We start from the raw sequence: 56,232 nt of genomic DNA on the forward strand, positions 1-56,232 counted from the left end.
CGAGCAGGCCCTGCTTGTCCTTGGCGGCGCCGGTGAAGGCGCCGCGTTCATGGCCGAACAGTTCGGAGTGGATCAGCGCCGGCGCGACGGCGGCGCAGTTGATCGCGATGAAAGGGCCGGCGGCGCGCTGCGAGCGCGCGTGCACTTCCTGCGCCGCCAGTTCCTTGCCGCTGCCGCTTTCGCCCGAGATCAGCACCGGCGCGTCGACCGCCGCGATCTTGGCGATGTGGGCGCGCAGGCGCACGATGGCTTCCGAGTTGCCGGTGATGCGGCCGGCGGCGGCCGAGCGCGGGTTCGGCTGCGGGGTCTTGCCGAGCACCGCCATGCCGTGCGCGTGGCCGAGCGAATGCTGGAGCCGCAGCGGGTCCACCGGCCGCGTATGGAAATCGAACAGGTGGGTCGCGATCAGGTGGCGCAGCGCCGGCTGTTCGAGGCGGACCGGATCGAACACGCCGATCCAGCGCACGTGATGGTGGCGGCGCAGGAAGCGCTCGGTTTCTTCGTCGCGGGTGGAGTCGCCGCTGTCGAGCAGCAGGCCGACGGCGTAATGCTGCTGCGACAGCACCTTGCGCGCGGCGGCCACGGTGTCGACCAGGCAGACGTCCCAGGCGCGCAGCTCGCCATACACCACGCGCGCATAGGCGCCATCCTCATTCGTTACGCATAACAAACGTTTAACAGACACCGTTATCCTCGTTCATCCGATGGCATCAGGCCATGCCGACATGGTGTCATCCCTGCCGGAAGGGACTCACCTTGGGTGCCGATTTGGTGCGGCGCCTGACGGCCCTCGCACGGAAAGCGTTCCCATCATTAAACCGCATTTCGCGCTTACGCGGCGCACAAATGTTGATATTTTTCTAATGCTCGAAACGGTTCCCTGAAGCATCAAACGGCCGTTTACGGTGACTAACGGGCGCTGGCGAGCAAGGCCACCAGCTTCTCGATCGGGTAGGGCTTGGCCAGCACCTGCACGCCGGGAATGGCGGCCTGGCGCTCGGTGTAGCCGGTGGCCAGCACGACCGGCATGGCCGGGTAGCGCTGGCGCACGATGCCGGCCAGATCGATGCCACTGATCTTACCCGGCATGACGATGTCAGAAAAGACAATCCTTGGAAGGATGCCGCTATCGAGCAGTTCGACGGCATGTTCGCCGTTGTGGGCAACCAACACCTCGAATCCGCATTCCTCCAGGGCATGCAAGACCGCTTCCCGCACCAGCGGATCGTCTTCCACGAACAGCACCGTGCCGCGTGCGCGCGGCAAGGGGAGGGCGGCCTCCGGCGGCGGCGCGGCGCGGACCGGCAGGCTTGCGCGCGGCAGGTAGATGTCGACCCGGGTGCCCTGGCCGGGTTCGCTGTCGAGCAGCAGCAGGCCCTGCGACTGCGCCGCGAACGCGTAGGCCTGCGGCAGTCCGAGGCCGGTGCCCTGGCCCTGGGCCTTGGTGGTGAAGAAGGGATCGAGGGCGCGCGCCAGCACCTCGGGCGGCATGCCGCAACCGCTGTCCTGCACCCGCACCCGCACGTAGTCGCCCGGCGCCAGCGGACCGGGCGGCAGCGCCAGCGCGTGGTTGTCGGCCGCGATGCGCAGGGCGCCGCCGCGCGGCATCGCATCGCGCGCATTGATCGCCAGGTTCAGCAGCGCCAGGTCGAATTGCAAGGGCTCGACGGTCACCGGCCACAGGCCTTCCCCGCAGTCGACCTCGAGCGAGATATCGTCGCGCAGCGCGCCCCGTATCAGCTGGAGCGCGCTGCGCAGTTGCCTGCCGGGATCGACCGTTTCCAGGCGCGCTTCCTGGATCCGCCCGAACGAGCCGAGCTGGCCGGTGAGGGCGGTGGCGCGCTGCACCGTCTTCTGGCAGGTCTGGATCAGTCCCTGCACCCTGGACTGGGTGGAGGTCATCCCGGCCAGCTGCAGCGCCGTGGTCAGGGTCTGCAGCAGGTTGTTGAATTCGTGCGCGATGCCGCCGGTCAGGCGCCCGAGCGCCTCCAGTTTCTGGGACTTGAGCAGGGCGCTCTGCGCGCGTTCGGTGGCGGCGACCGCTTCGGCCACGCGCTGCTCGAGTTCCTGCTGCGCATGCAGGATCTTGCGGCTGGCCTCGGCCATGCGCAGGGCCACGCCGTCGATCTCGGCCAGGCCCTGCGCTTCGTAGCGCACCTCCTTGCCCTGGCCCAGCTCTTCCGCGCTGCGCTCCAGGTACTCGATCGGCCGGATCGCCTGCGCCGCCAGGCGGCGCGCCGCCAGCACCCCGGCCGCCAGCAGCAGCAGCATGAGACCGCCGAGCATGGCCGCGGCCTGCAGCGGCACGCGCCGGATCTCGCTGACCGGGATGCTGACCAATACTTTCCAGCCGGTGTTCGGCACCGTGCTGAAGAAGGCGCGCACCCTGATGCCGTCCAGGCTGCGGCTCTCGTACACGCCTTCGCTGGCGGTGTTCAGGCGCATGCGGCTGTAGGTGCGGATCGGGCTGCCGACGAAGGCTTCCGGCTGGCGCGAACGGGCCAGCACCATGCCCTGGCGGTCGACCACGGTGGCCAGCCAGTCGTCGCGGAAATGCTGGCGCCTGAGCAGGGGTTGCAGCGCGCTGGCGTTGACGCCCATGACGAGGAAATAGCGCAGCGCGCCGTCGATGCGCACCGGCACCTGGATCGTGAAGTCGTGGCGCTTGCCGAGCGGGGCCATGAAGAGGTCCGACACCAGCATCCGCTCGGCGCCCTGTTCACGCATCAGCTCGTCGATATTCGAGACGCGCCGCAGCGGCAGCGTCGCGCCATACGGGGCCCGGGTATTGAGCAGCTGGCGTCCGCCCGGCTCGACCAGGATGATGGTCGACTCGGCCGTCGGCGCCATGCGCCGGGCGTGGGCATAAAACTCTTCCAGCCGCCCCCGGCTGAGCGAGGGCGAGCCGGCCAGGGCATGGAGGATGCCGGCCCTGCTCTGGATTTCATTGTCGACCAGCAGGGCGAAGGCGCGGGTCGCCTCGGCCACGCTCTCGGCCTGCGACACCTGTCCCTCGCGGTAGACATAGGCCACCGCCAGCGCTGCGGCGACGAAGGACGGCACCAGCACGGACAGCACGAGGATCAGGAGGCGGGTGCGGATGCGCATGGCGGCTTGGAAACGAATGCGGCGGATGCCGATCGGCGAATTGGCGAATTATACATAATGCAATTTCTCGCTGTAGTACGCCTGGCATGCGTGCGCGCCGCCCTGGCATCCGGCACAGGCCAGCCAGCTTGTATAATGTGGCAAGACCAATCCGCATGCTCATATGACCAATACCACCCACTTCGGCTACAAGACCGTTGCCGAGGACCAGAAGGTCCAGGAAGTCGCCAAGGTTTTCCATTCGGTCGCATCGAAGTACGACGTCATGAACGACCTGATGTCGGCCGGCCTGCACCGCGCCTGGAAGCTGTTCACGATCGCCCAGGCCGGCGTGCGGCCGGGCTTCAAGGTGCTCGACATCGCCGGCGGCACCGGCGACCTGGCCAAGGCGTTCGCGAAGCAGGCCGGGCATACCGGCGAGGTCTGGCTCACCGACATCAACGAATCGATGCTGCGCGTCGGCCGCGACCGTCTATTGAATAAAGGACTAGTCATCCCCACCATGTTGTGCGACGCGGAGAAGTTGCCGTTCCCCGACAACTACTTCGACCGGGTCAGCGTCGCCTTCGGCCTGCGCAACATGACGCACAAGGACCAGGCGCTGGCGGAGATGCGCCGCGTGCTCAAGCCGGGCGGCAAGCTGCTGGTGCTGGAATTCTCGAAGGTGATCGCGCCGCTGCGGAAGCCCTACGACGTGTACTCGTTCTCGGTGCTGCCGTGGCTGGGCCAGAAGATCGCCGGCGACGCCGAAAGCTACCGCTACCTGGCGGAGTCGATCCGCATGCATCCCGACCAGGAAACCCTGAAGGGGATGATGCTCGACGCGGGACTGGATCGGGTCCAGTATTTCAACCTGACGGCAGGTGTGGCCGCATTGCACACTGGTATCAAACTCTAGGAAGACATGATGAAAAAGTTTTTGGTCACGATGATGTTGGCAGTCACCGCGGTCTCGATGATCGCCGAAGCGACCGCGCGCCCGCTGGGCGGCAAGCGCTCGATCGGCCGCCAGTCGCAAGCCGTGCGCCAGATGCCGGCCCCGGCGCCGGCGCCGGCCCCGGCCTTCCAGCGCCAGCCGAGCGCGGCCCCGGCCGCGGCTGCGGGCACCGCCGGCGCGGCCGCCGCGGCAGCCAAGAAGCCGAGCATGTGGAAGGGCATCCTGGGCGGTGCGCTGCTCGGCCTCGGCCTGGGCGCGCTGCTGTCGCACTTCGGCATCGGCGGCGCGTTCGCCAGCGCGATCGCGACCATCCTGATGATCGCCCTGCTGGCGCTGGCCGTGCTGTTCATCGTGCGCATGTTCCGCCGCAAGGACACCCCGGCCAACCCGCAGTTCAAGAACGCCTTCGGCACGCCGCAGCCTGCCGGCGCGGTCGCCACGCCTGACATCGGCTCCGGCCTGCGCCAGCCGGCTTGGCAGCCGTCGGCTTTCGGGGGCCAGCAGCCGCAGGGCGGCGTGTCCTTCGACAAGGGCGTGCCGGCTGCCGCCGTTGCCGGCGCCGCCGCTCCCCATGCCCAGTGGGGCGTGCCGGGCGACTTCGACAGCGAGTCCTTCCTGCGCCATGCCAAGTCGTCCTTCATCCGCATGCAGGCGGCCTGGGACCGTGGCGACACCAACGACCTGCGCGAATTCACCTCGCCGGAAGTGTTCGCCGAGCTGAAGATGCAGATCCAGGAACGCGGCGGCGTGGCCGACTTCACCGACGTGGTGGCTATCGACGCCCAGCTGCTGGGCATCGAGACCACCGCCACCGACTACCTGGCGAGCGTGCAGTTCAACGGCATGATGCGTACCGCCCAGAACGCGCCGGCCGAGCCGTTCACCGAGGTCTGGAACATGTCCAAGCCCTTGTCGGGCAATGGCGGCTGGGTGCTCGCGGGTATCCAGCAGCTGTCCTGAATTATTTTCAGGTAAAGTTCCTGTGCTGCCGGGTTTGCGCCCGGCAAACTGGTAAGATCAGGACCGCCCGCTTTTCCCGGGCGGTTTTTTTTATTGACGTGTGATGTCCATGTTCCCGAGTCCTTTCCCACTGTCGCCGCAACGCGCCCTGGCCGCCCCGGCCCTGGCCGTGATCAACCACCTGCTGGCCCAGGAAGCCTGGGCGCGCGATGTGCTGGCGCGCCATGCCGGCAAGGAAGCCTGTATCGATACGGGTCCCGTCGTGCTGCGCATGCGTGTGGCGCGCGACGGCATGCTCGAGGCCAGCCGTGGGGAAGGGCCGGCCGGCGCTCCGGAGGCGAATGTGACCATCCGCCTGAAGCTGACCGACCTGCCGCTGATCGCCCAGGACCGCGCGCGCGCGCTGTCCTACGTGAAGATCGAGGGCGACGCCGAGTTCGCGAACACGATCTCGCAGCTGGCCAATGGCCTGCGCTGGGATGCCGAGCACGACCTCGAGCGCGTGGTCGGCCCGGTCGGCGCGCGCCGCCTGGCCGAAGGCGCGCGCGCCACCACGGCCGGGGTGCTCGGGGTCGGGCGCAGGCTGGCCGAGAACATGGCCGAGTTCCTGGCCGAGGAAAGGCCGGTGCTGGTGCGGCCGCTGATGCGCGACGAGTTCGCCGGCGACGTCGTGCGCCTGCGCGACGACGTCGAGCGCACCGCCAAGCGCATCGCCAGGCTGGAACAGCGGCTGGCGGCCAGCGCCGCGACGACCCGCCCCGGTAGCGACCTGACTTCGGAACGCCGATGATATTGAAATTCCTGCGCCTGCTGCGCATCCTCACCGTCTTCACCAAGTACGGACTGGACGAGATCGCCGTCTCCAGCATCAACGCGCCGCGCACCGCGCGCCTGATGAACACCTTCTTCTTCTGGCGCCGCATCACCTCGCCGCGCGCGATCCGGCTGCGCCAGGCGCTCGAGGAGCTGGGCCCGATCTTCGTCAAGTTCGGCCAGCTGCTCTCGACCCGGCGCGACCTGCTGCCGCCCGATATCGTGGACGAGCTGTCGCTGCTGCAGGACCGGGTGCCGCCCTTCGATTCCGAACTCGCGGTGGCCCAGATCACGCGCTCGCTCGGCGCCCACCCTGACCAGCTGTTCGCCCACTTCGACCGCGTCCCGGTGGCCTCGGCCTCGATCGCCCAGGTGCACTTCGCCCAGCTCAGGGACGGCAAGGACGTGGCGATCAAGGTGCTGCGCCCGGGCATGAAGAAACTGATCGACGAAGACATCGCGCTGATGCAGCTGGCCGCCAGCCTGATCGAGCGCGTGTGGGGCGAAGCCCGGCGCCTCAAGCCGCGCGAGGTCGTGGACGAGTTCGACAAATACCTGCACGACGAGCTGGACCTGATGCGCGAGGCGGCCAATGCCAGCCAGCTGCGCCGCAACTTCGCCAATTCCACGCTCCTGATGGTGCCGGAAATGTATTGGGATTACTGCTCCAGCAGCGTGATCGTGATGGAACGCATGCGCGGCATCCCGGTGTCGCAGATCGACCGGCTGGCGGCGGCGGGCGTGGACCTGAAGAAGCTGTCGAACGATGGCGTGGAAATCTTCTTCACCCAGGTGTTCCGCGACGGCTTCTTCCATGCCGACATGCACCCCGGGAATATCCTGGTATCGGTCGAGAAGGAAACCTTCGGCCGCTACATCGCGCTCGACTTCGGCATCGTCGGCACCCTGAACGACTTCGACAAGGATTACCTGTCGCAGAACTTCCTGGCCTTCTTCCGGCGCGATTACAAGCGCGTGGCCGAGGCCCACATCGAGTCGGGCTGGGCGCCGCCCAGCACCCGCGTCGACGAGCTCGAGTCGGCGGTGCGCGCCACCTGCGAGCCGATCTTCGACCGGCCGCTGAAGGACATTTCCTTCGGCCAGGTCCTGCTGCGCCTGTTCCAGACCTCGCGCCGCTTCAACGTCGAGGTGCAGCCGCAACTGGTGCTGCTGCAAAAGACCATGCTGAACATCGAAGGCCTGGGCCGCCAGCTCGACCCCGACCTCGACCTGTGGAAGACCGCCAAGCCCTACCTGGAGCGCTGGATGGCCGAGCAGGTCGGCTTCCAGGGCTTCGTCGAGCGCCTGAAGGCCGAGGCGCCGCGCTACGCCCACATCTTCCCGCAGCTGCCGCGCCTGCTGCACCAGGCGCTGGAGCGTGAATCCCACCCGCACCTGGCCAATCCGCACGTCGCCAGCGCCGACCTGCTGGCGATGGTGATGATGGAGCAGCGCCGCACCAACCGCATGCTGAGCGTGCTCACCTTCCTGGCGGTCGGGATGGGCGTCGCTGCGGTCGGCTTCTACCTGCTGCATTTCCATGGCGGCTGATCCGCACGGTTTCTCCAGCCGCGATCCGCTCAGCCCGCAGTTCTGGGACGAACGCTTCGCGCGCGGTTTCACGCCCTGGGACCAGGGCGGGGTGCCGGCCGCGCTGCGGCGCTTCGTGGCCGCGCAGGCCCGGCCGCTGACGGTACTGATTCCGGGCTGCGGCAGCGGCTACGAACTGGCCTGGCTGATGGAGCAGGGCTGGGACGCGACCGCGATCGATTTCGCGCCGGGCGCGGTGGCGCAGGCGAAGCAGGGCGCCGGCAAGTGGAGCGAACGGGTGCTGGAAGCGGATTTCTTCGCCTGGCAGCCCGCGCAGGCGCTGGACATGGTGTACGAACGCGCCTTCCTGTGCGCGATGCCGCCGGCCATGTGGCCGCGGGTCGCGGCGCGCTGGGCCGAACTGCTGGCCCCGGGCGCGCTGCTGGCCGGTTTCTTCTTTTTCGATAGCACGCCCAAGGGGCCGCCGTTCGGCATCGACCGCACCCGCCTGGACGCGCTGCTGGGCGGACAGTTCGACTGCATCGAGGATGCGGCGGTCGACGGTTCGATTCCCATCTTCGTGGGCAAGGAACGCTGGATGGTGTGGCGGCGTCGCTAAAAGATCAGGGTCAGGTCTGTCATTCGGACACCGAGCGAGCACCTTTGCTCTATCTCAAAATGCTGGTTTGTTCATCCCAAACTCGTCAATGCTCGGCTCACTTTGTCACCCAAACCGGCGCATCACGGACAAGGTCGGAAAGAGGGGGAAATCTCGGCATACCGTTCTGAGATTTCGCAGAGCTTGTGCGTCCATGTCCGAATGACAGACCTGACCCTGAATGCCACGAACCAAAAGAAAAGCCCGCTTGCGCGGGCTTCGGAAAGTCAGTCTTCTTGTACGGACCAGCGGCGAGAATATCGCGCTCTCTTCTGTTTCTTCTTAACTTGGGGCATCAGGGATTCCCTGCTGCCAACATGCTTTTAAGAAAGATGCTATTAGATCACCGATAGCAAGGCTACGGCAAACGAAACCCACGCCTCCGATGGCGAAAAACAACACCTGTACTGCTCCCGGTTGCAGCTTAGACAGGGGTATGGCAGGAAGGTGCGGCATAAACAGGCAAAGCCGCGTGTAAAAGCTTTATAATTCAGGGTTTTGAAGATTTTTGCGGAGTATCAAGCATGCCGATTTACGCCTACCGCTGCGACGAGTGCGGTTTTAACAAAGATGTGCTGCAGAAGATTTCCGACCCGGTCCTGAGCACCTGCCCATCGTGCGCCAAGCCGGCCTTCAAGAAGCAAGTGACCGCTGCCGGTTTCCAGCTCAAGGGCACGGGCTGGTACGTCACCGATTTCCGTGGCGGCACCCCACCGGCGACCGGCGCCGCGCCGGCCGCCAGCCCGGCCGCATCGTCGTCCTCCGACAGCGCCCCGGCCGCCCCGACCGCGCCGGCGGCAGGCAGCGGCACGAGCAGTACCTGATCCGGCTGCGGCCCCGGGCCGCAGTCCAACAAGAACAAGAGAACCCGATGCGCAAATACTTCCTCACCGGCCTGCTGGTCCTGGTGCCGCTGGCCATTACGGCCTGGGTGTTGAACCTGATCATCAGCACGCTGGACCAGTCGCTGCTGTTCGTGCCGGATGCCTGGCAGCCGCGCACCATGTTCGGCATGGACGTGCCCGGCTTCGGCGCGGTGCTGACCCTGGCGATCGTGTTCCTGACGGGCCTGCTGACCAATAACCTGGTGGGCAACTTCATCGTCCGCCTGGGCGAGCGGCTGCTCAAGCGCATCCCGGTGGTCAGCTCGCTGTACGGCAGCGTCAAGCAGGTGTCGGACACGCTGTTTTCCTCGTCCGGCAATGCCTTCCGCCAGGCCGTCATCATTCCCTATCCGCACGCGGATTCCTATACGATCGCTTTCCTGACCGGCGTACCGGGCGGCGACGTGAAGAACCACCTGGTCGGCGACTACGTGAGCGTGTACGTGCCGACCACCCCGAACCCGACTTCCGGCTTCTTCCTGATGATGGAACGCAGCAAGGTCGTCGAACTGGACATGACCGTCGACGCGGCGCTGAAGTACATCGTCTCGATGGGCGTCGTCGCTCCCGACGAAATCCCGTCCAAATAGCAGAACAAGCGAAGAACAGAACAGGGCCGCCGGCGACGGCGGCGCCACCGAATCAACCAACCTGGAATGAAAACTATGTCCACCATGCGTACTCACTACTGCGGCCTCGTGACCGAGGAACTGCTGGGCCAAACCGTCAGCCTGTGCGGCTGGGTGCACCGTCGCCGCGACCACGGCGGCGTGATCTTCATCGACCTGCGTGACCGCGAAGGCCTGGTGCAGGTGGTCTGCCATCCGGACAACGCGGATGTCTTCAAGGCCGGCGAGCACGTGCGCAACGAGTACTGCCTGCGCATCACCGGCACGGTGGCCAACCGCCTGGAAGGCACGGCCAACGCCAACCTGAAGTCGGGCAAGATCGAGATCAACGCCAGCGCCCTGGAAGTGCTGAACGCGTCGGTGCCGGTGCCGTTCCAGCTGGACGACGACAACCTGTCGGAAACCACCCGCCTGACCCACCGCGTGCTCGACCTGCGCCGCGGCCAGATGCAGCACAACCTGCGCCTGCGCTACAAGGTGTCGATGGAAGTGCGCAAGTACCTCGACAACCTGGGCTTCATCGACATCGAGACCCCGATGCTGACCAAGTCGACCCCGGAAGGCGCGCGCGACTACCTGGTGCCGTCGCGCGTCAACGCGGGCAACTTCTTCGCGCTGCCGCAATCGCCGCAGCTGTTCAAGCAGCTGCTGATGGTCGCCAACTTCGACCGCTACTACCAGATCACCAAGTGCTTCCGCGACGAAGACCTGCGCGCCGACCGCCAGCCGGAATTCACCCAGATCGACTGCGAGACCTCGTTCCTGACCGAGCAGGAAATCCGTGACCTGTTCGAAGACATGATGCGCGTCGTGTTCAAGAACGCGGCCGGCGTCGACCTGCCGAACCCGTTCCCGGTGATGGACTTCGCCACCGCGATGGGCATGTACGGTTCGGACAAGCCGGACATGCGCGTCAAGCTGCAATTCACCGAACTGACCGAGCTGATGAAGAACGTCGAGTTCAAGGTGTTCAACAGCGCCGCCAACATGACCGGCGGCCGCGTGGTCGGCCTGCGCGTGCCGCAGGGCGGTTCGATGCCGCGTTCGGAAATCGACGCCTACACCCAGTTCGTCGCCATCTACGGCGCCAAGGGCCTGGCCTACATCAAGGTCAACGAGAAGGCCAAGGGCCGTGACGGCCTGCAGTCGCCGATCGTCAAGAACATCTCGGACGAGGTCCTGGCGCAGATCCTGGAACTGACCGGCGCCGAAGACGGCGACCTGATCTTCTTCGGCGCGGACAAGGCCAAGGTGGTCAACGATGCGATCGGCGCGCTGCGCGTGAAGATCGGCCACTCGGAATTCGGCAAGAAGGCCGGCCTGTTCGACGACGTCTGGTCGCCGCTGTGGGTGATCGACTTCCCGATGTTCGAGTACGACGAGGAGTCGGGCCGCTGGAACGCGACCCATCATCCGTTCACCGCGCCGAAGGATGGCCACGAAGACCTGCTCGAGACCAATCCGGGCGCCTGCGTCGCCAAGGCCTACGACATGGTCCTGAACGGCTGGGAACTGGGCGGCGGCTCGATCCGTATCCACCGCGAGGAAGTGCAGAGCAAGGTGTTCCGCGCCCTGAAGATCGATGCCGAGGAAGCGCGCCTGAAGTTCGGCTTCCTGCTCGACGCGCTGCAGTACGGCGCGCCGCCGCACGGTGGCCTGGCCTTCGGCCTGGACCGCCTGATCACCCTGATGACCGGCTCCGAGTCGATCCGCGACGTGATCGCCTTCCCGAAGACCCAGCGCGCCCAGTGTCTCCTGACCAACGCGCCGTCGGAAGTCGACGAGAAGCAGCTGAAAGAGCTGCACATCCGCCTGCGCAACGAGCCGAAGGTCGCCTAAGAGCGGCAACGGCCGCGTCCTGCAGCATGGACGGCTTTGCCGTCCATGCGTTCAACCGGCGCCTGCACGGCCGGGCTGCCCGCCCGGCCGCCATCTGTCCATGAAACCGTACAAGATCCCCGAATCGGTCCTGGTCCTGATCCACACTTCCGACATGGAAGTGCTGCTGCTCGAACGCGCCGACCGTCCGGGCTTCTGGCAATCGGTCACGGGTTCGCTCGATGCGCACGACGAGCCCTTGCCGGCGACGGCCGCGCGCGAGCTGTTCGAGGAAACCGGCATCGTCGCCGACGGCGAGCGGATTCGCCTGGTCGACTGGCATCTCTCCAACATCTACGAAATCTATCCGGTCTGGCGCCACCGCTACGCGCCCGGCGTCACGCACAACACCGAGCACGTGTTTTCGGTCTGCGTGCCGCGCGACATTCCCGTCATCCTCAGCCCGCGCGAACACCTGCGCCACGCCTGGCTGCCGTATCTCGAAGCGGCCGACCGCTGTTTTTCCTCCTCGAATGCCGAAGCGGTGCTGCTGCTGCCGCGCCATCTCGGCGCCTGATCCCGGCGCGGGAACCCGGCCGCGTCCCGCCGGTCTAACTGCTGCGTTGGATGCCGTTCCTGGCATTGCCTGACGTTTTTCAGCAAAAGCACAGTGGTGCTTTATATTTTTTCTTCCGTGCGCAAACACGCATATGGCACGGGTTCGTGCATGTAAAACACATATTTTTCCCTATGAGGCGCTCGTAAAAGCGCGTGTTTAGGCTTTTTGATAACCGAAGGAAATTTGTTTATCCAATTCAAGCACAATACATTCAACGTTTGACATTGGGAAATCAGTAGAATATCGTCAACGCCTCACTGCCCCGTGACAATTCGTTACAAATCAATAACCGGATGATTCAGGAGGAACGATGGACGAGTCCAAGCTCGCATGCGAGGAAAAGGTGAAGGAAATCAGCGTCGGCAATGGTTGCCTCTATGTCGACCTGCTGTGCGGTCTGCGCCTGATCGCTCCGCTGCTCTCCGCTGAAGAGCTCAGCAAGGCGCGCCGGGCGCCCGCGCGCAGGATGATGGTCACCGGCCACGAAGCCATCGTGGAGCAGGCGCTCGCATTCTGAGGACCCGCCGCGCCGGCGTGGGAAAGGGTTGGCCGGCGGATGGCTGCACGATTGGGCCTGGCAGAGGGGAATTCGCCCCTGATCCGGTTAGAATGTTCCCATGAAAATACGTGTGGCCACTTATAACATTCATAAGGGCGTCTCGTCGCTGCGCAGCACGCCCCGGGTGATTGCGCTCAAGAAGGCGATCGCCGAATTCAGCGCGGACATTGTCTTTTTACAAGAAGTGCAGGGCCGGCACGACCGCTACCAGGCGCGCTTCGGCAAGGAAGACCGTGGCCACCGCCACTGGCCCGAAACCGCGCAGTACGATTACTTTGCGGGCGAGTCGCATCACACCGCGTATGGCATGAATGCCGTGTACGACCACGGCCATCACGGCAATGCGCTGCTCAGCGCCTTCCCGATCGAAAACACGCACAACCACGACGTGTCCGACCACGCCTACGAGCAGCGCGGCATCCTGCACTGCGTGCTGGAAACCGCGGCCGGCAAGGTGCATTGCTATGTGGTGCACCTGGGCCTGTTCGAGGGCAGCCGGGGCCGCCAGGCCCTGGCGCTGATCGAGGCCGTGAATGCCTCCTCGAACGGCGAGCCGGTGATCATCGCGGGCGACTTCAACGACTGGCGCAACACGCTCAGCGAGCGGCTGCGCAACGAGCTCGGCGTATGCGAGGTGTTCGACGAACTCGGCCCGCGCTCGGCGCTGGGGGACATGGTGCGCAGCTGGGCCGGACGCCAGCCGCGCCTGGCGCCGGCGCGCACCTTCCCGGCGGCGCTGCCGTGGTTCCGCCTCGACCGGATCTACGTGCGTGGATTCAAGGTGGAAAATGCGCAGGTCATGCACGGCCCGCTGTGGGCCAAGCTGTCCGACCATGCCCCGATCGTGGCGGAACTCCAGCTCGCGTAGGGCCCATGCGCTCCGTCACCTATGTAGACAACAACGACGTCACCCTGCTCGAAAGCGGCACCGCCTACTTTCCGGCGCTGATCGCGGCGATCGACGCGGCCAGGCTTGAAGTCCTGTTCGAAACCTATATCTTTTCCGAGGACGACACCGGGCGCGCCGTGCGCGACGCCCTGATCCGCGCCGCGCGGCGCGGAGTCAAGGTGCGCGTGCTGGCGGACTGGGTCGGCACCGGCCACCGCTGCGCCACCCGGCTCGGCCTGGCCTTTGTCGATGCGGGCGTGAACTACCGCGTCTTCAACCCCTGGTGCCGGCGCGGCATCGCCCGTTCGCATCGCAAGATCGCGGTCGTCGACCGCGAAGTCGCCTTTGTTGGCGGCATCAACACGAATGACGACTGGCTATGCGACTATGACGAGCGCCGGCGCCTGCCGGCGCCGCGCTGGGACTTCGCGGTCCAGGTGCGCGGGCCGCTGGTGACCCAGATCCACCACGAGGCGCAGGGCCAGTGGATGCGGGTCGGCCACCTGAAGCTGAAGAACCGTATCAACCTGTTCCGCGAGATGCGCAAGCAGCCCGAGCAGTCCTGCGAGAGTCCGGCGCGCGCCGCCTTCGTGGTGCGCGACAACCTGCGCAACCGCAGCACGATCCAGCGCGCCTACCTGCAGGCCCTGGGACGCGCCAAGCACAGCGTGCTGCTGGCCACGCCTTACTTCGCGCCGGGACGCAAGTTCCGCAAGGCCCTGGCGCATGCGGCGCAGCGCGGGGTCCAGGTGACCCTGCTGATCGGGGTAGGGGAGTTCCGCATCCAGGATGCGGTGGCGCATTCGTTCTACCCGAAGCTGCTGGCCGATGGCGTGCGCGTGGTCGAGTACCGCAAGACCCAGCTGCATGCCAAGGTCGCGGTCGTCGACGACGACTGGGCCACGGTCGGATCGAGCAATTGCGACGGACTGTCCCTGTTCCTGAACCAGGAAGCGAACGTGGTGGTGCTCGACGGGGCCTTCGCGGCCACGATGCGCGCGCACATCGAGCGCGGCATCGCGGACGGAGTGCCGGTGTGCGCCGAGGAATTCGCGCACATCGGCTGGGTGAAGCGCGCCAGCTATGAAATCGCCTACCTGCTGTATAAACTGACGATGCGGGTGTTTGCTATCGGCTACGCATGATGAATGGATGGATGATGGAAAAAGATAACGTACGAATCGACAAATGGCTGTGGGCCGCGCGCTTCTTCAAGACCCGGTCGCTGGCCACCGATGCGATCGATCGCGGCCGGGTGCGGATCGACGGCGAGCCGATCAAGCCGTCGCGCGCGGTCAAGGTGAACGAGAAGATCGCGATCGACAACGGCTCGGACCGCTGGGAAGTGATCGTGGCGGCCATCTCGGACATGCGCGGCCCGGCGCCGGTGGCGCGCACCCTGTATTTCGAGACCGACGAGAGCGTCTCCCGGCGCGAGAACGACAAGGAAGCGCGGCGGCTGTTCCCCGAGCCGGGCAGCACGATCAAGGGGCGACCGACCAAGCGCGACCGGCGCGCCTTGAGCAAGGCGGGGGAATGAGGCAAGGCTGCCGGAGCTGATGGCGGGGTGGGCGTTGTTGAATGCAAACAGCCCACCCTGTTTCCCAAAAATGCGTTACCTTTACAAGCAAGACAACAGCTTCGCCCTTGGCCGCCATGGCCACGGCGGAGCGTCCCCTCCGGCGCTTTTCTCCCTGCGCCAAACGTTGTTCTGAATCAATAGAACGCCGCCTCTAAGTTCATGTTTGACATTCCTCGGCCGATAGATAATAGTACGAGCGTTCGGATTTTTTCGATTCAGAGGAAGCTATCAGCACTTCAGCCAAATTCATGCGTAAAGGTGAGCAGACGCGGGCCGCAATCCTGGACGTCGCGCTCGAACTCGCCAGCCGTAACGGACTCGAAGGTTTGACGATCGGCCTGCTGGCCGACCGGATGAACATGAGCAAATCCGGCGTGTTCGCCCATTTCGGTTCGCGCGAAGACCTGCAGCTCGAGGTGGTCAAGCTCTACCACCACCGCTTCGAGCAGGAAGTCTTCTACCCCAGCATCAAGGAGCCGCGCGGCCTGCCGCGCCTGGTGGCCATGTTCGCGCGCTGGATCAGGCAGGTGTCGATCGAGATCGCCTCCGGCTGCATCTACATCAGCGGCGCGGTCGAGTACGACGACCGCCCGGGACCGATCCGCGAGCAACTGGTGTCGATGGTGACGGCCTGGCAGGAAGCGCTGCTGCGCTGCGTGAAGCAGGCGATCGACGCCGGCCACCTGCGTCCGGATACCGACGCCCAGCAGCTGGTCTACGAGATCTACGGGCTGATCCTGGCCCTGCACCACGACGCCCGCTTCCTGCGCATGCCCGGCTCGGTCGAGCGCGCGCGCGCCGGTTTCGAGAGGCTGATCGAGAATTACCGCAATCCCAATCAACAGCAAGACCACCAGGCGGCATAGTCCGTCCGTCTTCAAGCATCTTTACCTTCGTCAGGAGAAAAATATGGGTCAGTACGTCGCGCCAATTCGGGATATGCAGTTCGTTCTGCACGAATTCCTCAACGTCACCGACGAATTCAAGCAGCTGCCAAAGTACCAGGAGATCGATGCCGACATCATCAACCAGGTGCTGGAAGAGGGCGCGAAATTCACGCAGGAAGTACTGTTCCCGCTGAACCACTCCGGCGACCGCGAAGGCTGCCACTTCGACCCGGCGACCAAGACCGTCACCACCCCGAAGGGCTTCAAGGAAGCGTACAAGCAGTACGTCGAAGGCGGCTGGGCGGCGCTGGCCTGCGAACCGGAATACGGCGGCCAGGGCCTGCCGGTCTCGCTGAACAACTCCTTCTACGAGATGCTGAACTCGTCGAACCAGGCATGGTCGATGTACCCGGGCCTGTCGCACGGCGCCTACGAGTGCCTGATGGAGCACGGCACCGAGGAGCAGAAGCGCCTGTACCTGCCGAAGCTGGCCACCGGCGAGTGGACCGGCACCATGTGCCTGACCGAAGCCCACTGCGGCACCGACCTGGGCATGCTGCGCTCGAAGGCCGAACCGCAGGCCGACGGCAGCTACCTGATCTCGGGCTCGAAGATCTTCATCTCGGCCGGCGAGCACGACATGTCCGAGAACATCGTCCACCTGGTGCTGGCGCGCCTGCCGGATGCGCCGGAAGGCTCGAAGGGCATCTCGCTGTTCCTGGTGCCGAAGTTCCTGCCGACCGCGGACGGCGCCCTGGGCGAGCGCAACGGCATCTTCTGCGGCGCGATCGAAGAGAAGATGGGCATCCACGGCAACTCGACCTGCCAGATGAACCTGGACGGCGCGCGCGGCACCCTGATCGGCCAGCCGCACAAGGGCCTGCAGGCGATGTTCGTGTTCATGAACGCCGCCCGCCTGGGCGTCGGCATGCAGTCGCTGGGCCTGACCGAAGTCGCGTACCAGAACGCGCTGGCTTATGCCAAGGACCGCATCCAGATGCGCAGCCTGTCGGGCCCGAAAGCCCCGGACAAGCCGGCCGACCCGATCATCGTGCACCCGGACGTGCGCCGCATGCTGCTGACCGCCAAGGCCTACGCCGAAGGCGCGCGCGCCTTCACCTCCTACGTCGCGCTGCAGATCGACCGTGAACTGAACCATCCGGACGAAGCCGTGCGCAAGGAAGCGGCCGACGAAGTCGCGCTGCTGACCCCGATCATCAAGGCCTTCATCACCGACAACGGCTGGATCGCCACCTCGGAGGCGATGCAGGTGTACGGCGGCCACGGCTACATCGCCGAATGGGGCATGGAGCAGTACGTGCGCGACGCCCGCATCAACATGATCTACGAAGGCACCAACACCGTGCAGTCGCTCGACCTGCTGGGCCGTAAGATCCTGATGGACAACGGCGCCAAGCTGCGCAAGTTCGGCGAGAAGATCAAGGGCTTCGTCGAAGAGAACGGCCTGGACGAGTCGCTGTCCGAGTTCGTCACCCCGCTGGGCGAACTGGGCGAGAAGGTCAGCAAGCTGACCATGGAAATCGGCATGAAGGCCTTCCAGAACCCGGACGAAGTGGGCGCGGCCGCCGTGCCTTACCTGCGCGTCGTCGGCCACCTGGTGTACAGCTACTTCTTCGCGCAGATGGCGAAGATCGCGCTGGCCAAGCAGGATTCGGGCGACCGGTTCTACGAAGCCAAGCTGGCGACCGCGCGCTTCTACTTCGCGCGCCTGTACCCGGAAACCGCGATGCTGATCCGCCAGGCGCGTTCGGGCGCATCGAACCTGCTGGCGCTGGACGTCGAGCTGTTCTAACTCTCATCACGTCGTCCCTGCGCCCTCAGCGCAGGGACAACGGCTAACTCAAGGATTCCAAGATGTCCAATTTCATCGTCAAGAAAGTCGCCGTGCTGGGCGCCGGCGTGATGGGCGCGCAGATTGCCGCGCACTGCGTGAACGCCAAGGTGCCGGTCGTGCTGTTCGACCTGCCGGCCAAGGAAGGCAACAAGAACGGCATCGTGCTGCGCGCGATCGAGAACCTCAAGAAGCTGTCGCCGGCCCCGCTGGGCAACAAGGACGACGCGGCGCTGATCGAAGTCGCCAACTACGAGGACAATCTCGACGTGCTGGCCGGCTGCGACCTGATCATCGAAGCCATCGCCGAGCGCATGGACTGGAAGCACGACCTGTACAAGAAGGTCGCGCCGCACATCGGCGCCAACGCCATCTTCGCCTCGAACACCTCGGGCCTGTCGATCAACAAGCTGTCCGAAGGCTTCGACGCCGAACTGAAGGCGCGCTTCTGCGGCGTGCACTTCTTCAACCCGCCGCGCTACATGCACCTGGTCGAGCTGATCCCGACCGAGTCGACCCGTCCCGAGATCCTCGACCAGCTCGAGACCTTCCTGACCTCGACCCTGGGCAAGGGCGTGGTGCGCGCGAAGGACACCCCGAACTTCATCGCCAACCGCGTCGGCATCTTCGGCATGCTGGCCACCATCCATGAAGCCGAGAAGTTCGGCCTGTCGGTGGACGTGGTCGACGACCTGACCGGCGCCAAGCTGGGCCGCGCCAAGTCGGGCACCTTCCGCACCGCCGACGTCGTGGGCCTGGACACCATGGGCCACGTCATCCGGACCATGCAGGAAACCCTGGCCGACGATCCGTTCTTCGGCGTCTACAAGACCCCGGAAGTGCTGGCCAGGCTGATCGAGAAGGGCGCGCTGGGCCAGAAGACCGGCGCCGGCTTCTACAAGAAGGTCGGCAAGGACATCCAGCGCCTCGACTTCGCGACCGGCGAATACGTGGCGGGCGGCGCCAAGGCCGCCGACATCGTCGGCCGCATCCTGAAGGAGAAGGACCCGGTCAAGAAATTCAAGGCGATGCGCGAATCGACCAACCCGCAGGCGCAGTTCCTGTGGGCGATCTTCCGCGACGCCTTCCACTACATCGCCTTCCACCTCGACACCATCGCCGACAACGCGCGCGACGTCGACTTCGCGATGCGCTGGGGCTTCGGCTGGAGCGTCGGCCCGTTCGAGACCTGGCAGGCCGCCGGCTGGACCCAGATCGCCCAGTGGGTGAAGGAAGACATCGAGGCCGGCAAGGCGCTGTGCGACGCACCGCTGCCTGGCTGGGTGTTCGACGGCGTGGTCGCCGAGAAGGGCGTGCACACTCCGGAAGGTTCGTACTCGGCCTCGAAGAAAGCCTATGTGCCGCTGTCCGACCTGCCGGTCTACCAGCGCCAGCAGTTCCGCGCGCCGGTCGTCGGCGGCAGCGGCCTGGATCCGAAGACTGCCGGCACCACCGTGTTCGAGGACGACTCGGTGCGCCTGTGGCACGCGGATGACGAGGTGCTGGTCATCTCGCTCAAGACCAAGATGCACGTCATCGGCGACGGCGTGGTGAAGGGCATCCGGCGCGGCCTGGCCGAGGCGGAGAAGGGCTTCAAGGGCCTGGTGATCTGGAACACCGACGCGGCCGAAGGCGGCGCATTCTCGGCCGGCGCCGACCTGCAGTCGGCCCTGCCGGCCTTCATGATGGGCGGCGCCAAGGCGATGGACCCGATGGTGCGCGAACTGCAGGACACCTTCATGGCCATGAAGTACTCGAACATCCCGGTGGTGGCGGCGGTCAGCGGCCTGGCCCTGGGCGGTGGCTGCGAGATGGCGCTGCATGCGAGCAAGCGCGTGGCCTCGATCGAGTCCTACATCGGCCTGGTCGAAGTGGGCGTGGGCCTGGTGCCCGCCGGCGGCGGCCTGAAGGAAGCCGCGGTGCGCGCTTCGATCGAAGCCAAGGGCAACGACATCCTGCAATTCCTGAAGACCGGCTTCACCAACGCGGCCACCGCGCAGGTGTCGAAGTCGGCCCTGGAAGCGAAGGCCATGGGCTACCTGAAGGACGACGACATCATCGTCTTCAACCCGTACGAACTGCTGCACGTGGCGAAGACCACCGCGCGCGCCATGTTCGACGCCGGCTACCGCGCCCCGGCGCGCCGCCTGGTCCCGGTCACCGGCCGCTACGGCTGGGCGACGATCCGCGGCCAGCTGGTCAACATGCGCGACGGCGGCTTCATCTCGGCCTATGACTACAAGCTGGGCGACATGATCGCCGAGATCGTGACCGGCGGCGACGTCGACCAGGGCAGCATGGTGTCCGAGCAGTGGCTGCTCGACATGGAGCGCAAGGCCTTCATCGAGCTGCTGAACAACCCGAAGACCCAGGAACGCATCATGGGAATGATGCAGAACGGTAAGCCGGTACGTAACTGAGCGACACTGAGCGCGGACAGAACAGGACGAAATCATGAGCAAACAACTTCAAGACGCATACATCGTCGCAGCGACCCGTACCCCGATCGGCAAGGCGCCGCGCGGCTTCTTCAACAAGACCCGTCCGGACGACCTGCTGGTGCACGCGATCCGCGGCGCCATGGCGGCGGTGCCGAACCTGGACCCGGCGCTGATCGTCGACGCCATCGTCGGCTGCTCGTTCCCGGAAGCGGAGCAGGGCTTCAACGTGGCGCGTAACGCCGTGGTGCTGGCGGGCCTGCCGCACACCGTGGGCGGCGTCACCGTCAACCGCTACTGCGCCTCGGGCATCACCGCGCTGGCGATGGCGGCCGACCGCATCCGCGTGGGCGAAGCCGACGTGATGATCGCCGGCGGCGTCGAATCGATGTCGATGGTGCCGATGATGGGCCACCACCCGTCGATCAACATGGAGACCTTCAGGGACGAGAACGTGGGCCTGGCCTACGGCATGGGCCTGACCGCCGAGAAGGTCGCCGAGCAGTGGAAGATCTCGCGCGAAGACCAGGACGCCTTCGGCCTGGAATCGCACCGCCGCGCCATCGCCGCCCAGCAGGCCGGCTACTTCAAGGACGAGATCACCCCGGTCGAGATCGTCACCCGCACGCCGGACCTGAAGAGCGGCGAGATCAAGGTGGGCCGCCGCACCGTGGACCTGGACGAAGGCCCGCGCGCCGACGCCAGCATGGAAGGCATGGCCAAGCTCAAGCCGGTGTTCGCCGCCAGGGGCTCGGTGACCGCCGCGACCTCGTCGCAGATGTCGGACGGCGCCGGCGCGCTGATCGTCGTCAGCGAAAAGATCCTGAAGGAGCACAACCTGACGCCGCTGGCCAGGTTCTCGTCGTTCGCCGTGCGCGGCGTGCCGCCGGAAATCATGGGCATCGGCCCGAAGGTGGCGATTCCCGCAGCGCTGGCCGCCGCCGGCATCAGCCAGGACCAGCTGGACTGGATCGAGCTGAACGAAGCCTTCGCCGCGCAGGCGCTGGCCGTGATCCGCGACCTGGGCCTGGACACCAGCAAGGTCAACCCGATGGGCGGCGCGATCGCCCTGGGCCATCCGCTGGGCGCAACCGGCGCGATCCGCGCCGCGACCGTCGTGCACGCGCTGCGCCGTAACAACCTGAAGTACGGCATGGTGACGATGTGCGTCGGCGCCGGCATGGGCGCGGCCGGCATCATCGAGCGCGTGTAAAGAGCAAGGCGGCCCTACAGGGCCGCCGGTATCGCCGCGTGGGCGGGAAAGTAGTTGATCCGACTATTTTTCCGCCCACTCGTTCATTGAGCTTCGCAAAACAATGGAGACACCTGAATGGACATGTTGATCAATAAAACCAACGGCATCCTGACGATCGAGTTCAACCGCGTCGAGCGCAAGAATGCGATCACCGCCACGATGTACCAGGCGATGGCGGACGCACTGGTCGACGCGGAGCAGGACAGCGCGGTGCGCGCCATCCTCATCGCCGGCAAGCCGGACATCTTCACCGCCGGGAATGACCTGGACGACTTCATGAAGAACTCGGCCCCGGTGCCGGGCGTGCCGCTCGAAAGCCGCCCGGTGTTCCAGTTCATGCGCGCGCTGTCCGGCTCGACCAAGCCGGTGGTGGCCGCCGTGGCCGGCGTCGCGATCGGCATCGGCACCACGCTGCTGATGCATTGCGACCTGGTGTACGCGGCCGACAACGCCAAGTTCTCGCTGCCGTTCTCGCAGCTGGGACTGTGCCCGGAATTCGGCTCCTCGCTGCTGCTGACGCAGCTGGCGGGCTATCCGCGCGCGGCCGAGAAGATGCTGCTGGGCGAAGCCTTCGGCGCCAACGAAGCGCTGCAAATGGGCCTGGTGTCGCGCGTGCTGCCGGCCGAGGAGCTGCGCGCCTTCGCCGAACAGCAGGCCGCCAAGCTGGTGGCGCTGCCCGCCGCGTCGATCCGCACCACCAAGGCGCTGATGAAGCGTGCCCGCATCGAGCCGATCAAGGCCGCCATCGCCGCCGAGAACGACCACTTCGCCAGCATGCTGCTGGCGCCGGAAGCGAAGGAAGCGTTCACCGCCTTCTTCGAGAAGCGCAAGCCGGACTTCAGCAAGTTCGACTGAGCTGGAACGCCGGCGACCCGGACGCCCGGGGCGCCGCCGCTGCCGTCAGGCGCCTTCGCAAGTCGTGTCGTGCAGGACCTGCTGGAGCGAGGTGAGGGTAAACGGCTTCGGCAGCAAGGCCGCCTTGACCGCGGGATCGCCGGCGATGGCGGAACCATAGCCGGACGAGAAGACGATCTTCATCCGCTCGCCGCGCGCGACGACGGTGCGCGCCAGGTCCAGTCCCGACATGCCCGGCAGCGAATAATCGGTCAGCAGGACATCGAAACGCCTTTCCGCCAGGGTGTCGAGCGCCTGCTCGGCGCTCGCCACGCCTTCCACGGCGTGGCCGAGTACACGCAGGAGCTCGGTGAGCAGGTTGCAGGCGTCCTGGTCGTCTTCCACGACGAGGATCGACAGGGGCCGGCCCTTGTCCTCGAGCCCGAGCGGCGCCGGGGCCGCCGCCGCGACCGGGAGTTGCGGAGGCGGCGCGGCCGGCGCACCGTGCTTGTGGGCGGCGAACATCTGGCGGATCTTGCGGGCCAGCTCCTCGCGGCGATACGGCTTGCTGATCAGCTCCACCCCGGGGTCGAGGCGCCCGCCGTGGACAATGGCGTTCTGGGTGTAGCCCGAGGTGAACAGCACTTCGATCTGCGGGAACATCTGTTTCGCCTGGCGCGCCACCTCGACGCTGCGTACCGGGCCGGGCATCACCACGTCGGTGAAGAGCAGGTCGACCGGTACGCCGCTTTGCAGGATCGTGAGCGCGGCCTGGCCGTCGCTGGCCTTCAGGACCCGGTAGCCGAGGGCGTTCAGCATGTCGACCACGGTCGCCTGCACCACCACGTCGTCCTCGACCACCAGGATGGTCTCGGTGCCGCCCATGACCGGCGCATTGCGGATGTTGGGCAGCTCGACTTCGGGCTGCATCGAGCGCGGCAGGTAGATCTTGATGGTGGTGCCGTTGCCGACCTCGCTGTAGATGCGGATATGGCCTTCGCTCTGCTTGACGAAGCCGTAGGCCATGGAGAGTCCCAGGCCGGTGCCTTCGCCTTCGCGCTTGGTGGTGAAGAAGGGCTCGAAGGCGCGTGCGGCGACTTCGGGCGGCATGCCGCATCCGGTATCCGAAATGGCGAGCACCACGTACTGGCCGGGGGCGACGTCGGATTCGTAAGCGACGTAGTCGTCGTCCAGCATCGCGTTGTTGAGTTCCAGCGTGAGCCGGCCTTCGCCCTTCATCGCGTCGCGGGCGTTGATGGCCAGGTTCAGGATGACGTTCTCGAGCTGGTGGGGATCGACCAGCGTCGCCCACAGGCCGCCGGCGACGATGGTTTCGATCTCGACCGGTTCGCCCAGCGCGCGGCGCAGCAGGTCGTCCATCCCGCGCAGGACGCGCCCGATATTCGTCGCCACCGGCTGCAAGGGCTGGCGCCGCGCGAAGGCGAGCAGCTGCGAGGACAGCTTGGCCCCGCGGTCGGCCGCGAAGGCCGCCGTCGCGAGGCGGCGCTGCGCCTCCGGATTGCCTGCCATGCTCATTTGCAGCAGCTGCAGGTTACCGGAGATCACCTGCAGGACGTTGTTGAAATCATGCGCCACCCCGCCGGTCAGCTGGCCGATCGCTTCCAGCTTCTGGGATTGCCGCAACTGCTCGTGCGCCTTCTCCAGTTCGGCGCTGCGCTCCCGGATGCGCTCTTCCAGGGTGTTGTTCAGCTGCTGCAGCGCTTCCTCCGCCGCCACCCGCACCGTCACTTCCTGCTGCAGCCTGGTGTTCGATTCCTGCAGCGCGTTGGCGCGCTCGCCGACTTCGCCCAGCATGCTGTTGAACGCATCGACCAGCACCCCGACCTCGTCGTCGGTGGTCTTTTCCACGCGCAGCGAAAAATCGCGCTTGCGCACCACCTGGTTGACGGCCGCGGTCAGCGCACGCACCGGCCTGGTGATCGCCGACTGCAGCCAGCTCGACATCAGGATGGCGACCAGCAGGCTGCCGAGCAGGACGGCGGCCAGGACCAGGAGGTAGCGCTGGACCTGGGCCATCAGCGGATACTCGGCGCCCACGTACACGGTCCCGAGCAGCTCGCCGTTGCGCATGATCTTCTTGAAGATCGCGATCCGGTCGAAATCGATCTCATATCCGGCGGCAGGGACCTGGCCCAGCACCGCGCGCACCTCCGCCGGGGTCCTGGAATACTGGACGAACAGCGAGCCGTCCGGGCGATAGATCGCGGCGCCATAAATGCGGGGACGGACGCGCAGCTGCGACAGGTTTTCGCCGGCCACCTTGGCGTCGTTGAATTCGAGCGCCGGCGTCGTCGCCTGCGCGAGGATGTCGGCCTGCGCGGTGAAATCGGCGACCGAGTTGGTCTGGTAATTCCGGATGTCGAGCACCAGCATCGCCGCGCAAGCCACGAGCAGGGCGGTGAGCGTGGTGGCCAGCACCGCCAGCATGAATTTGTGCGAAATGGACTGCCTGATTGCGCCAATCATGTTCAATGGCTTCCTTTGATGACCCTGGTGGCGACGGAGAACAGACGGGAGCTGAGCTGGAGCCGGTTTTGTTCCGCAGCCGGGATCGAGACTTCGAACCGGACCCGTTCGTCGACAATCCGGAAATTGATGATGCTGCCCTCGTCGAAGCTGCCCTCGTCATCCGTCACGACCAGGATGGTCCGTCCCTTCGACTGGCGCAGCCATTGCGCCTGCCTTGGACGTTCGCCGCGGCCGATGAACAGCATGTGCAGGTCGTTCAGGGTTTCGCCGGCAAACACGCGCTTGATGACGACACCGCGATTGCCGACGGTCTTGCCGGCGGCAATGCGCGCCAGTTCGTCGGCGACCGCATCGTCGCCCGCGACGCCGATCACGTACGGAGCATCGGCCCGTGCAAAGGCCGTCGACGGCCACTCCGCGTAATTCAGGAACTTGTGCAGGTAGGCCGCCTTCACGCTGTCCTCGCTGGCGACGGCGGCGCTGTCGGCCGCCAGCGCCGGCGCGCACCATGGCAGCCCTGCGCAGACGGACAGCAGGCAGGCAAGGGCGAACGCGGCAAGCGAAGGCCGGCCGGGCTGCGCTGTCTTACTCATTCCAGACCAGCGTGAGCAGGGCGGCGCGGCGGTATTCGCTGCGTCCCGGGGGAGCGCCGAACTCGGCATGTGCCGAGTCGAACAGGTTCTGGCCGACGAGGGACAGCTCGAGCCCCTTGCGGATGCGCCATCCCAGCCGCAGGTCGACGGCCGTGTAGGCGGGCACCACGGGCTGGCTCAGTGCGCCCACCCGGCGCAGCGTCACATCCAGCTCGCGCCCGGGGGCAAGGTCGTAGGACGAGCGCAGCATCCAGTAATGGCGCGGATCGCTGGTCGCCAGTCCGGTGGTGCCGGACAGGTCGCGGCTGGCCGGGTCCAGGGTGGTATCGACCCGCTGCACCACGGTGCCGCCGGAGAGGCGCCAGGCGCCGCTTGCCTGCCAGTTGGCCCAGGCTTCGATGCCGCGCGTGCGGCCTTCCGCCAGGTTGCGGAATACCGAGCTGGAGCCGGCCTGATTCGGTTCGAGCGTGCGCAGCCTGTCGTAGCGGCTGTAGAACGCGGTGGCGGACCAGGACAGGGCCGGCGTGGGCTGCGCCCGGTATCCCAGCTCGGCGACATTGGCCACTTCGGAGGCGAAGTCCGGTCCGCCCGCGATGGCGAACTGCGGGACGCCGTTCACGACACGCGGCGTGGTCGGGCTGAACAGATCGCGGTCGATGCGCGACGGCGCGCGCACCGAGCGCGATAGCGAGCTCCAGGCAAGCGCATGGGCTTGCGGCTTCCATGCCAGGCGCAAGGTCGGCAGCACTTCGACGCCGGTGTAATTGTTCTCTTCGAGCTTCAGGCCGGCGGTCAGGCGCAGGCCGTCCCGCAAGGCGAAGTCGCCCTGGGCGAACAGGTTCCCCCAGTGCAGGTTCATGGTGCCGGGCAGGAAGCCGAATGCGGGGCCGTTGCGCACGCGGTCATGCGCCCAGCGGTAGCCGCCGCCCCAGACGATGTCCTGTCCATTCGCCAGCTTCACGGCGTGCTGCAGCTGCACGTCCAGCGTGTCCAGGTCTTCGACGAAGGCCAGCGGTTGATCGCGCTCGGTATGGTCCCAATACGTCTGCAGGGTCACGGTCGAGCCGCCGGCGAGCGTGCGGTTCAGGCGACCCAGCAGGTTGGCGCCGCTGATGCGGATGTCTTCCGTGCCCACCTGGGTCAGCTTGCCCTCGTAGACGTCGCCCTGGAGCACGAAGTTGCGCGCCGTGTCGCCCCAGTCGGCGCGGAAGCCGGCCTGCCGCCGGTGCCAGCCGGTCGGCACCGGCGCGCCGGCTGCGGTTTCGGTGTCGTCGTTGGCCGCGTACTTCGCGTAGGCGCGGTAATGTCCGCCATTGGCGAGCTTGCCGCCGTAGCGGCCGGCGCCATGGCGCTCGTCCCTGCTGGCCGCGGCGCTGACCAGGGCGCCCTGCGTGTCGGAGGCGGACCTGGTGATGATGTTGATCACGCCGTTGACGGCATTCGCCCCCCACATCGTCGCGCCCGGACCGCTGATGACTTCGATGCGCTCGACGTCTTCCAGCACCACGTCCTGCGCATCCCAGAAGACGCCGGAGAAGAGCGGGGAATAGACGGTGCGGCCGTCGATCAGGACCAGCAGCTTGTTTTCGAACGGATTGTTGAAGCCGCGCGCGCTCACCGCATAGTTGCGCGCGTCGACCCGGGCCACCTGGAGGTTGGGCGCGAGGCGCAAGGCCTCCGGCAAGGTGGCGACGCCCGAGCGGCGGATCTCGCTGCCGGTGATGACGAAAATGGACGAGGCGGCTTCGGAGAGCGCTTCCGGGCGCTTCGATACCGAGGTCACCTTGATGTTCGCGAGTTCTTCGAGACTCAGTTCGCCGATGTCCTGCGCATCGAGCGCGCAGGCCGCCGTATTGACGGTGAGGGCAAGGACGGCCGTCGCGATCGCGGATCTGCCGGGACGAAGCCGGGAAGCGTGACTGGGGCCGGGCTGCAGCGGACCTGAAAGTGGATGAGGCACCATGGTAATAAGCGGACGGAAGTTAATGAGGCAGCCACATAGCGCTGAGCAGGGACCATGATGTTAGACGCAAATGTTATGTTCAATCAAGAACATTTAACCTTTCGCCAACATCCGCGTTGTACTTCCGTCGTATGACCGGACGGCCGGTCCGGCGGGCGCCAGCGCCGCGGGAAACGATGCCTGGCGGACGCGCAGTGTACACTGGCGGGGCTTTTCATCCTACGCCTTGCCATGTCCACACCTCCTTCCACACCGTCCGCCGCCCCATTGCCGCAGGCGGCGGTGATGCAGATCCTGTTCTCCGTCGCCTTCGTCCACATGCTGAACGACTGCGTGCAGGCAGTCCTGCCATCGATCTACCCGCTGCTGAAACAGGAATTCTCGCTCAGCTTCACGCAGATCGGCTTCATCACCTTCACCTTCCAGTGTACCGCCTCGCTGCTGCAGCCCTGGATCGGCCTGTACACCGACAAGCGTCCGATTCCCTTCCTGCTGCCGATGGGGATGTGCGTGACCCTGGCCGGCGTGGTGCTGCTGGCCACGGCCGGCAGCTTCGCCATGCTGCTGGTGGCCGCCGGGATGATCGGCATCGGCTCGTCGACCTTCCACCCGGAGGCCTCGCGCGTCGCGCGGCTGGCGTCGGGCGGGCGCTTCGGCTTTGCCCAGTCGCTGTTCCAGGTGGGCGGCAACCTCGGCTCCGCGCTCGGGCCCTTGCTGGCCGCGGCGATCATCGTCGGCAGCGGGCAGGCCAGGATCGCCTGGTTCACCCTGCTGGTGCTGCTGGCGGTCGTGGTGCTGATCGGGGTCAGCCGCTGGTATGCGGGCCACCTCAAGACCATGACGCGCAAGGGCGTGGTCCACCCGGGGCCGGCGCTGTCGCGCGGGCGCGTGGCCTGGGCGCTGGCGGTGCTGGCCATGCTGGTGTTCTCGAAGTACATCTACATGGCCAGCCTGTCGAGCTATTACACCTTCTACCTGATCGAGAAATTCCAGGTGCCGGTCGACACGGCGCAGATGTACCTGTTCGTGTTCCTCGCCGCGGTCGCCGCGGGCACCTTCGCCGGCGGCCCGATCGGCGACCGCATCGGCCGCAAGCGCGTGATCTGGTTCTCGATCCTGGGCGCCGCGCCGTTCACGCTGGCGCTGCCGTATGCGGACCTGTTCTGGACCGGCGTGCTGTCGGTGATCATCGGGCTGGTGATGTCGTCCGCGTTCTCGGCGATCGTGGTGTTCGCGCAGGAGCTGGTGCCGAACAAGATCGGCATGATCGCGGGGCTGTTCTTCGGCCTGATGTTCGGCATCAGCGGCATCGGCGCCGCCGCCATGGGCTACATCGCCGACCAGACCGGCATCGAGCAGGTGTACCGGATCGCGTCCTACCTGCCGCTGCTGGGCATCATGGCGGTGCTGCTGCCGCGCGCCGAGCTGCTGCGCCGCTAGCCGGCCAGGCTCTCGCCCAGGTTCCGTTTGCACTATAGTGAAAGGAGCGTGGCGAGCCGGCACTCGCCGCCAGATCACGAGATGTCCTGAAAGGAACGATCATGAATGAACTGGCACAACTAAGCATCGACGCCCATGGGGGCATGAAACGCTGGAACGCACTGTCCCAGGTCTCGGCCCGGATCGACACCGGCGGCGTCCTGTGGGCGCTGAAAGGCGTGCCCGAATTCGCCGGCGTGGCGCGCATCGACGCCAGCCTGCACGAACAGAGGCGCAGCCACGAACCCTTCATGAAGCCCGGCCAGCGCATGCGCTTCGAGGCCGGCCGGGTCGCCATCGAATCCCTCGACGGCCAGGTGCTCGAGGTACGCAGGAATCCGCGCGACGCCTTCGCCGGCCATACGCTGGAAACGCCGTGGGACCGCCTGCATGCCGCCTACTTCGCCGGCTACGCCATGTGGAACTACCTCGCCATTCCCTTCCTGTTCGCCGAAGACGGCTTCGGACTGGAAGAGATCGAAGCGTGGGAAGAGAATGGCGAAACCTGGCGCCGCCTGCAAGTGCGGTTCCCGGCCGGCGTCGCCACCCACTCGGCCGAACAGGTCTTCTACATCGGCCCGGACGGCCTGCTGCGCCGCCACGACTACGATGTCGAGGTGGCGCAAGGAGCTCGCGGCGCGCACTACATCCACGACTACAAGGAGTTCGACGGCATCATGGTGCCGACCCGCCGCCGCGTGTACATCCCCGGCCCCGACAACAATCCGCTTCCGGAGCCGCTGCTGGTGTCGATCGATATCAGCGAAGTGCGCTTCGAATAATCGGGGCGCGCTACCATGTGTCCATGCCGGGCCGGAACGGCCGGTCCGGCGTTCGACAGGAGCAGCGCCGTGGCATACCAGTCCATTCTCGAATTTTCCATGCAGGGACGCGGCACCCGCGACATCACGGACGCGGTGGCGAAGGTCGTCGCCCAGTCGGGCACAGGTTGCGGCCTGGCGCACGTATTCGTCCAGCACACCAGCTGCTCGCTGACGATCACCGAGAACGCCGATGCCGACGTGCGGCGCGACCTCGAGACGGTCATCGGGCGCCTCGCTCCGGACGGCGATCCGGCCTATCGCCACGATGCCGAGGGACCGGACGACATGTCGGCGCACGCGCGCAGCATGCTCACCGATACCGGTGTGATGGTGCCGGTCGGCGCAGGGCGCCTGTTGCTGGGAACCTGGCAGGGGATCTATTTGTGGGAGCACCGCACCGCGCCGCACCGGCGCACGGTCGTCGTGACGGTGCTGGGCTAGGAAGCTGTCCCGGCAGGCGGGGCCGGCCGCATGGCGCGCCCCGCTGGCTTGCCGGCATCGGTCAGCCGCCGATGTACAGCGGGTTCGGGGCGACGTACACGGTCACGCCGCTGGCATCGATGTCGGCCGGGGCGATCCTGGACAGCTGGAACGAATTCTGGTTCGGGTAGGTGTGCACGCTCCAGGTGAAGCTCTTGCCGTCGATCTCGAACTTGACGGTTTCGCCATCGGTGATGTTGGCATATTTCATGCCCGGCTTGATCGTGACGACGCGGTCGTAGCTGGCGTCGGCGACGGCGCGGCCATAATCGGCGCTGGTGCCGGTCATGCCGGCGGCGCTGGCGGCGCTGGCGAGGACGGCGGACAGGATCAGGACGGCGGCTTTGTTCAGGTTCAGCATGATGTTTCTCCTTCGGGTTGGTTGGTCGGCGCAGCGTCGTGTGCCGATGTATGCATTTAACCCGTCCGATGTATCGCTGATTTGTCTCCGAACCGCTCCACTGCAAGCGCGTGTATCGGGAGACGCGACGGACACATGGTGATACAAGATCGCCGCCGCCGCTTCCCTATAATGGCCATATTGCCATCGCCAATCGACAAGCGACATGAACCTTATTGCCATCCGTTCCGCCACCCCCGGCGACGCCGCCGCCATCTGCGCGATCTATAACCCGTACATTGCCAGTACGACTATCTCCTTCGAAGAAGCGCCGGTTGCCGCCAGCGACATGGCGCAGCGTATCTCCGAGGTGGCGGCCGCCGGCCTGCCCTGGCTGCTGGCGCTCGACGGCGAGCAGGTGCTCGGCTACGCCTACGCCACCAGATGGCGTGCGCGGCCCGCCTACCGCAGCTCGGTGGAAAGTTCGATCTACATGCATCCCGAGGCCACCGGGCGCGGGGCGGGAAAGGCCTTGTACGCGGCCCTGCTCGACGAATTGCGCACGCGCGCGCTGCACATGGTGATCGGCGGGATCGCCCAGCCGAACGAACGCAGCGTGGCGCTGCACGAGCAGCTGGGATTCCGCAAGGTCGCCCACTTCAGCGAAGTGGGCCGCAAGTTCGGGCGCTGGATCGATGTCGGCTACTGGGAGCTGCGGCTGACCGATTGAGTCCGCGCCGGCTTCACAGGCCGACTATCATGGCCTTCAGCTGCTGCAGCCGTTCCGGGTTCACGCAGTAGCACACCCGCTGCACGTCGGACGAGCCGTGGATCAGGCCGGCATCCTTCAGGATCGACACGTGCTTCGAGATCGTCGACGGCGCCAGCGGCAGCACGTCGGCCAGGTTTCCGAAATAGCATTCGCCCACATCGATCAGGTGCCGCAGCAGCTGGACCCGGGCCGGATGGCCGAGCGCCTTGCACAGCGCCGCCAGGTCGTCGACATCGATCGCGGCGGAAGGGGAAGCGGGGGAGCGCGGCGCGCAGCAGGACGTGGACATGGTTTCGGCATTCGTGAGGTGGCGAACAAGCATAGGAAGGCGCGCCGCCGCCGTCAAGCCTTGCCTGCAGCCGGCGGCAGCTTCGCCGCCGGCTGCGCGGCATGCGCGCGCAGCGCCGACAGGTAGAGCAGCAGCGAGGCCAGCGCGCACCCGAGCAGTAGCGCGAGCAGCAGCAGCGGCCCGTCGGCGCGCAGGATGGCGGCGGCGGCCAGCGGGCCGGCCGCCTTCGCCAGCAGCGAGGGCGCGGCCAGGGCGCCCGAGATCGCGCCGTAGTGCTCGCGCCCGAACAGTTCCTGCGGCACCGTGCCGCGCACGATGGTCAGGATCCCGTTACCCAGGCCGAAAATCATGCAGAACAGCGCCGGCGCCCACGCCTGGCTGCCGAACAGCAGCAGCGTCAGCAGGGCGGCAGGCAGGGCTGCGAACACGGCCACGCCCACGCGCCGTGGCGGGGCGTGCCGGCCGACGGTCATTTCGCCGATCCTTCCGGCCACCTGCATCGGACCGATCAGGGCCGCCATCAGCACCGCCGCGCCGGCCGCGTGGCCGAGATGCTGGAGCAGGGGAATGAGATGGATGGCCAGCGCCGAGAAGACCAGCACATTGCCCGCGAACGCCAGCGCCAGCTTGCGGAACGCCGGGTGGCGCAGGGCCTCGGCCAGGGTGGCATGCCGGCGCGGCGCCGTGTCCGACGCCCGTGCCGTGCGCGGCGCATCGGCGCCGAGCAGCAGGTGCAGCGGCAGGCACAGGCCCAGCTGGAGCGCGGCGAAGCACAGGTAGGCCTCGCGCCAGCCTGCCAGGTTCACCAGGTAGAGGGTCAGCGGCCAGGCGATCGTGCTGGCGAAGCCGCCGAACAGGGTCAGCGTCGAGATGCCTTGCCGCGCCCGGTCCTGCAGCTTGCGGTTGATGGTGGCGAACGCCGCCTCGTACAGGGTCAGCGACATCGCCAGGCCGATCACGGTCCAGGCGCCGACATAGGCCGCCGGCGTGGTGCACAGGGCCAGCCACGCCAGGCCGAGCGCGGCCGCCAGCGAACCGGCCGCCATCGCGTAGCGCCCGCCGTGGCGGTCGATCAGCATGCCCGCCGGGGTCGCGGCCATGCCCGCCACCAGCAGGCTCCAGGAGAAGGCGCCGAACGCGATCCCGGGCCCGATGCCCAGGTCGCGCTGGATGCCGGGCGCGGTGATCGTGAACGCGTAGTACAGCGCGCCCCACGACACGATCTGGGTGACGCCGAGGATGCCGATGGTGCGCCAGGCAGGTGGCATGCTGTGCGGCTCCGTGGGTGGCGAAGCGTTCATTGTGCCTCAGGCGCAGCAGGCCGTGGCGGCCGGCTTCGCGCAGCAGCCGGCTGCCGGGGCGGGCGCCTGGTAGGCCTGGCGCGTGTTGCACACGCCGGTCTGCGGCAGGTCGAGCTGCACGTCGTCGGCCTGCGCCAGGTCGCCGCCGAGCGCCGCGACGACCGAACGCACCTGCTCGTAGCCGGTCGCCAGCAGGAAGTTGGGCGCGCGGCCATAGCTCTTGGCGCCGACCGCGTAGTAGCCGCGCTCGGGATGGGCCAGCTCGCGGTGGCCGTGCGGACGCACCGTGCCGCAGCTATGCTCGTTCGGGTCGATCAGCGGCGCCAGCGCGTCGGTGCTCTCCAGCCACGGGTCGTGGCGCACGCGCAGTTCGCGCGTCAGCGACAGGTCGGGCCTGGCGCCGGCGGCGCAGACGATTTCGTCGATGTCGGCGATCGTCCCGTCCGCGCCCCGCACCTCGATGGCGCCGCCGCGCAGCGCCAGGGAATGGATCAGGAAGTGCTCATGCATCTCGAGGCGGCCCGCATCGCGCAGCGCCTTGAGCCGCATGCCCAGCTGTCCGCGCGCCTTCAGGCCGTCGGCGTCGCCGCCGCCGAATACCCGCATCAGGCTGCCGCGCGTGGCCCAGGCCAGGCGCATGCCGGGATGCGCCTCGGCCAGTTCGGCCAGCGCCAGCAGGGTGCCGGCGGCGGAATGGCCGGCGCCCACCACCAGCACGCGCTTGCCGGCGTAGCGGCCGCGCGCCGCGCCCAGCACGTCCGGCATGCCGTAGGCGATGCGTTCGCGCAGCAGCTCCTCGCCCAGTGCGGGCAAGCCGTTCGCGCCCAGCGGGTTCGGGGTCGACCAGGTGCCGGTCGCGTCGATCACCGCCTGCGCCAGGTAGTCGTGCGTGCCGCCGGCGCCGCCGGCGCGGATCACGAAGGGCGCCGTCTCGCGGCCGCGGGTCCTGACCTTGTCGATGCCGGCGCGGCTGATGGCGCCGACCCGGACGCCAAGGCGCAGGGCGCCGGCGATGGCGGGAACGGCCGCCAGCGGAGCCAGGTAGCCGTCGAGCAGTTCGCCGGCGGTCGGCAGGGCCTCGCCGTCGGGCGCCGTCCAGCCGTGCGCCTCCAGCAGGCGGCGCGCCGCCTTGTCGACGTTGTAGCGCCAGGGCGAGAACAGGCGCACGTGCCGGTAGCTCGCCAGGTTGGCGCCCACGCCCGGGCCGGCTTCCAGGATCAGCGGCGCCAGGCCACGCTCGAGCAGGTGGGCGGCGGCGGCAAGGCCGACCGGGCCTGCGCCCAGGATGGCGACGGGGAGGGTGGACAGGTCTTCGTGATGCATGGCGTGCTCCTCTGGACAGGTTGGATTATGTTATTCGACGAATGACGAATCAATGGGTGGAGCACTCCGTACGGAAGTGCTGGTACAGACCATGTTCGTCATTCGGCGAATATAGAATAACCAGCTTGTCATCATCCTGTCAAATTATTTCGATATTATTGGAAGTGTTGTAGTTTCATTCTATAATTCCAGCATCTTCGAAATGTCATTGATCATATGGAAACCACCAACGCCATCGCGGCCCTCGCCGCGCTCGCCCAGGAATCGCGCCTGGCCGCGTTCCGCCTGCTGGTGCAGGCCGGCCCCGATGGGCTGTCCGCCAGCCGCATCGCCGAGGCCCTGCGGATCCCCGCGTCCTCGCTGTCCTTCCACCTGAAGGAATTGACGCACGCCGGCCTGGTCGCGTCGCGCCAGGAAGGGCGCTTCGTCATCTATGCCGCGCGCTTCGACACCATGAACGGCCTGCTGGCCTTCCTGACCGACAACTGCTGCGGCGGCAATCCGTGCTCCCCGGCCGGCGCGGACACCTGCCAGGCCGGCGTCGCCTGATCCATCAATCAAACCCAAAAGGATTCCCTTGAACGTACTGTTCCTGTGCACCGGCAATTCCTGCCGCTCCCTCATCAGCGAAGCCGTCTTCAACCACCTCGCGCCCGCCGGCTGGAAGGCGATCAGCGCCGGCAGCCAGCCCACCGGCCGCCTGAACGCACGCGCGCTCGCGCTCCTGGCCAGCAAGGGCGTCCCGACCGAAGGCTACTACAGCAAATCCTGGGACAACTTGCCGCTGACCCCCGACCTGGTGGTGACGGTGTGCGCCAGCGCGGCCGGCGAAACCTGCCCGGCCTACCTGGGTCCGGTACTGCGCACCCACTGGGGCGTGGACGACCCGAGCCATGTCGAGGGCAGCGAGGACGAGATCGACGCGGCGTTCGAGCGCGCCCATGCGATCCTGCGCGCCCGCATCGAAGCCTTCCTGGCGCTGCCGCTCGGCGAACTGGCGCAGGACCGCGTGCGCTTCAAGGACGAACTCGACAGGATCGGCAAGCTGCTGCCCTGATTTTCCGCCCCGCGCAGGGCCGTCGGGTCCTGCCTCCATGAAGGATTTCCCGTTTTGCTTACCGCATTCCTGATTTTTCTCGCCACCCTGGTGCTGGTGATCTGGCAGCCGCGTGGCCTCGGCATCGGCTGGAGCGCTTCCGCCGGCGCCGTCCTGGCCCTGCTTGCCGGCGTCATCAGCGTTTCCGACATCCCCGTCGTCTGGAATATCGTGTGGAACGCCACCGGCGCCTTCATCGCCGTCATCGTCATCAGCCTGCTGCTCGACAAGGCCGGCTTCTTCGAATGGTCTGCGCTGCACGTGGCGCGCTGGGGCAGGGGCAGCGGCAGGCGCCTGTTCGTCCTGCTGGTCCTGCTCGGCGCAGCCGTCGCGGCGCTGTTCGCGAACGACGGCGCCGCGCTCATCCTCACGCCGATCGTGATCGCGATGCTGGCGGCCCTGCGCTTCTCGCCGAAGGCGACATTGGCGTATGTGATGGCCGCCGGTTTCATCGCCGACACGGCGAGTCTGCCGCTGGTGGTATCGAACCTCGTCAACATCGTCTCGACCGACTATTTCGACATCAGCTTCGCACGGTATGCGGCCGTGATGGTGCCGGTGAATGTCGTGTCCATCGCCGCGACCCTGGTCGCCCTGGTCCTGTTCTTCGGCAAGGATATCCCGGCGAACTATGAGCTGGCCCAGCTCAGGCGCCCGGAGGAAGCCATCCATGACCGCGCCACCTTCGTCACCGGCTGGTGGGTCCTGGCGATGCTGCTGGCCGGGTTCTTCTGGCTCGACGACATCGGCATCCCGATCAGCGCGGTAGCGGCCGCCGGCGCCGCACTGCTGCTTGCCGTCGCCGCACGCGGCCACAAGATCTCGACCCGCGCCGTCCTGCGTGGCGCGCCCTGGCACGTCGTCGTCTTCTCGCTCGGGATGTACCTCGTCGTCTACGGCCTGCGCAATGCCGGCCTGACCGGCTACCTGACGGCCCTGCTCGAGCGCTGCGCCGAGTACGGCGTCTGGGGCGCGGCGCTCGGAACCGGCTTCATCACCGCAATCCTGTCCTCGATCATGAACAACATGCCCACCGTGCTGGTCGGCGCGCTGGCGATCGACGCCACCGCCACCCAGGGCGTGGTGCGCGAGGCGATGGTGTACGCCAACGTGATCGGCAGCGACCTCGGTCCCAAGATCACGCCGATCGGCAGCCTGGCGACCCTGCTCTGGCTGCACGTCCTGGCGAACAAGAAGATCGCCATTTCGTGGGGCTATTATTTCCGCGTCGGCCTGGTGCTGACCCTGCCCATCCTGCTCGTTACCCTTGCGGCGCTGGCGCTGCGTCTCGGCTAGAAAGACCTCGCATGAAAAAAATTCCGGACCTCCCCAACATCAACCCCGAGCAGCTGGACCTGCCCGCCCTGGACAAGCTGGCCCCGCAGGGCGACCTGTCCCATCCGCCGCGCATCCTGATGCTCTACGGTTCGCTGCGCGAGCGCTCGTTCAGCCGCTTCCTCACGTTCGAAGCGGCGCGCATCCTCGAGCATTTCGGCGCCGAGGTGAAGATCTTCGATCCGCTCGAATTGCCGATGGCGGGCGCCGCCCCGGACACGCATCCGAAGGTGGTCGAGCTGCGCGCGCTGTGCCTGTGGTCGGAAGGGCAGGTGTGGTGCAGCCCCGAACGCCATGGCGCGGTCACGGCGGTGATGAAGAACCAGATCGACTGGATCCCGCTCGAGCAGGGCGCCCTGCGCCCGAGCCAGGGGCGTACACTGGCGGTCATGCAGGTCTGCGGCGGTTCGCAGTCGTTCAACGTGGTCAATACCTTGCGCCTGCTGGGCCGCTGGATGCGCATGTTCACGATCCCGAACCAGTCCTCGGTGCCGATGGCCTACAAGGAGTTCGACGAGGAAGGACGCATGCGCCCGTCGGCCTATTACGACCGCGTGGTGGACGTGATGGAAGAACTGTTCAAGATGACCCTGCTGATGCGCGGCCGGACCGACTACCTCACCGACCGCTATAGCGAACGCAGCGAGCGCGCGCTCCGCAGGATCAACGCGCAGATCGACAAACTGTAAGGAGCGGGAGGCCGATGAAGCCGCAGCGCGTGCAGCTGAGCAGGAAGAAGGGATGGCGGATGCCGCCGGATACGATCTCGGTGGCGCGGCCCGGCAAGTGGGGCAATCCGTTCTCGGTGCATCCGGAGCTGCCGGCAGGCAGCCCGGTCGCTCCGCGCTATATCGCGATGCCGAGCGTGGCCGAGGCGGTCGCGGCCTACCGCCGCTGGCTGCTCGAGGATCCTGCCGGGCGCGCCCTCGCCATCGAGGCGAAGGCGGCGCTGCGCGGCCACAGCCTGGCGTGCTGGTGCAGTCTCGACGGTCCCTGCCACGCCGACGTGCTGCTCGAGCTCGTCAATACCTGAGGCCTCAGTGGGCGGCGACGACGCTGCCGATGCCCGACACCGATTTGCTCAGGCGGCGCGGATTGCCGTAGTAGGTCAGGTTGCCCATGCCCTGCACGTTGGCGTTCAGGCGGTTCTGCGCATGCACCTCGACCGAGCCGATGCCTTCGAAGCTGACGTCGGCATCCTGCGCCACCAGGTCCTTGGCTTCGACTTCGCCCACGCCCTGGGCCTGCAGGCGCAGCTGGCGCACCTGGCCATTCATCTGCAGGCTGCCGGCGCCGCGGTAGCTGACGTCCAGGCGCTCGCTGCGGACATTATTCAGGCGCATCAAGCCGGCGCCCTCGCCACGGAAGCTGGTGAGCTCGGGCATGGTCACGACGACGCGGTCCTCGTCCTTGATGTTGATGCTGCCGGATTCCTTCTTCATCGTCACGCGCAGTTCGCCGTCGACGACCTCGGTCGCCACGCGGTCCAGGAATTTCTGGTTGCCCTCGACGCGCACCGAATGTGCCTTGCCCACTTCGACGATCAGGCTCATTGCTCCGCGCACTTCGATCGCCTTGAACGGCGTCACGCTGCGCACTTGTTCGCCAGCATAGGCCGACAGGGAAGCGAAGGAAAGAAGGGCGGCGATCACTGCTCGTTTCATGGCTGTCTCCGATTGGTTGATGAAGCCATTCTAGGGAGCACGGCCGCGCCCGGGGCCGTTTTGCGACAGACTGCAAAAAACAGGGGGTGGAGTGTCTGGTGGCCAGGAATTCGCCGGTGTCGCGGGTGCTGTCGGGCATGCGGCGATCGCGTTCATCGACGCCAACATCGCTTGCCTTGCCGAACGCTTCAAGTTTCTCAAGCAAGGTTTTAAGCGCTGATTGCAACAGTTTGCTCGTTTATCGCGACAGATTGCGCGCACGATTGCGGTCGTGCCAATATTGTCGAAGAGTTAAGGATATAATTCCTGAGTCCCTTTGCATAGCCGATATCATGCACATCTCGACCGTTACACTACCTGAAATGAAGCTCGCCGGCCTGCCGCTCGCAGGACCGCTCTCGGTTCTGGAAACGGATATGCCGGAGATCTGGAAGGCCTTCCTGGAACGCGAGCAGGAACTGGGCGAAACGAATGGGTTTCGCTACGGCGTCAGCCTGCAGGAAAGCGCCGGGGTGCACATCGAATGTGTCGCCGCTGAAGTTGCGGACCTGAATAACCTTCCGCCAGGAATGATCGGTATCCGTATCCCGGCGCGCCGCTACGCGATGCTGACCCACCGCGGCCCGATGGCGCGCGCCCAGGCCACCTATGTGACCGGCTTCGCCGCGATCGAACAGCTGGGCATGGCGCACGATACCGATGCGTGGCGCCTGGAGCGCTACGACCGGCGCTACACGCCCACCGTCCACGATGTCACGCGCACCGATAACGCCTATGACATCCTGATCCCGCTGTACGGCTGAGGATTCAGCCGTTAAGAATTGGTGCCGGTATATTTCCCGACCGCCGGCGCCGGTAGGGCGGCTTGCGCCGCCGAGTGCCCTTCCCTGAGCACGTGTATTCTGACGTCGAAATGTGACGGGCGTTTGACGTCCTTCTTGTTTCCTTCTGTAAAGTGCGCGGATAATCCTCGCTTCGCGGCCGTCCTGGCCGCAGCGACAGGAGAAGCACGTGCACGACCACGACCACGACGGCCAACAGTCCCCGGCCGTCCCACCCGATAATCCCGCGCGCAGGCGCATCTTCCGGGCCGCCGCCGCCGCCGGGCTGGGCTCGGCCTTGCCGGGCCTGGCCGAAGCGAAGCCGGCAGCCGGCGCGCCCGCCAGGGCCGTCAAGGGTTCGCTCGACGCCAAGCTCAAGGCGCACGTGAAGAACGTGGTCGTGATCTACCTGGAGAACCGCAGTTTCAACAACCTGTTCGCCGACTTCCCCGGCCTGGCCGCGCCGCTGTCGGCCTTGCCGGCGGCGGCCGTGCAGCAGCGCGACCGCGACGGCTCGGTGCTGCCCAGCTTGCCGAAGATCTGGGGCGGGATGGTGCCGGGCCGCCAGAACATCGGCGGCAAGGATGTCCTGATCACGGAAGACCAGCTCGTGAACCTGCCGAACGCGCCATACAGATTGACCGATGCCGAGGGCAAGCCGCTGCCGGAAGCGGTCGTCACGCGCGACCTGGTCCACCAGTTCTATCACAACCAGATGCAGATCAACGGCGGCAGGAACGACGGCTTCGCTGCCTGGTCGGACTCCGGCGCACTGGTGATGGGGCATTACGGCGAAACGGCGAAGAACCTGGGCCTGTGGCAGATCGCGCGCGAGTTCACGCTGTGCGACAACTTCTTCATGGCCGCTTTCGGCGGGTCCTACCTGAACCACCAGTTCCTGATCAGCGGCCGCACGCCCGAGTATTTCCATGCCGCCGAGACCGCCGCGAAATCGAAGATCGCGGTGCTCGAGGATGGCCCGACCGGCTGCCGCCTGGCGCTGGCGCCCGATTCGCCGAAGTCGGCGCTGGAGGGCAAGCCGAAGTTCGTCCACAACGGCGCGATGACGCCGGACGGCTATGCGGTCAACACGATGGCGCCGCCGTACCAGCCGAGCTGGGTGCGTCCGGCCTTCGATGGCGATCCGCAGCACGCCGACCCGAAGGACGCCTCGGTGCTGCCGCCGCAGACCTACGGGACGATCGGCGACCTGCTGTCCGAGCGCGGCGTGAGCTGGGCCTGGTACGGCGGGGCCTGGCAGGCCGCGCTCGACGGGCGCGGGGCAGGGCAGCGCCCGAACTTCCAGCACCATCACCAGCCGTTCAACTATTTTCAACAGTTCGCGCCGGGCACGAAGGCGCGCGCCGAACACTTGCGCGATGGCGGGCTGGGCGACAGCCCGATCTCGAACAAGTTCCTGGCCGATGTGGTGGCGGGCAAGCTGCCGGCGGTGGCGTTCTACAAGCCGCAGGGCAACCTGAACCTGCATGCGGGCTATTCGGACATCGAGTCGGGCGACCAGCACGTGGCCAACGTGATCGAGCACCTGAAGAAGTCGCCGCAGTGGAAGGACATGGTGGTCGTGATCACCTTCGACGAGAACGGCGGCTGGTGGGACCACGTGGCGCCGCCGCAGGGCGACCGCTGGGGGCCGGGGTCGCGCATTCCGGCGATCGTCGTGTCGCCGCATGCGAAGCGGGGGGCGGTGGACCACAATTTTTATGACACTACCTCGATCCTGCGCTTCATCACGCGCCTGCATGGCCTGCCGCTGCTGGAGGGGCTGGCGGCGCGCAACAAGGCGTTCGCGGAGCGCGGGGCGCGGCCGCCGGGGGATTTGACGGCGGCGCTGCGGTTTCGCTGAGAGGTGAGCGATACCTTGAGGTTCGACCGACTGGCTGTTATACAATCGGTCGTCTTCCACTCCCTCATCCATTCGCCATGAGACTTCACCATCGCGCGCTCGTCCGGGCCGTCTTCCTGGCGGCAGGAATGTTCCTGGCTTGCGGACCGCTTCGGGCGCAGGCGCCGGGCACGCCGGAAAGTTATGTGCGCGATGGCAGGGAGGCCTACGCCGCCAGGTCGTATGGCATGGCGGCCACGAACTTCCGCCAGGCCGCGACACTGCGGCCCGATAACGCCGAGTACCAGTTGCTGCTGGCCACGGCGCTGATGTCCGACCGGCGTCCCGACGAGGCGCGCGAATTTTTCGCGAAGGCGCTGCAACTCGACCCGTCGCTCCAGCCACAGGTGGACGCCTGGCTGGCGAACGCGCGCACGGCGCGCCCGCCGGCGGCTGCAGCCGCGCCGCAGCCGCCGCAGGCCATGCCGGAACCAGCGCGCACGCCGGCGCGCCCAGCTCCGGCGCCTGTCCCTGGCGCGGTCCGCAATGGTCCCTGGCAGCCCGGCGACGCGGTCGAGGTGGAGTACCGTGAAGGTTTCTGGATCCCCGGCATCGTTACCGCAGCCGACCCCGGTGCCTGTGCCTACTATCGTGTCCGGGCCGATGCTTACGGCAAGGGCAATCCTTCCAACCTCGGCTATTCCTGCAAGAGCGTGCGCGCGCCCACCGGCGTGGCAGCGCCACGTGCCGAATGCGGAGGAGGCAACCCGAACTGCCCACCGGCCGCGCCTCCCCCGCTGGGCACTTACCTCTGCAACGAATCCGTGTGGCAGGGACCAGGAGCCAATCCGCAGTTTCGCGACCAGTATCGCGGACCGCTGTCATTGCTGCCGGGGGGACGCTACCGCCTCCACGAAGGCGGGGCGGTAGGCAGCTACCGCTACAACCCGGCGACCTACCGCATGGACTGGAGCGGTGGCGACATCGCGGCCCGGGGCGGAGTCGGTAGCTATGGCCTGGACGGCAGCACGCCGGAGATCACGATCGTCTTCGACACCGACAGCACGCGCCGCAGCGGCAGTCGCGCGTCGAGCTGGCAGTGCGGCCTGGGGCGATGAACACACCCTGATCCGGATCGACCTCCGAACCGCCAGCGCCGTCCACGTGACGGCGTTGTTGCGCTGGGCAGCCATCATCCCAGCCCCAGTTGCAACAAGGCTACCGCGCGCTCCCCCAAAAGGCACAGCGATACACTTCGACCAGCTCGAAATTGCGTTGTTGATATTGATTGTTGCGGTCGCATCCCCGCGTCCCCCGCGCACAAGCTCCACCTATTTCAGGAGAACACCATGCACAAGAAACAGGTCCTCAAAAGCCTGATGGCCGTATCGGCCGTGGCCGCCATGCTCGGATCCTTCGGCGTCCATGCCCAGACCGGCCAGACCGCCCAGCAGATGACCAATCACAGCGCCCAGCAGGGCAACCCCAATCTCACAGGCAAGGCCGCCAGCGACGGCACGGTGGGTAACACCAACAGCCAGGGCATGGAAGACCGCAGCGGCCAGACCGGCAGCAGCAGCAGCGCCGCCACCCAGTCCGGCAGCAGCGATACCGCCGCCACCACCGGCGCATCGGGCGCCGGCGCCAGTGCGCCGGCGGCCGCCAAGGCCAAGCTGGGCAGCGCGGACCGCAAGGCCCTCACCGACATGGCGATGTCCAACATGGCCGAGATCGAAACCGGCAAGCTGGCCGTGAGCAAGAGCCAGAATGCGGACATCAAGGCCTTCGCCCAGCAGATGGTCGACGACCACACCAAGGCGCAGGCCGACGTGGCGGCGCTCGCCCAGGCCAAGGGCGTGACCCTGCCGACCGAGCTGGACGCCAAGCACAAGGCCAAGGGCGCGATGCTGGAAAAGCTCAGCGGTGAGGAATTCGACCGCGCCTACCTGAAGCAGTCCGGCATGGCCGACCACAGGGACGCCCATGGCAAGCTGAAGAAAGGCATGAAGAGCGCCAAGGATGCGGACGTCAAGGCGCTGGCAAGCAAGATGAGCCCGGTGGTCGAGCAGCACCTGAAGGCGGCCGAGCAGCTGAATGCCTCCAGGTCGCGCAGCGCCGTCGGCACCTCCGGCACGCCCACCACCGAATCGGGCAAGTAAGGCGGCAAGCAAGGAGGCAAGCTAGCCGCCCGGTTGCCCGCGCCGCCTGTCCCATCAGGCGGCGTGCGGCATCTTCCCGGCGCGCGCCACGGGTGCGCTGCCCTTCCATTTTCCTTCGATCCGCTCGACGGCGATCTCGATGCCGACGATGGCCTTGAGCATGGCGTCGATGTAGTCGCGCGGCGCATCGTCCACCGACCAGGGCGCGCTCTGGCTCGCCTCATGGCGTCCGCTCTGCCGGTGCACCAGGGCCAGCAGCCATTGCGGGTCGTCGACCGTGCGCAGCCGCCCGTGGACGTGCACCACCTCGTAGTCCCAGGTCGGCACCACGCGGCCCTGCTTCTCGACTTTCTCCAGCCGGTCCGGCGTCACATAGCCGGACGGGCCGCGGAACACCACCAGCGCCTGCTGGCCGTCGCGGCGCCAGACCGGATTGGCGCGCGCGACGTGGGCGCGCAGCACGCCCTGCGCGCCGGAGGGCAGGAATTCGAAGGGCAGGTGGTCGGCATCCGGCGCGCCCTCGTGCGCCGTGACCAGCATGCCGAGCGGGTGCCTGGCGATCAGGCCGAGCAGGGCTTCCGGCTGCGTTTGCCGGTGGCGTTCGGGCAGGTACATCAGCGCGCCTCCATCACGACCACCTCGGCCTTGAGCGAGTTGGCGACATAGCATTTCTCGTGCGCGAGGTGGTGGATCTGCGCGATGTCGGCGGCCTCGGGACGGCGCTCGCCGCCGAACACGATGGCCGGGCGCAGCTCGATGCGCACCAGGGCGGCGCGGCCCCCGGCGTCCTGGTCCAGCAGGCCGAGCGCCCGGTCGTCGTAGCTGTCGACCACGAAGCCGCGCTGCGCGGCGATCGACAGGAAGAACAGCATGTGGCAGCTCGATGCCGCCGCGACCAGGGCTTCCTCGGGATCGACGGCAGCCGGGTCGGACATCGGGACCGGCACCGACAGGGGCGAAGACGAGGCCGGCACCTGCAGGCCGCCGTCGAAGGACCAGGCATGGGCGCGGCTGTAGCGCTGGTCAAGAAAAGGCTGGCCGGCGCGCTGCCAGGCCACCCGGGCGTCGAACTGCTTCATCGTTCCTCCTTGTGGTGAGCGGTCATCATAGGCCCGCCCTTTGGCTTGCTCAAATAGCCAATTCCAGCGAAGATGGGCGTACCAATTTTGCGCGCCCCATGCACATCCACGACATCATCGCCGCCGAGCCGCTCGACCGCAGCGGCCTCGTCCCGCTGTTCCGCCAGCTGTACAGCCGGCTGAAGGGGGCGATCCTGGGCGGCGCCCTGGCGCCGGGTGCGCGCCTGCCGGCCACGCGCGACCTGTGCCGGCTGCTGGGCGTGTCGCGCCAGACCGTGCTGGCCGCCTACGACCAGCTGTCCGCCGAGGGCTACCTGCGCGGCGGGGTCGGGCAGGGGACCTTCGTGGACACGGCGCTGCCGGCCGGGCGCGAGGAAACGCCCGCGCCCGGCCTGCTGCGTCCCCTGCCGGCGCGCGGCGCGGCGATGGCGGTCGCGATGTCCGCGGCGCGCTACCACGAAGGACCGGTGCGCGCCTTCCGGCCCAGCATGCCGGGCCTGGACCTGTTCCCCTTCGACCAGTGGCGCAAGCTCGAGTTGCAGCAGCTGCGCCGTCCGGGACCGCACATGGGCTACAGCGATCCGGCCGGGTACGCGCGGCTGCGCGAGCTGCTGTGCGCCTACCTGCGCGCCTCGCGCGGCGTCGAGTGCACGCCCGGCCAGGTGGTGATCACGTCCGGCTCGCAGCAGGCGCTGTACCTGCTGGCGCACCTGCTGCTGGCGCCGGGCGACGCGGTCTGGGTCGAGTCGCCCGGCTACCAGGGCGCGAGCGCGCCGATGGCGGTGGCGGGCGCGCGCATCTGCACCCTGCCGGTCGATGCCGAGGGCATGGACGTGGCCTATGGCGCCTTTCATTATCCGGATGCGCGCATGGTGTTCGCCACGCCTTCGCACCAGCTGCCGCTGGGCGTGACCATGAGCCTGGCGCGCCGGCTCGAGCTGCTGCGCTGGGCCAGCGCGAACAAGGCCTGGATCATCGAGGACGACTACGACAGCGAATACCGCTACACCGGGCCGCCGCTGGCCTCGCTGCAAGGACTGGACCGTTCCGGCTGCGTGATCTACGTGGGCACGCTGTCGAAGGTGCTGTTCCCCGGCCTGCGGCTGGGCTACGTGGTGGCGCCGCCCGCGCTGGCCGAAGCGCTGGCGCGCGCCAAGGCGGTGGTCGACCGCCACACCGCCATCGTGCCGCAGGCGGTGCTGGCCGAGTTCATCGCCGCCGGCCATTTCGCGCGCCATATCCGGCGCACCCGCGAGGCCTATGGCGAACGGCGCGAAGCGCTGCTGGCGGCGATCGACGAGCGGCTGGCGGAGCGCCTGGCCTGCGGCCCGTCGGATGCGGGACTCGACCTGTGCGTGCACTTCCGTCCGGGCCGTGACGGGCGCCTGCCGGACGAGGCGCGGGTGGCCCGGGCCGCCCTGGAAGCGGGCATCGAACTGCGTCCGCTGGCCTATTATGCGAATCCCGCCGCCGGCCCGGAATGCGCGGTCGTTCCCGGCCTGGTGCTCGGCTTTTCCGCGGTCGGCCCGGACGACATCCGGCGCGGCGTCGACGGCCTGGCGCAGGTGCTGGCGCGCGAGGCAGGGAAGGCCGGCCCGGCCTGATTTATACTGTCTCGATGACGACTACCCGCTGCTCCTGGGCCAACATGGCCAACCCCCGCTACATCGCCTACCACGACCACGAATGGGGCGTTCCCTGCCACGACGAGAACACGCTGTTCGAGATGCTCAACCTCGAAGGCGCGCAGGCCGGCCTGTCCTGGGAAACCATCCTGAACAAACGCGACAACTACCGCGCCGCTTTCGATAACTGGGATGCGCGGAAGATCGCCGCCTATGGCGACGACAAGGTGGCCGAGCTGCTGGCCAATCCGGGCATCGTGCGCAACCGCCTGAAGGTGGCGGCCGCGATCACCAACGCGAAAGCCTACCTGGCGCTGCGCGAACAGGGCTCCAGCCTCGACCGGTACCTGTGGAGCTTCGTGGACGGCAAGCCGATCGTGAACGACTGGCCGGACGGCATGCGCCCGGCGCGCACCGAGCTGTCGGACCGCCTTTCGAAGGATTTGTCGAAGCGCGGCTTCAAGTTCGTCGGCTCGACCATCATCTACGCCTACATGCAGGGCATCGGCATGGTCGACGACCATGACCGCGCCTGTATTTGCCGGACCAGGCGCTGACATGGATCCGCGCGAACACTGGCGCGGACGCGAGCGCTACACGGTCTTCGATGCCGCCTACGGCGACGGCAGCGGCACGCGCGCGCTGTTCGAGGCCTGGCGCGCCGACCCGCAGCGGCCGGCGCGGCTGCACGTGGTGGCGCTGGCGGACGGCCTGCTGCCGGGATTTCACCGCATCCCGCAGGACGCGCCTGGCCTGACGCTCGACCTGCTGGCGGCGCCGCTCGCGGCCGCGCTGGCCCAGCTCGATGCGCGCCTCGACTGCATCCGCCTGCATGGCGTGGCCGAACCCGGCGCGTCCTTCGCGCGTCCGCTGGCGCGGCTGACTGCGCTCGGCGCGCCCCTCGCCTCGACCGGGCTGGACGACGAACAGCGCGCGGCGCTGCAGGCGCAAGGCTTCGTCTTCGATGGCGACGGCGCCGTCTTCGCCAGCCGCAAGCCGCGCCTGCCGCTGACGCCCACGCCCGCGCGCCGCGCGCTGGTGATCGGCGCCGGCCTGGCCGGTTCGGCCGCGGCGGCGCGCCTGTGCGCGCGCGGCTGGCAGGTGACCCTGCTGGAACGCCATGCGCGGCCGGCGATGGGCGCTTCCGGCAACCTGGCGGGCATCTTCATGCCGCTGCTGTCCCGCGACGACAACATCCCCACGCGCCTGACCCGCGCCGCCTACCTGTACGCGCTGCGCGCCTGGGAGCAGCTGGGCGGGATCGGCCGCGCGATCGACGGCCAGGCCTGCGGCGTGCTGCAGCTGGCGCGCGACGCCGGCCATGCCGCGGTCTCGCGCGCGATCGCGGCCGAAGGGGGCACGCCGCCGGATTTCGCGCGCTGGCTCGAGCGCGAGGAGGCGCAGGCCCTGCTCGGGCTGCCGGCGCCGGACGGCGGCTGGCTGTTTCCGCAGGGCGGCTGGGCGCGCCCGGGCAGCGTGTGCGACGCCATGCTGGCGTCCTGCGGCGAACGCCTGGTGCAGCGTTTCGGCGTCGGGAATGTCGGCCTGGAGCGCGCCGACGGCGAGTGGCTGGCGCGCGGCGCGGAGGGCGCGCTGCTGGGCCAGGCGCCGACCGTGGTGCTGGCCAACGGCGTCGGCGCGCGCCAGACGGCGCAGGCGGCCACGCTGCCGCTGGCGGCGCTGCGCGGCCAGGTGACCCACCTCGATGCCGCCAGCCTGCCGCGCCTGCCGGTGGTGCTTTGCCGCGAGGCTTACCTGACCCCGGCCGCGCACGGCGTCTGCTGCGCCGGCGCGACCTATGACCTCGATGACGATCCCGCGCTGCGCAGCGCGAGCCAGGAAGAGAACATCGAGCGCCTGCGCGCGCTGGTGTCCGATCCCGGCGCCGCCGCCGGCGCCCCGCTCGCGGGCAGGGTGGGCTTCCGCTGCGTGGCGCCGGACCGCCTGCCGCTGGTCGGCCGCCTGCCCGACTTCGCCGCCGCCGGCAGCACCGAGCGCCTGCGCGACGTGCCGCGCCATCCGGGCCTGCATGCGCTGCTCGGCTATGCCTCGCGCGGCCTGACCTGGGCGCCGCTGGCCGCCGAACTGCTGGCGGCCCAGCTGGAGGGCGAACCGCTGCCGCTGGAAACAAGCCTGGCCGACGCGCTCGATCCGGCCCGCTTCGTGCTGCGCGCCCGGCGCACCAGCCGGGCGCCGGGCAGCGAGGCGGAATAAGCATTCGACAACAGGCTCAAAAAAATTTTCATACCCGCGAATCCTTTTGCGAACCCGGCGCCTCTTAGCTGGCGAGGACCTTCCTCATTCACCAAAAGGAGAGCAGAATGTTTTACGTTAAAAATGTACCAGGCTGGGAGCGCGTGCTGCGCGTGATCGCCGGCCTCGCGGCCATCGCCATCGGCCTGCTGGGCGTCAAAGGCGTCGCCAGCGTGCTCGTCGCCGTGTCCGCGGCCGGCATCGTGGCTTCCGGGCTGTTCGGCTTTTGCCCGGCCTGCGCCATGGTCGGACGCCGTCTCGACAAGGCAAGAAAGCATGGCTCTCTCTGAGCAATATCTGCCGGTGCTGGACGCCGCCCACAAGGGCGATCCGGCGGCGCTGGAACAGCTGCTGCGGCTGTGCCAGCCGGACATCCGCCGCTATGCGCAGCGTTCCTGCCTGATCAGCGACGTCGACGACGCCGTGCAGGAAGCGCTGCTGGTGCTGTCGCGCCGGCTGGAAGCGGTGCGCCTGCTGGCGGCGTTCTCGGGCTGGCTGTTCAAGGTGGTGCAGCGCGAATGCCGCCGCCTGGGACGCCGCGCGCTGCAGTACGACCCCTATGACGAAGAACGCGCCGAACAATGGCTGGCCTCGCACGACAACGCCGGCCTGCGCGTGGAGCTCGTCAACGCGCTGGACAGCCTGCCGCGCGATTACCTGGAAATCATCCTGCTGCGCGATTTCGAGGAGCGCAGCATCGCCGAAATCGCCGAAGAACTGGGCCTGACGCCGGCCGCCGCCAAGAGCCGGCTGCACCGCGCCCGCGCCATGGCCCGCGAATACCTGATCGGTTGAGGCACGGGCGCGCCGGCGTCAGCCATGCGCGCCGGCCAGCGCCTGGCGCAGCTTTTCGGTATCCATCGGCTTGACGAAGTGGTGCTCGAAGCCGACCGACTTGGACAGCACCCGGTCGTGCGCCTGGCCGTAGCCGGTGAGCGCGATGAACAGCGCGTCCGCGGTGGCGGGGTCGGCGCGCAGGCGCCGGGCCAGTTCATAGCCATCCATTTCGGGCAGGCCGATATCGAGGATGAACACCTGGGGCGGGGCCTGCTTCGCCGCCGCGATGGCGTCCAGCGGATGGGACTGGACCGTGACCTGGTGCCCCTGGGCTTCCAGCAGGACCGCCAGCGACTCGGCCGCGTCCACGTTGTCGTCCACGATCATGACCTTGACCGGGCTTGCCGCGGCGGCCGGGGCGGCATGGCCCGCCTCGGGCAGCCGGTCCGACTGGCCGGGCAGGTAGGCCGGCAGCGAAATCGTGAAGGTGCTGCCGGTCCCGGGGCCGGCGCTCGCGGCGTGCACGGCGCCCCCGTGCAGCGCCACCATCGTCTTGACCAGGGCCAGGCCGAGGCCGAGGCCGCCCTGCGCCCGGTCCGGCGTGCGCTCGGCCTGGGTGAACAGTTCGAAGATATGCGGCAGCAGCTTGCCGTCGATGCCGATCCCGTTGTCGGTGACGGCGATGTGGATCATCCGGTCGTGGGCATTCACGGTCAGCGCGATCTCCCCGCCCTGGGGCGTGTATTTCGCGGCATTGTTGAGCAGGTTGACGATGACCTGCACCAGGCGCGTCCGGTCCCCATACACCGTCGACTGCGCGGAATCGGTGCGCACCGTCAGGCTATGGTGGCGCGACTCGATGAGCGGCCTGGATTGCTCGACGGCGCTGGACACCGCCAGCTTGATGTCGACCACTTCCTTGTCCAGCTCCACCAGGCCGCGCGTCACGCGCGAGACGTCCAGCAGGTCGTCCACCAGCGAGGTCATGTGCTTGACCTGGCGACTGATGACTTCGCTGGCCTTCCGGGTCCGGGCATCGCTGGAAGCGGTCAGCCTCAGCATTTCGGCCGCCGTGCTGATCGGTGCGAGCGGATTGCGCAGCTCATGCGCCAGCATCGCCAGGAACTCGTCCTTCTTGCGGTTGGCTTCCCGCAGTTCCAGCTCGGCCTGGTAGCGTTCGGTCACGTCCACGGTGACGCCGCGCATGCGCACGGGCTTGCCCTGGGCGTCGTACTGGGCCTTCCCGCGGCTGTCGAGCCAGATCTGCCGGCCGTTGTCCGGGCGGATGAAGCGCACGACTTCCTGGTAGCTGCCTGCGCCGCCGAGCGCTCCCTCGTGGGCGAGGGCGATTTTCCTGCGGTCCTCGGGGTGGATGTACTCCCTGAGGGCGACCATGGTGCCCGGCACGCATCCCAGCACGAGCCGGATGTTGTCGGAATACGCAAGCTGGTCCGTGGCGAAGTCCCAGTCCCAGACCACCATCTTTGCCGCATCCATGCCGTCCCGCAGGCGGTCTTCGCTTTCGCGCTTGGCCGCCTGGGCCTCGACCGTGTCGGTCACGTCATAGCCCTGGGCAAAGATGCCGATGGTGGTGCCGTACTGGTCCTTGTAGGGCTCGTACACCAGGTCGATATAGCGCTGGACGAGGGGACCGCCGCGTTCCCGCTGGATGGCGATCGGCATGGCGCGCGTGGTCCAGGCTTCGCCTGTCTGGTAGACCCGGTCCAGGAATTCCTCGTAGCCCTGGCCGGCCACTTCGGGCAGCGCTTCCCACACGGTCTTGCCGATCAGTTCGCGATGCCCGACCAGCTGGTAGTAGGCGCCATTGACCATTTCGAAGACGTGCTTCGGCCCCATGAGCACGGCCACGAACCCGGGCGCCTGGTTGAACAGGCTGCGCAGGTGCTCGCGTTCGTTGTTCAGGATGCGCGACAGCGCCTCGTGCATCTGGGCCCGGTTGAAATTCTCGGCGTTGCTGTTGCTTGGCGGCGTCAGCTGCAGCGTCGCCACCTGCGATTGCTGGTCGAAGCGATACAGCTCGGTGACATCGACCGGATTCTGGAACACGAACAGCGGCTTGCCGTTTTCGTCCAGCACCGGCGTATGGACGGTGCTCCAGTAGCGCTCCTCGAATTTCCTGCCTTCCGGCGTGTCGACCGGAACCGCGTAGCGCACGAAGGCGCTGGTATCGGGCTCGCCCTTGGCCAGGGCGCGCAGCAGGGAGGCCTTGACCTCCGCGATATCGGTGGCTTCCGGGTTGTCGGGATCCGCAGGGAAGGCATCGAACACATAGCGGCCCACGATGTCCTCTTCGGTGCGCCGGACCGAGCGCAGGTAGGCGCCGCTGGCCCCGATGATCGTCAGGTCCGGGGCCATCACCAGGTAGGGATAGGGCGAGGCGCGAAACAGCGCCTGGTAATCGGACAAATTCATCATGGACGAATTGTCGCACGCTTGTTCCTTCCCGCCGCGAACGGTAGGAACAGGCCTGGCCCGGCGCCGCCGGCCATGGCGTTTGCAACAGCGCGTTGCAATAACGCAATAAGAAGCGGGCGGACCAGGGCGAATGAAGTGTGGGTTATAATTTACCTATGGCAACTATCTGCAGGCCGGAGGAGGCCTGACCGAATGGAAGAAACACAACATTCGCCCGAGTTGTTCCTGTTCCTGGCGTCGACCGCGCATGACATGAAGAACTCGATCAGCGTCCTGTCCGGCACGCTCGAGCGCCTGCTGGCCGGCGCTTCGCCGCAGACCGAAAAGGCTTATCCGCAGATGGCGCAGATGCTGTACCAGACGCGCCGCCTGAACGACAACCTGATGCAGCTGCTGGCGCTGTACAAGCGTGTCGGCAAGCCGGAGTACCCGTTCGACGTGCAGCCGCTCGAAGTGGGCCAGCTGGTCGAGCAGGTGGTGGCGCTGGAGCGCGTGCTGCTCGAATCGCGCGGCGTCAGCCTGGAACTCGACTACGACCCGCAGCTGATCTGGCATGTCGACGAGGACCTGATCGTCGGCGTGGTCTCGCACGCGATCAACAACGCCGTCAACTACACGCGCGACCGCATCCGCCTGGCCGTGCGCGAACTCGACGGCCTGCTCGAGATCCGCGTCGAGGACAATGGCGCGGGCTTCCCGCCGGCGCTGCTGGCGGCGGGCGGCGTGCCGTCCGGCGACGCGGCCGGCGTGAACTTCCTGACCAACAGCGCCGGCCTGGGCCTGTATTTTTCCGGCGAAGTGGCGAACATGCACCGCCACCGCGGGCGCCGCGGCGCCGTGCGGCTGGAGAACGGCGGCTGCTTGAACGGCGGCTGCTTCATCCTGACCCTGCCATGAACGCCGCCCTCAACCCTCCCGCTCCCGCCCTCGACCAGGTCGACTGGGCCGGCAAGAACTACCTCGTGGTCGACGATTTCATCGGCGTGCGCCAGCTGCTGCGCGAGAGCCTGCGCAGCCTGGGCGCGAGGAACATCGACCAGGCCTCCAGCGGCGGCGAGGCCATGGCCCTGCTCACCAGGCTGCGCTACGACGTGGTGCTGTGCGACTACAACCTGGGCGAAGGCAAGAACGGCCAGCAGGTGCTGGAAGAGGCGCGCATGCGCAACCTGCTGCTGCCCTCCAGCGTGTTCCTGATGGTGTCGGCCGAGAAGAGCGTGGAATCGGTGATGGGTGCGGCCGAGCACCAGCCGGACGCCTATCTGGTCAAGCCGATCACCGAGGGCGTGCTGCTCACCCGCCTGAACCGGGTGTGGCGCCGGAAGCAGGTGTTCCGCCTGATCGACCAGGCCTATGCCGAGAAGGACTACCTGCGCGCGGCGCGCCTGTGCGACGAGCAGATCGCGGCCCAGCGCGTGCACGAGATCGACCTGCTGCGCATGAAGGCGCGGCTGATGGAGAAAAGCGGGCAGCCGGGCAAGGCGCGCGACGTCTACGAAAAGCTGCTGGCCCAGCGCGAGTACCAGTGGGCGCGCGCCGGGCTGGCGAAGATCCGCATGGCGGACGGCGAATTCGAGCAGGCGCGCCAGATGCTCCAGACCGTGATCGCCGAGAACCGCTACTACATCGACGCCTACGACCAGCTGGCGCTGGCCTACCAGGGCATGGGCCTGCACGAGGAGGCGGCCGCGATCCTGGACCGCGCGGCAAAACTGTCGCCGAACTCGGTGCCGCGCCAGCGCAACCTGGGCCAGGCCTGCCTGCGCCTGGGGAACATCGCGCTGGCCGAGAAGGCCTTCCGCAAGTGCATCGCGATCGGCGAGTACTCGATCCGCAAGACCCCGGACGCCTACCTCGGCCTGGCGCGCGTGTGCGGCCTGAAGAACGATCCCAAGGAAGCGCTGCAGCTGCTGCTGGCGGCCCAGCGCGAGTTCGGCGCCGACCATGAGGACATGCCGCTGCGCGCCAAGATCACCGAGGGGCTGGTGTACCACGAGAGCGGCGACTACCGGCGCGCGCGCAAGGCCGGCGACGAGCTGGAAGAGCTGTTGCGCAGCAATGCCGAGCGTCCCGACACCGCGACCTGCCTGGAGATGGCGACCCTGCTGTTCGCGGTCGGGGTCAAGGACGCGCCGGTCGAGCTGCTCTGCTACATCGTCCGCAACAACCACGACAACACCCTGCTGCAGGACGAGGTCCAGAAGATCTTCGACAAGGCGCGCATGGGCGAGGAGGGCCAGGTGCTGGTGCGCGCCGCGCGCAAGGAAGCGGTCGACCTGATGAACCAGGGCGTGCTGCTGTGGAAGACCGGCAAGCTGCCCGACGCGGTGGCGTGGATGCGCGATGCGCGCAAGACCCTGCCGAACAATGTGCGCATCCTGTTCAACGCGGTCCAGATCATGATCTCGCACATGCAGCAGCGCGGCCACGATCCCGACCTCGACGCCGAGGCGCACGGGATCCTGGAGCGCATCGACCGCCTGCAGCCGGGGCAGCAGCGCTTCGCGCAGCTGATGGAGCAGCTCGGCGCGCTGCTGCCGCAAGCGGCCGCGCCGCAAGCCGATCCGCCCGCCGCCGAAGAAGACGGCGCGGCCGCCGCCTGAGCGCTCAGCGGCAGCGCTCGCGCACGCCGCCGGCCTGCCCGCCGGCCTCGCATGCGGCGGCCGGCGGGCGCGCCGCCGGGCCATGGCGGCGCAGCAGCTGGGCGCACAGCGCCGCGATGCCGGCTTCGCCATCGGGTCCGCGCGCGGCCCTGGCGGCGGCGCCCAGCGCGCTGTGGGCGATGTGCAGGCCGAGCGCGCGGTAGCTTTCGAACTGGGCTTCGTCGAACCACTGGTCGGCGGTGCTCTGGTGCGGAAAGTCGGGATGCAGCTTGCGGTAGTTGAGCAGGTCGGCGTTCTCGTCGCCGACGATGGCCGGCTTGATGTACAGCAGCGTGCCGTCCACGCCGTCCCGGTCGGCCAGGCTGTAGCGGATGCTGCCGGCCGCGCAGCTGGCGCCGCACAGGCCCCTGTCCTTGTCCGGCTCGAAGCGCGACACGTCGAGGTCGATGCGCACGTGCAGGTCGGTCGCGCAGCGGCGGATCGTATTGCCCAGGTCCTCGAAGGCGAGCTGGCGGTCGCTCGCGACGTCGACCGCGATCACCAGGCGGCAGCGCCGCCGCACCAGTTCGTAGATGCCGAGGTTGTCGAAATGGCCGCCGTCGGACAGGTGGACGTAGCTGGCGTCGGCATTGGTCAGGCCGAACAGTTCCGCCAGCAGCGAGAACAGGCCGATCGGCGGCGAGGAGCTGGTCCAGGCGGGCCGGCGCGGATTCGGGCACCAGCGCCCCAGACGCACGTTGAACATCGTCATCAGGAAGTTCAGCGGCGGCGACGAGTGCGCGCCCACGTTCGGGCTGGCGGCCGCGCCGGACAGGGCCACCGCCATGCCCAGCCTGACCCCGGCGTCGTCGTCGGCGCCCACGCCCGAGCGCGACGCGTACAGCTGGGTGGGGCGGTAGCAGCCGCGCGCCGCTTCGCCGGGCCCGTGCGGCGCCCAGGCATGCGGCAGCGGCGGCAGCTCGAAGCCGCACCAGCGCGGCGTGAACGAGAACGAGGCCGCCTTGCGCGTCTGCCACGCCAGTTCCTCGCCGCTGACCAGGTTGAGCGAAGTGTTGATGATGGGGTAGGGGCGCTGGCAGCGCAGGTCGGCCAGCAGCAGGTCGTCGGCCGGGTCGAAGCCGGTGAAGGGATGCGGCTGGCGCGACCTGGAACTGGCGCCGAAATAGGCGCGCACCACGCGGTTCCGGTACAGCATGTAGAGCGAGAACTTGTTGATGTCGACCCGCCAGCCGAGCAGCAGGGCGGCGCCGAGGAAGAGGCAGAAGGCCAGCGCCAGGCGCGCGCCGTCGGTCGCCAGGGTCGCGCGCGCATGGGCGCCGAACACGCAGGCCAGGTCGGGTTGCGGGCAGTGCGCCGCGGGCGGCGCCACCGCCGCCTGCACCAGGGCGCTGAGCAGGGCGAAGATCCCGACCGTGAACACATAGGGCGCCAGGCGCGCCGCAACATCGAGGCGCGAATACGGCACCAAACGTGGGCTGGAACCGGGGCCGGTGCCGGTGCCGCTGCCGGCCTTCAGGCCGAAGGCCGTCATCGCCAGCCAGCCCAGCAGGGTGCCGAGGTTCTTCCACGGCGCATGGGTCAGCCAGGCCCAGTGCAGCAGCGGCGCGAAGAAGAAGCTGACGCCGAACATCGCCAGCCAGCCCAGCGCGAAGATGGTGGCCCAGGCGCCCTGGCGGCTCCACCATTCGCGGCTGGCGTCGCTGTACAGGCGTCCGAGCAGGCCGATCATCAGGGTCATGGTGCCGGCGAACAGGGCCATCATCAGCGGCATGCCGAAGGTCGTCAGCGCGATCGCGTTGTTCAGCACCGGATGGGTGGCCGGGTCGGGCAGCAGGGAGAGGCCCGCCAGCAGCAGCATGCTGCCCAGGGTCAGCGCCGCCATCGCGCAGGCGAAGTGCGACAGGCCTTCGCCGAGTTCGGCGCGCGTCAGGTCGCGCAGCGAATCGCGGCAGCGCAGGTGGGCGTGGAACCGGAGTCCGATGGCCAGCAGCAGCAGCAGCGCCACCAGCACCCACACGGCCTGCGCCAGCCGCTCGCCGGTCGGGTGGCCGAACAGGGACACCTCGGGCGCGAACGCGCGTCCCGCTTCCAGCAGCAGCAGCAGCACCGCGCAGGCAGCCGTGGCGCACAAGGTGTAGCCGGCGCGCCGGTAGGGACTGGCGCGGTCGTGCGCCAGGTACCAGCCGCAGGCCCAGACGATGAAGTAGACCAGGCCGGGCGCCAGCAGCCAGGCCCAGCGTCCCTCGAGCCGCGCCGGCAGCAGCATTCCCGCGGGCGCGCCGCCATGCCGCCACAGGCCGACGCTGCCGAGGAAGCCGGCCAGCATCAGGGGCAGGTTGATACACCACAGTACCGCGCCCTGCGACAGCGGAAAGCGGCGCAGCCCGCGCGAGCTTTCCGGCTTGCTGGAGATCGACAGCGCGATGCAGAACACGGCG

The 56,232-nt window shown here is 67.4% G+C and carries 53 protein-coding genes (2 of these 53 only partly in view); 39 read left to right on the plus strand and 14 right to left on the minus strand.

Features of this window, described 5'->3' with window-relative positions:
- Both H162_RS0111815 and H162_RS32645 read right to left on the minus strand, forming a co-directional pair.
- Positions 1 to 685, minus strand: the 5' portion of a protein-coding gene (locus H162_RS0111815) for a sigma-54 dependent transcriptional regulator (protein ID WP_026354537.1). The gene continues 650 nt to the left of window position 1, outside the view; 685 of the gene's 1,335 nt are visible here — the first part of the coding sequence; its start codon is at positions 683 to 685; its stop codon lies off the left edge, out of view.
- 224 nt (positions 686 to 909) lie between these two features.
- Positions 910 to 3,108 (minus strand): hybrid sensor histidine kinase/response regulator, encoded by a 2,199-nt coding sequence (locus H162_RS32645; RefSeq protein WP_020653681.1) that lies wholly within the window; start codon positions 3,106 to 3,108, stop codon positions 910 to 912.
- A 163-nt stretch (positions 3,109 to 3,271) separates the two neighbouring features.
- On the opposite strand from H162_RS32645, the gene ubiE reads away from it, so the two are divergent.
- The 18 genes from ubiE (at position 3,272) to H162_RS0111910 (ending at position 22,273) form a co-directional block, all read left to right on the plus strand.
- A complete protein-coding gene (gene ubiE, locus H162_RS0111825; protein ID WP_020653682.1) occupies positions 3,272 to 4,006 on the plus strand; it encodes a bifunctional demethylmenaquinone methyltransferase/2-methoxy-6-polyprenyl-1,4-benzoquinol methylase UbiE in 735 nt (244 codons plus the stop codon).
- 9 nt (positions 4,007 to 4,015) lie between these two features.
- The gene (locus tag H162_RS0111830) at positions 4,016 to 5,005 is read left to right on the plus strand and encodes a Tim44 domain-containing protein (RefSeq protein WP_026354538.1); all 990 of its coding nucleotides are present in this window, start codon (positions 4,016 to 4,018) and stop codon (positions 5,003 to 5,005) included.
- A gap of 103 nt (positions 5,006 to 5,108) precedes the next feature.
- On the plus strand, positions 5,109 to 5,795 hold the full coding sequence (locus tag H162_RS0111835; RefSeq protein ID WP_020653684.1) for a ubiquinone biosynthesis accessory factor UbiJ: 687 nt from the start codon (positions 5,109 to 5,111) through the stop codon (positions 5,793 to 5,795).
- Positions 5,792 to 7,369 (plus strand): ubiquinone biosynthesis regulatory protein kinase UbiB, encoded by a 1,578-nt coding sequence (gene ubiB, locus H162_RS0111840; protein ID WP_020653685.1) that lies wholly within the window; start codon positions 5,792 to 5,794, stop codon positions 7,367 to 7,369. The genes H162_RS0111835 and ubiB overlap by 4 nt, the downstream gene beginning before the upstream one ends.
- Positions 7,359 to 7,967: a methyltransferase domain-containing protein gene (locus tag H162_RS0111845; RefSeq protein WP_020653686.1), complete on the plus strand. Its 609-nt coding sequence runs from the start codon at positions 7,359 to 7,361 to the stop codon at positions 7,965 to 7,967. The genes ubiB and H162_RS0111845 overlap by 11 nt, the downstream gene beginning before the upstream one ends.
- A 563-nt stretch (positions 7,968 to 8,530) precedes the next feature.
- Complete coding sequence (locus tag H162_RS0111850; protein WP_020653687.1) at positions 8,531 to 8,830, plus strand: FmdB family zinc ribbon protein; 300 nt, start codon at positions 8,531 to 8,533, stop codon at positions 8,828 to 8,830.
- A 47-nt stretch (positions 8,831 to 8,877) separates the two neighbouring features.
- Positions 8,878 to 9,480: a DUF502 domain-containing protein gene (locus H162_RS0111855; protein ID WP_020653688.1), complete on the plus strand. Its 603-nt coding sequence runs from the start codon at positions 8,878 to 8,880 to the stop codon at positions 9,478 to 9,480.
- A gap of 75 nt (positions 9,481 to 9,555) precedes the next feature.
- Positions 9,556 to 11,358, plus strand: a complete 1,803-nt coding sequence (gene aspS / locus H162_RS0111860) for an aspartate--tRNA ligase (protein WP_020653689.1) — start codon at positions 9,556 to 9,558, stop codon at positions 11,356 to 11,358.
- 100 nt (positions 11,359 to 11,458) lie between these two features.
- Positions 11,459 to 11,914, plus strand: a complete 456-nt coding sequence (gene nudB / locus H162_RS0111865) for a dihydroneopterin triphosphate diphosphatase (protein ID WP_020653690.1) — start codon at positions 11,459 to 11,461, stop codon at positions 11,912 to 11,914.
- A 352-nt stretch (positions 11,915 to 12,266) separates the two neighbouring features.
- Complete coding sequence (locus tag H162_RS0111870) at positions 12,267 to 12,473, plus strand: hypothetical protein (protein ID WP_020653691.1); 207 nt, start codon at positions 12,267 to 12,269, stop codon at positions 12,471 to 12,473.
- Between the two features lie 100 nt (positions 12,474 to 12,573).
- Complete coding sequence (locus H162_RS0111875) at positions 12,574 to 13,383, plus strand: endonuclease/exonuclease/phosphatase family protein (protein WP_026354540.1); 810 nt, start codon at positions 12,574 to 12,576, stop codon at positions 13,381 to 13,383.
- Positions 13,384 to 13,388: 5 nt separating this feature from the next.
- Positions 13,389 to 14,549 (plus strand): cardiolipin synthase ClsB, encoded by a 1,161-nt coding sequence (gene clsB / locus H162_RS0111880; protein ID WP_020653693.1) that lies wholly within the window; start codon positions 13,389 to 13,391, stop codon positions 14,547 to 14,549.
- 11 nt (positions 14,550 to 14,560) lie between these two features.
- On the plus strand, positions 14,561 to 14,944 hold the full coding sequence (locus H162_RS0111885) for an RNA-binding S4 domain-containing protein (protein WP_020653694.1): 384 nt from the start codon (positions 14,561 to 14,563) through the stop codon (positions 14,942 to 14,944).
- A 290-nt stretch (positions 14,945 to 15,234) separates the two neighbouring features.
- Complete coding sequence (locus tag H162_RS0111890; RefSeq protein WP_020653695.1) at positions 15,235 to 15,852, plus strand: TetR/AcrR family transcriptional regulator; 618 nt, start codon at positions 15,235 to 15,237, stop codon at positions 15,850 to 15,852.
- A gap of 43 nt (positions 15,853 to 15,895) precedes the next feature.
- Positions 15,896 to 17,686, plus strand: coding sequence for an acyl-CoA dehydrogenase C-terminal domain-containing protein (locus H162_RS0111895; RefSeq protein ID WP_026354541.1), 1,791 nt, complete (start codon positions 15,896 to 15,898; stop codon positions 17,684 to 17,686).
- Between the two features lie 62 nt (positions 17,687 to 17,748).
- Positions 17,749 to 20,145: a 3-hydroxyacyl-CoA dehydrogenase/enoyl-CoA hydratase family protein gene (locus H162_RS0111900; RefSeq protein WP_020653697.1), complete on the plus strand. Its 2,397-nt coding sequence runs from the start codon at positions 17,749 to 17,751 to the stop codon at positions 20,143 to 20,145.
- 34 nt (positions 20,146 to 20,179) lie between these two features.
- Positions 20,180 to 21,376: an acetyl-CoA C-acyltransferase gene (locus H162_RS0111905; protein ID WP_020653698.1), complete on the plus strand. Its 1,197-nt coding sequence runs from the start codon at positions 20,180 to 20,182 to the stop codon at positions 21,374 to 21,376.
- Between the two features lie 117 nt (positions 21,377 to 21,493).
- Positions 21,494 to 22,273 (plus strand): enoyl-CoA hydratase, encoded by a 780-nt coding sequence (locus H162_RS0111910; RefSeq protein ID WP_020653699.1) that lies wholly within the window; start codon positions 21,494 to 21,496, stop codon positions 22,271 to 22,273.
- Between the two features lie 45 nt (positions 22,274 to 22,318).
- Here H162_RS0111910 and H162_RS30660 read toward each other — a convergent pair whose 3' ends face one another.
- Genes H162_RS30660 through H162_RS0111925 form a run of 3 tightly spaced genes read right to left on the minus strand, consistent with a single transcriptional unit; the run spans position 22,319 to position 27,298 of the window.
- Positions 22,319 to 24,739: a sensor histidine kinase, YfiR-like protein-associated gene (locus H162_RS30660; RefSeq protein ID WP_051109918.1), complete on the minus strand. Its 2,421-nt coding sequence runs from the start codon at positions 24,737 to 24,739 to the stop codon at positions 22,319 to 22,321.
- 2 nt (positions 24,740 to 24,741) lie between these two features.
- The gene (locus H162_RS0111920; RefSeq protein WP_020653701.1) at positions 24,742 to 25,335 is read right to left on the minus strand and encodes a TOL_0243 family YfiR-like periplasmic protein; all 594 of its coding nucleotides are present in this window, start codon (positions 25,333 to 25,335) and stop codon (positions 24,742 to 24,744) included.
- Positions 25,328 to 27,298 (minus strand): TOL_0244 family TonB-dependent receptor, encoded by a 1,971-nt coding sequence (locus H162_RS0111925; protein WP_084676996.1) that lies wholly within the window; start codon positions 27,296 to 27,298, stop codon positions 25,328 to 25,330. Before H162_RS0111925 ends, H162_RS0111920 begins: the two co-directional genes overlap by 8 nt.
- Before the next feature lie 285 nt (positions 27,299 to 27,583).
- Between H162_RS0111925 and H162_RS0111930 the strand changes: the two genes are divergently transcribed.
- The 3 genes from H162_RS0111930 to H162_RS0111940 all read left to right on the plus strand — a co-directional run bounded on the left by H162_RS0111930 (position 27,584) and on the right by H162_RS0111940 (position 30,042).
- Positions 27,584 to 28,738 carry an MFS transporter gene (locus H162_RS0111930; protein WP_020653703.1) on the plus strand — a complete coding sequence of 385 codons (1,155 nt, stop codon included), beginning with the start codon at positions 27,584 to 27,586 and terminating at the stop codon, positions 28,736 to 28,738.
- Between the two features lie 101 nt (positions 28,739 to 28,839).
- Positions 28,840 to 29,559 (plus strand): hypothetical protein, encoded by a 720-nt coding sequence (locus H162_RS0111935; RefSeq protein WP_026354544.1) that lies wholly within the window; start codon positions 28,840 to 28,842, stop codon positions 29,557 to 29,559.
- 69 nt (positions 29,560 to 29,628) lie between these two features.
- Positions 29,629 to 30,042 carry a secondary thiamine-phosphate synthase enzyme YjbQ gene (locus H162_RS0111940; protein ID WP_026354545.1) on the plus strand — a complete coding sequence of 138 codons (414 nt, stop codon included), beginning with the start codon at positions 29,629 to 29,631 and terminating at the stop codon, positions 30,040 to 30,042.
- Between the two features lie 61 nt (positions 30,043 to 30,103).
- Here H162_RS0111940 and H162_RS34720 read toward each other — a convergent pair whose 3' ends face one another.
- Positions 30,104 to 30,442, minus strand: coding sequence for a CzcE family metal-binding protein (locus tag H162_RS34720; protein WP_020653706.1), 339 nt, complete (start codon positions 30,440 to 30,442; stop codon positions 30,104 to 30,106).
- 205 nt (positions 30,443 to 30,647) lie between these two features.
- Between H162_RS34720 and H162_RS0111950 the strand changes: the two genes are divergently transcribed.
- Positions 30,648 to 31,151, plus strand: a complete 504-nt coding sequence (locus tag H162_RS0111950) for an arsinothricin resistance N-acetyltransferase ArsN1 family B (protein ID WP_020653707.1) — start codon at positions 30,648 to 30,650, stop codon at positions 31,149 to 31,151.
- Between the two features lie 13 nt (positions 31,152 to 31,164).
- Here H162_RS0111950 and H162_RS0111955 read toward each other — a convergent pair whose 3' ends face one another.
- Genes H162_RS0111955 through H162_RS0111965 form a run of 3 tightly spaced genes read right to left on the minus strand, consistent with a single transcriptional unit; the run spans position 31,165 to position 34,106 of the window.
- Positions 31,165 to 31,482: an ArsR/SmtB family transcription factor gene (locus H162_RS0111955; protein ID WP_156885576.1), complete on the minus strand. Its 318-nt coding sequence runs from the start codon at positions 31,480 to 31,482 to the stop codon at positions 31,165 to 31,167.
- 53 nt (positions 31,483 to 31,535) lie between these two features.
- Complete coding sequence (locus H162_RS0111960; RefSeq protein ID WP_020653709.1) at positions 31,536 to 32,750, minus strand: MFS transporter; 1,215 nt, start codon at positions 32,748 to 32,750, stop codon at positions 31,536 to 31,538.
- Between the two features lie 39 nt (positions 32,751 to 32,789).
- A complete protein-coding gene (locus H162_RS0111965) occupies positions 32,790 to 34,106 on the minus strand; it encodes an FAD-dependent oxidoreductase (protein WP_020653710.1) in 1,317 nt (438 codons plus the stop codon).
- Between the two features lie 216 nt (positions 34,107 to 34,322).
- Here H162_RS0111965 and H162_RS0111970 point away from each other — a divergent pair, with 216 nt between their 5' ends.
- From H162_RS0111970 to H162_RS0111990, 5 genes are read left to right on the plus strand one after another with little or no spacing between them, the layout of a single operon-like run.
- The gene (locus H162_RS0111970; RefSeq protein ID WP_020653711.1) at positions 34,323 to 34,655 is read left to right on the plus strand and encodes an ArsR/SmtB family transcription factor; all 333 of its coding nucleotides are present in this window, start codon (positions 34,323 to 34,325) and stop codon (positions 34,653 to 34,655) included.
- Between the two features lie 28 nt (positions 34,656 to 34,683).
- Positions 34,684 to 35,163 (plus strand): arsenate reductase ArsC, encoded by a 480-nt coding sequence (locus tag H162_RS0111975; RefSeq protein WP_020653712.1) that lies wholly within the window; start codon positions 34,684 to 34,686, stop codon positions 35,161 to 35,163.
- A 54-nt stretch (positions 35,164 to 35,217) separates the two neighbouring features.
- Positions 35,218 to 36,498, plus strand: a complete 1,281-nt coding sequence (locus H162_RS0111980) for an arsenic transporter (protein WP_020653713.1) — start codon at positions 35,218 to 35,220, stop codon at positions 36,496 to 36,498.
- 11 nt (positions 36,499 to 36,509) lie between these two features.
- Entirely contained in the window at positions 36,510 to 37,226 is a 717-nt protein-coding gene (gene arsH / locus H162_RS0111985; protein WP_020653714.1) for an arsenical resistance protein ArsH, read from the plus strand.
- A gap of 14 nt (positions 37,227 to 37,240) precedes the next feature.
- Positions 37,241 to 37,570, plus strand: coding sequence for a DUF4326 domain-containing protein (locus H162_RS0111990; RefSeq protein ID WP_020653715.1), 330 nt, complete (start codon positions 37,241 to 37,243; stop codon positions 37,568 to 37,570).
- Positions 37,571 to 37,574: 4 nt separating this feature from the next.
- Here the strand turns inward: H162_RS0111990 and H162_RS0111995 are convergent, their stop codons facing one another.
- The gene (locus H162_RS0111995) at positions 37,575 to 38,201 is read right to left on the minus strand and encodes a head GIN domain-containing protein (protein ID WP_026354546.1); all 627 of its coding nucleotides are present in this window, start codon (positions 38,199 to 38,201) and stop codon (positions 37,575 to 37,577) included.
- 91 nt (positions 38,202 to 38,292) lie between these two features.
- Between H162_RS0111995 and H162_RS35565 the strand changes: the two genes are divergently transcribed.
- From H162_RS35565 to H162_RS30670, 5 genes are all read left to right on the plus strand, one after another.
- Entirely contained in the window at positions 38,293 to 38,421 is a 129-nt protein-coding gene (locus H162_RS35565; protein ID WP_267872147.1) for a hypothetical protein, read from the plus strand.
- A 112-nt stretch (positions 38,422 to 38,533) separates the two neighbouring features.
- On the plus strand, positions 38,534 to 39,004 hold the full coding sequence (locus tag H162_RS0112000; RefSeq protein ID WP_040787171.1) for a GyrI-like domain-containing protein: 471 nt from the start codon (positions 38,534 to 38,536) through the stop codon (positions 39,002 to 39,004).
- 208 nt (positions 39,005 to 39,212) lie between these two features.
- Positions 39,213 to 40,886 carry an acid phosphatase gene (locus H162_RS0112005; protein ID WP_020653718.1) on the plus strand — a complete coding sequence of 558 codons (1,674 nt, stop codon included), beginning with the start codon at positions 39,213 to 39,215 and terminating at the stop codon, positions 40,884 to 40,886.
- Between the two features lie 77 nt (positions 40,887 to 40,963).
- Complete coding sequence (locus tag H162_RS0112010; RefSeq protein ID WP_156885577.1) at positions 40,964 to 41,983, plus strand: tetratricopeptide repeat protein; 1,020 nt, start codon at positions 40,964 to 40,966, stop codon at positions 41,981 to 41,983.
- Positions 41,984 to 42,214: 231 nt separating this feature from the next.
- Positions 42,215 to 43,024, plus strand: a complete 810-nt coding sequence (locus tag H162_RS30670; protein ID WP_020653720.1) for a DUF4142 domain-containing protein — start codon at positions 42,215 to 42,217, stop codon at positions 43,022 to 43,024.
- Positions 43,025 to 43,078: 54 nt separating this feature from the next.
- On the opposite strand, the gene H162_RS0112020 is transcribed toward H162_RS30670, so the two are convergent.
- Positions 43,079 to 43,639 carry an FMN-binding negative transcriptional regulator gene (locus H162_RS0112020; RefSeq protein WP_020653721.1) on the minus strand — a complete coding sequence of 187 codons (561 nt, stop codon included), beginning with the start codon at positions 43,637 to 43,639 and terminating at the stop codon, positions 43,079 to 43,081.
- A complete protein-coding gene (locus H162_RS0112025; protein ID WP_020653722.1) occupies positions 43,639 to 44,103 on the minus strand; it encodes an OsmC family protein in 465 nt (154 codons plus the stop codon). Before H162_RS0112025 ends, H162_RS0112020 begins: the two co-directional genes overlap by 1 nt.
- A gap of 98 nt (positions 44,104 to 44,201) precedes the next feature.
- Here H162_RS0112025 and pdxR point away from each other — a divergent pair, with 98 nt between their 5' ends.
- From pdxR to H162_RS0112050, 5 genes are all read left to right on the plus strand, one after another.
- The gene (gene pdxR / locus H162_RS0112030; protein WP_020653723.1) at positions 44,202 to 45,707 is read left to right on the plus strand and encodes a MocR-like pyridoxine biosynthesis transcription factor PdxR; all 1,506 of its coding nucleotides are present in this window, start codon (positions 44,202 to 44,204) and stop codon (positions 45,705 to 45,707) included.
- A 14-nt stretch (positions 45,708 to 45,721) separates the two neighbouring features.
- Positions 45,722 to 46,285, plus strand: coding sequence for a DNA-3-methyladenine glycosylase I (locus H162_RS0112035; RefSeq protein ID WP_026354548.1), 564 nt, complete (start codon positions 45,722 to 45,724; stop codon positions 46,283 to 46,285).
- Position 46,286: 1 nt separating this feature from the next.
- Positions 46,287 to 47,942, plus strand: coding sequence for an FAD-dependent 5-carboxymethylaminomethyl-2-thiouridine(34) oxidoreductase MnmC1 (gene mnmC1, locus H162_RS0112040; protein ID WP_020653725.1), 1,656 nt, complete (start codon positions 46,287 to 46,289; stop codon positions 47,940 to 47,942).
- A 107-nt stretch (positions 47,943 to 48,049) separates the two neighbouring features.
- A complete protein-coding gene (locus tag H162_RS0112045) occupies positions 48,050 to 48,271 on the plus strand; it encodes a YgaP family membrane protein (RefSeq protein WP_020653726.1) in 222 nt (73 codons plus the stop codon).
- Positions 48,258 to 48,776, plus strand: coding sequence for an RNA polymerase sigma factor (locus H162_RS0112050; protein WP_026354549.1), 519 nt, complete (start codon positions 48,258 to 48,260; stop codon positions 48,774 to 48,776). The genes H162_RS0112045 and H162_RS0112050 overlap by 14 nt, the downstream gene beginning before the upstream one ends.
- Before the next feature lie 18 nt (positions 48,777 to 48,794).
- Here the strand turns inward: H162_RS0112050 and H162_RS32650 are convergent, their stop codons facing one another.
- Positions 48,795 to 51,194 carry a PAS domain-containing hybrid sensor histidine kinase/response regulator gene (locus tag H162_RS32650; protein ID WP_020653728.1) on the minus strand — a complete coding sequence of 800 codons (2,400 nt, stop codon included), beginning with the start codon at positions 51,192 to 51,194 and terminating at the stop codon, positions 48,795 to 48,797.
- Positions 51,195 to 51,386: 192 nt separating this feature from the next.
- Between H162_RS32650 and H162_RS0112060 the strand changes: the two genes are divergently transcribed.
- Complete coding sequence (locus H162_RS0112060; RefSeq protein WP_026354550.1) at positions 51,387 to 52,091, plus strand: sensor histidine kinase; 705 nt, start codon at positions 51,387 to 51,389, stop codon at positions 52,089 to 52,091.
- Positions 52,088 to 53,794 carry a tetratricopeptide repeat-containing response regulator gene (locus H162_RS0112065; protein ID WP_020653730.1) on the plus strand — a complete coding sequence of 569 codons (1,707 nt, stop codon included), beginning with the start codon at positions 52,088 to 52,090 and terminating at the stop codon, positions 53,792 to 53,794. The genes H162_RS0112060 and H162_RS0112065 overlap by 4 nt, the downstream gene beginning before the upstream one ends.
- Before the next feature lie 4 nt (positions 53,795 to 53,798).
- Here the strand turns inward: H162_RS0112065 and H162_RS0112070 are convergent, their stop codons facing one another.
- Positions 53,799 to 56,232, minus strand: the 3' portion of a protein-coding gene (locus H162_RS0112070; protein WP_020653731.1) for a patatin-like phospholipase family protein. The gene runs 824 nt beyond the window's last position; only the last 2,434 of its 3,258 coding nucleotides appear in the window; its start codon lies beyond the right edge, outside the window; it ends in the stop codon at positions 53,799 to 53,801.

Source organism: Massilia niastensis DSM 21313, assembly GCF_000382345.1.
Taxonomy (GTDB): Bacteria; Pseudomonadota; Gammaproteobacteria; order Burkholderiales; family Burkholderiaceae_D; genus Telluria; species Telluria niastensis.

Coding starts and splice junctions, on each gene's coding strand:
- H162_RS0111875 (WP_026354540.1), top strand. CDS start 12,574: ATGAAAATACGTGTGGCCACTTATAACATTCATAAGGGCGTCTCGTCG.
- H162_RS30660 (WP_051109918.1), bottom strand. CDS start 24,739: ATGATTGGCGCAATCAGGCAGTCCATTTCGCACAAATTCATGCTGGCG.
- H162_RS0112035 (WP_026354548.1), top strand. CDS start 45,722: ATGACGACTACCCGCTGCTCCTGGGCCAACATGGCCAACCCCCGCTAC.
- H162_RS0111920 (WP_020653701.1), bottom strand. CDS start 25,335: ATGAGTAAGACAGCGCAGCCCGGCCGGCCTTCGCTTGCCGCGTTCGCC.
- nudB (WP_020653690.1), top strand. CDS start 11,459: ATGAAACCGTACAAGATCCCCGAATCGGTCCTGGTCCTGATCCACACT.
- H162_RS0111855 (WP_020653688.1), top strand. CDS start 8,878: ATGCGCAAATACTTCCTCACCGGCCTGCTGGTCCTGGTGCCGCTGGCC.
- H162_RS0111935 (WP_026354544.1), top strand. CDS start 28,840: ATGAATGAACTGGCACAACTAAGCATCGACGCCCATGGGGGCATGAAA.
- H162_RS34720 (WP_020653706.1), bottom strand. CDS start 30,442: ATGCTGAACCTGAACAAAGCCGCCGTCCTGATCCTGTCCGCCGTCCTC.
- H162_RS0111850 (WP_020653687.1), top strand. CDS start 8,531: ATGCCGATTTACGCCTACCGCTGCGACGAGTGCGGTTTTAACAAAGAT.
- aspS (WP_020653689.1), top strand. CDS start 9,556: ATGTCCACCATGCGTACTCACTACTGCGGCCTCGTGACCGAGGAACTG.
- H162_RS0111895 (WP_026354541.1), top strand. CDS start 15,896: ATGGGTCAGTACGTCGCGCCAATTCGGGATATGCAGTTCGTTCTGCAC.
- H162_RS0111910 (WP_020653699.1), top strand. CDS start 21,494: ATGGACATGTTGATCAATAAAACCAACGGCATCCTGACGATCGAGTTC.
- H162_RS0111955 (WP_156885576.1), bottom strand. CDS start 31,482: ATGTCCACGTCCTGCTGCGCGCCGCGCTCCCCCGCTTCCCCTTCCGCC.
- H162_RS0111965 (WP_020653710.1), bottom strand. CDS start 34,106: ATGCATCACGAAGACCTGTCCACCCTCCCCGTCGCCATCCTGGGCGCA.
- H162_RS0111845 (WP_020653686.1), top strand. CDS start 7,359: ATGGCGGCTGATCCGCACGGTTTCTCCAGCCGCGATCCGCTCAGCCCG.
- H162_RS0112050 (WP_026354549.1), top strand. CDS start 48,258: ATGGCTCTCTCTGAGCAATATCTGCCGGTGCTGGACGCCGCCCACAAG.
- H162_RS0111890 (WP_020653695.1), top strand. CDS start 15,235: ATGCGTAAAGGTGAGCAGACGCGGGCCGCAATCCTGGACGTCGCGCTC.
- H162_RS0112065 (WP_020653730.1), top strand. CDS start 52,088: ATGAACGCCGCCCTCAACCCTCCCGCTCCCGCCCTCGACCAGGTCGAC.
- H162_RS0111830 (WP_026354538.1), top strand. CDS start 4,016: ATGAAAAAGTTTTTGGTCACGATGATGTTGGCAGTCACCGCGGTCTCG.
- H162_RS0111930 (WP_020653703.1), top strand. CDS start 27,584: ATGCAGATCCTGTTCTCCGTCGCCTTCGTCCACATGCTGAACGACTGC.
- pdxR (WP_020653723.1), top strand. CDS start 44,202: ATGCACATCCACGACATCATCGCCGCCGAGCCGCTCGACCGCAGCGGC.
- mnmC1 (WP_020653725.1), top strand. CDS start 46,287: ATGGATCCGCGCGAACACTGGCGCGGACGCGAGCGCTACACGGTCTTC.
- H162_RS0111960 (WP_020653709.1), bottom strand. CDS start 32,750: ATGCCACCTGCCTGGCGCACCATCGGCATCCTCGGCGTCACCCAGATC.
- H162_RS0112020 (WP_020653721.1), bottom strand. CDS start 43,639: ATGTACCTGCCCGAACGCCACCGGCAAACGCAGCCGGAAGCCCTGCTC.
- H162_RS30670 (WP_020653720.1), top strand. CDS start 42,215: ATGCACAAGAAACAGGTCCTCAAAAGCCTGATGGCCGTATCGGCCGTG.
- H162_RS0111970 (WP_020653711.1), top strand. CDS start 34,323: ATGGAAACCACCAACGCCATCGCGGCCCTCGCCGCGCTCGCCCAGGAA.
- H162_RS0111835 (WP_020653684.1), top strand. CDS start 5,109: ATGTCCATGTTCCCGAGTCCTTTCCCACTGTCGCCGCAACGCGCCCTG.
- H162_RS0112045 (WP_020653726.1), top strand. CDS start 48,050: ATGTTTTACGTTAAAAATGTACCAGGCTGGGAGCGCGTGCTGCGCGTG.
- ubiE (WP_020653682.1), top strand. CDS start 3,272: ATGACCAATACCACCCACTTCGGCTACAAGACCGTTGCCGAGGACCAG.
- H162_RS0112025 (WP_020653722.1), bottom strand. CDS start 44,103: ATGAAGCAGTTCGACGCCCGGGTGGCCTGGCAGCGCGCCGGCCAGCCT.
- H162_RS0111995 (WP_026354546.1), bottom strand. CDS start 38,201: ATGAAACGAGCAGTGATCGCCGCCCTTCTTTCCTTCGCTTCCCTGTCG.
- H162_RS0112060 (WP_026354550.1), top strand. CDS start 51,387: ATGGAAGAAACACAACATTCGCCCGAGTTGTTCCTGTTCCTGGCGTCG.
- H162_RS32645 (WP_020653681.1), bottom strand. CDS start 3,108: ATGCGCATCCGCACCCGCCTCCTGATCCTCGTGCTGTCCGTGCTGGTG.
- H162_RS0112000 (WP_040787171.1), top strand. CDS start 38,534: ATGCACATCTCGACCGTTACACTACCTGAAATGAAGCTCGCCGGCCTG.
- H162_RS32650 (WP_020653728.1), bottom strand. CDS start 51,194: ATGATGAATTTGTCCGATTACCAGGCGCTGTTTCGCGCCTCGCCCTAT.
- H162_RS0111905 (WP_020653698.1), top strand. CDS start 20,180: ATGAGCAAACAACTTCAAGACGCATACATCGTCGCAGCGACCCGTACC.
- H162_RS0111900 (WP_020653697.1), top strand. CDS start 17,749: ATGTCCAATTTCATCGTCAAGAAAGTCGCCGTGCTGGGCGCCGGCGTG.
- H162_RS0111925 (WP_084676996.1), bottom strand. CDS start 27,298: ATGGTGCCTCATCCACTTTCAGGTCCGCTGCAGCCCGGCCCCAGTCAC.
- H162_RS0111885 (WP_020653694.1), top strand. CDS start 14,561: ATGATGGAAAAAGATAACGTACGAATCGACAAATGGCTGTGGGCCGCG.
- H162_RS0112010 (WP_156885577.1), top strand. CDS start 40,964: ATGAGACTTCACCATCGCGCGCTCGTCCGGGCCGTCTTCCTGGCGGCA.
- ubiB (WP_020653685.1), top strand. CDS start 5,792: ATGATATTGAAATTCCTGCGCCTGCTGCGCATCCTCACCGTCTTCACC.
- H162_RS0111870 (WP_020653691.1), top strand. CDS start 12,267: ATGGACGAGTCCAAGCTCGCATGCGAGGAAAAGGTGAAGGAAATCAGC.
- H162_RS0111950 (WP_020653707.1), top strand. CDS start 30,648: ATGAACCTTATTGCCATCCGTTCCGCCACCCCCGGCGACGCCGCCGCC.
- H162_RS0111990 (WP_020653715.1), top strand. CDS start 37,241: ATGAAGCCGCAGCGCGTGCAGCTGAGCAGGAAGAAGGGATGGCGGATG.
- arsH (WP_020653714.1), top strand. CDS start 36,510: ATGAAAAAAATTCCGGACCTCCCCAACATCAACCCCGAGCAGCTGGAC.
- clsB (WP_020653693.1), top strand. CDS start 13,389: ATGCGCTCCGTCACCTATGTAGACAACAACGACGTCACCCTGCTCGAA.